52 protein-coding genes and 1 pseudogene (1 of these 53 cut by a window edge) are annotated in these 56,750 nt (G+C 60.7%); 24 read left to right on the top strand and 29 right to left on the bottom strand.

From position 1 onward, the window contains the following. The first annotated feature begins 422 nt into the window (after positions 1-422). Both H045_RS06080 and H045_RS06085 read left to right on the top strand, forming a co-directional pair. The gene (locus H045_RS06080; protein ID WP_015371736.1) at positions 423-1,049 is read left to right on the top strand and encodes a hypothetical protein; all 627 of its coding nucleotides are present in this window, start codon (positions 423-425) and stop codon (positions 1,047-1,049) included. Next, the gene (locus H045_RS06085; protein WP_015371737.1) at positions 1,049-1,435 is read left to right on the top strand and encodes a hypothetical protein; all 387 of its coding nucleotides are present in this window, start codon (positions 1,049-1,051) and stop codon (positions 1,433-1,435) included. Before H045_RS06080 ends, H045_RS06085 begins: the two co-directional genes overlap by 1 nt. Here H045_RS06085 and H045_RS06090 read toward each other — a convergent pair whose 3' ends face one another. After that, positions 1,436-2,587, bottom strand: coding sequence for an MFS transporter (locus tag H045_RS06090; protein WP_041931447.1), 1,152 nt, complete (start codon positions 2,585-2,587; stop codon positions 1,436-1,438). It abuts the gene before it with no gap. Positions 2,588-3,165: 578 nt separating this feature from the next. Between H045_RS06090 and tssI the strand changes: the two genes are divergently transcribed. The 4 genes from tssI to H045_RS06110 are packed head-to-tail and all read left to right on the top strand — an operon-like array spanning position 3,166 to position 8,946. After that, on the top strand, positions 3,166-5,178 hold the full coding sequence (gene tssI, locus H045_RS06095; RefSeq protein ID WP_015371738.1) for a type VI secretion system tip protein TssI/VgrG: 2,013 nt from the start codon (positions 3,166-3,168) through the stop codon (positions 5,176-5,178). Then, positions 5,178-6,014, top strand: a complete 837-nt coding sequence (locus H045_RS06100; RefSeq protein WP_015371739.1) for a DUF4123 domain-containing protein — start codon at positions 5,178-5,180, stop codon at positions 6,012-6,014. Before tssI ends, H045_RS06100 begins: the two co-directional genes overlap by 1 nt. Next, positions 6,007-6,786 carry a hypothetical protein gene (locus tag H045_RS06105; RefSeq protein ID WP_015371740.1) on the top strand — a complete coding sequence of 260 codons (780 nt, stop codon included), beginning with the start codon at positions 6,007-6,009 and terminating at the stop codon, positions 6,784-6,786. The genes H045_RS06100 and H045_RS06105 overlap by 8 nt, the downstream gene beginning before the upstream one ends. A gap of 15 nt (positions 6,787-6,801) precedes the next feature. After that, entirely contained in the window at positions 6,802-8,946 is a 2,145-nt protein-coding gene (locus tag H045_RS06110; RefSeq protein ID WP_041931448.1) for a lipase family protein, read from the top strand. Positions 8,947-8,949: 3 nt separating this feature from the next. Here the strand turns inward: H045_RS06110 and codA are convergent, their stop codons facing one another. The 5 genes from codA to H045_RS06135 all read right to left on the bottom strand — a co-directional run bounded on the left by codA (position 8,950) and on the right by H045_RS06135 (position 13,741). Then, positions 8,950-10,191, bottom strand: a complete 1,242-nt coding sequence (gene codA / locus H045_RS06115; RefSeq protein ID WP_015371743.1) for a cytosine deaminase — start codon at positions 10,189-10,191, stop codon at positions 8,950-8,952. A 65-nt stretch (positions 10,192-10,256) separates the two neighbouring features. Beyond that, the gene (gene codB, locus H045_RS06120; RefSeq protein ID WP_015371744.1) at positions 10,257-11,525 is read right to left on the bottom strand and encodes a cytosine permease; all 1,269 of its coding nucleotides are present in this window, start codon (positions 11,523-11,525) and stop codon (positions 10,257-10,259) included. Positions 11,526-11,689: 164 nt separating this feature from the next. Beyond that, entirely contained in the window at positions 11,690-12,130 is a 441-nt protein-coding gene (locus H045_RS06125) for a GNAT family N-acetyltransferase (protein WP_003237992.1), read from the bottom strand. Between the two features lie 84 nt (positions 12,131-12,214). Next, complete coding sequence (gene queD / locus H045_RS06130; protein WP_003237990.1) at positions 12,215-12,571, bottom strand: 6-carboxytetrahydropterin synthase QueD; 357 nt, start codon at positions 12,569-12,571, stop codon at positions 12,215-12,217. Positions 12,572-12,661: 90 nt separating this feature from the next. Then, positions 12,662-13,741 carry a patatin-like phospholipase domain-containing protein gene (locus H045_RS06135; RefSeq protein WP_015371745.1) on the bottom strand — a complete coding sequence of 360 codons (1,080 nt, stop codon included), beginning with the start codon at positions 13,739-13,741 and terminating at the stop codon, positions 12,662-12,664. A gap of 189 nt (positions 13,742-13,930) precedes the next feature. Between H045_RS06135 and H045_RS06140 the strand changes: the two genes are divergently transcribed. From H045_RS06140 to H045_RS06155, 4 genes are read left to right on the top strand one after another with little or no spacing between them, the layout of a single operon-like run. After that, complete coding sequence (locus H045_RS06140; RefSeq protein ID WP_032871482.1) at positions 13,931-14,233, top strand: PepSY domain-containing protein; 303 nt, start codon at positions 13,931-13,933, stop codon at positions 14,231-14,233. After that, a complete protein-coding gene (locus H045_RS06145; protein WP_003237980.1) occupies positions 14,233-14,544 on the top strand; it encodes a PepSY domain-containing protein in 312 nt (103 codons plus the stop codon). The genes H045_RS06140 and H045_RS06145 overlap by 1 nt, the downstream gene beginning before the upstream one ends. After that, a complete protein-coding gene (locus H045_RS06150) occupies positions 14,544-15,212 on the top strand; it encodes a response regulator transcription factor (protein ID WP_015371746.1) in 669 nt (222 codons plus the stop codon). Before H045_RS06145 ends, H045_RS06150 begins: the two co-directional genes overlap by 1 nt. Then, complete coding sequence (locus tag H045_RS06155; protein WP_015371747.1) at positions 15,209-16,528, top strand: sensor histidine kinase; 1,320 nt, start codon at positions 15,209-15,211, stop codon at positions 16,526-16,528. The genes H045_RS06150 and H045_RS06155 overlap by 4 nt, the downstream gene beginning before the upstream one ends. 323 nt (positions 16,529-16,851) lie before the next feature. Here H045_RS06155 and H045_RS25730 read toward each other — a convergent pair whose 3' ends face one another. After that, on the bottom strand, positions 16,852-17,607 hold the full coding sequence (locus H045_RS25730) for a methyl-accepting chemotaxis protein (RefSeq protein WP_370671330.1): 756 nt from the start codon (positions 17,605-17,607) through the stop codon (positions 16,852-16,854). 150 nt (positions 17,608-17,757) lie between these two features. Then, positions 17,758-18,999, bottom strand: a pseudogene (locus H045_RS25735) (cache domain-containing protein); the annotation flags it as partial. A gap of 242 nt (positions 19,000-19,241) precedes the next feature. On the opposite strand from H045_RS25735, the gene H045_RS06165 reads away from it, so the two are divergent. Then, positions 19,242-20,561, top strand: a complete 1,320-nt coding sequence (locus H045_RS06165) for a Na+/H+ antiporter family protein (RefSeq protein WP_162276125.1) — start codon at positions 19,242-19,244, stop codon at positions 20,559-20,561. Positions 20,562-20,682: 121 nt separating this feature from the next. Beyond that, the gene (locus H045_RS06170; RefSeq protein WP_003237970.1) at positions 20,683-21,750 is read left to right on the top strand and encodes an AI-2E family transporter; all 1,068 of its coding nucleotides are present in this window, start codon (positions 20,683-20,685) and stop codon (positions 21,748-21,750) included. On the opposite strand, the gene H045_RS25190 is transcribed toward H045_RS06170, so the two are convergent. The 3 genes from H045_RS25190 to H045_RS06185 all read right to left on the bottom strand — a co-directional run bounded on the left by H045_RS25190 (position 21,747) and on the right by H045_RS06185 (position 22,824). Then, complete coding sequence (locus H045_RS25190) at positions 21,747-21,920, bottom strand: hypothetical protein (protein WP_003237966.1); 174 nt, start codon at positions 21,918-21,920, stop codon at positions 21,747-21,749. The two genes, H045_RS06170 and H045_RS25190, sit on opposite strands and share 4 nt — an antisense overlap. Positions 21,921-22,010: 90 nt before the next feature. Next, positions 22,011-22,205, bottom strand: a complete 195-nt coding sequence (locus H045_RS06180) for a hypothetical protein (protein ID WP_003237965.1) — start codon at positions 22,203-22,205, stop codon at positions 22,011-22,013. Between the two features lie 244 nt (positions 22,206-22,449). Continuing rightward, on the bottom strand, positions 22,450-22,824 hold the full coding sequence (locus H045_RS06185; RefSeq protein ID WP_169896687.1) for a hypothetical protein: 375 nt from the start codon (positions 22,822-22,824) through the stop codon (positions 22,450-22,452). Positions 22,825-22,981: 157 nt separating this feature from the next. Between H045_RS06185 and H045_RS06190 the strand changes: the two genes are divergently transcribed. Then, positions 22,982-23,800, top strand: coding sequence for a shikimate 5-dehydrogenase (locus tag H045_RS06190; RefSeq protein WP_015371749.1), 819 nt, complete (start codon positions 22,982-22,984; stop codon positions 23,798-23,800). A gap of 122 nt (positions 23,801-23,922) precedes the next feature. Here H045_RS06190 and H045_RS06195 read toward each other — a convergent pair whose 3' ends face one another. Beyond that, a complete protein-coding gene (locus H045_RS06195; RefSeq protein ID WP_015371750.1) occupies positions 23,923-24,573 on the bottom strand; it encodes a YceH family protein in 651 nt (216 codons plus the stop codon). Positions 24,574-24,688: 115 nt separating this feature from the next. Between H045_RS06195 and H045_RS06200 the strand changes: the two genes are divergently transcribed. Beyond that, a complete protein-coding gene (locus tag H045_RS06200; protein ID WP_003237956.1) occupies positions 24,689-25,198 on the top strand; it encodes a DUF1993 domain-containing protein in 510 nt (169 codons plus the stop codon). A 68-nt stretch (positions 25,199-25,266) separates the two neighbouring features. Here the strand turns inward: H045_RS06200 and sstT are convergent, their stop codons facing one another. Both sstT and nhaR read right to left on the bottom strand, forming a co-directional pair. Beyond that, on the bottom strand, positions 25,267-26,487 hold the full coding sequence (gene sstT / locus H045_RS06205; protein WP_032871475.1) for a serine/threonine transporter SstT: 1,221 nt from the start codon (positions 26,485-26,487) through the stop codon (positions 25,267-25,269). Between the two features lie 129 nt (positions 26,488-26,616). Next, on the bottom strand, positions 26,617-27,519 hold the full coding sequence (gene nhaR / locus H045_RS06210; protein ID WP_003237952.1) for a transcriptional activator NhaR: 903 nt from the start codon (positions 27,517-27,519) through the stop codon (positions 26,617-26,619). Between the two features lie 134 nt (positions 27,520-27,653). Here nhaR and H045_RS06215 point away from each other — a divergent pair, with 134 nt between their 5' ends. From H045_RS06215 to mnmH, 4 genes are all read left to right on the top strand, one after another. Next, complete coding sequence (locus H045_RS06215; protein WP_003237950.1) at positions 27,654-27,905, top strand: hypothetical protein; 252 nt, start codon at positions 27,654-27,656, stop codon at positions 27,903-27,905. Between the two features lie 28 nt (positions 27,906-27,933). Continuing rightward, positions 27,934-28,683: a TerC family protein gene (locus H045_RS06220; protein WP_003237949.1), complete on the top strand. Its 750-nt coding sequence runs from the start codon at positions 27,934-27,936 to the stop codon at positions 28,681-28,683. 94 nt (positions 28,684-28,777) lie between these two features. Continuing rightward, positions 28,778-29,812 carry a selenide, water dikinase SelD gene (selD, locus tag H045_RS06225; protein ID WP_015371751.1) on the top strand — a complete coding sequence of 345 codons (1,035 nt, stop codon included), beginning with the start codon at positions 28,778-28,780 and terminating at the stop codon, positions 29,810-29,812. After that, on the top strand, positions 29,812-30,915 hold the full coding sequence (gene mnmH, locus H045_RS06230; RefSeq protein ID WP_015371752.1) for a tRNA 2-selenouridine(34) synthase MnmH: 1,104 nt from the start codon (positions 29,812-29,814) through the stop codon (positions 30,913-30,915). Before selD ends, mnmH begins: the two co-directional genes overlap by 1 nt. Positions 30,916-31,032: 117 nt before the next feature. On the opposite strand, the gene H045_RS06235 is transcribed toward mnmH, so the two are convergent. After that, complete coding sequence (locus H045_RS06235) at positions 31,033-32,088, bottom strand: permease (protein WP_015371753.1); 1,056 nt, start codon at positions 32,086-32,088, stop codon at positions 31,033-31,035. Between the two features lie 58 nt (positions 32,089-32,146). Continuing rightward, positions 32,147-32,848 (bottom strand): hypothetical protein, encoded by a 702-nt coding sequence (locus H045_RS06240; protein WP_003237940.1) that lies wholly within the window; start codon positions 32,846-32,848, stop codon positions 32,147-32,149. A gap of 253 nt (positions 32,849-33,101) precedes the next feature. On the opposite strand from H045_RS06240, the gene H045_RS06245 reads away from it, so the two are divergent. From H045_RS06245 to hemB, 3 genes are all read left to right on the top strand, one after another. Then, the gene (locus H045_RS06245) at positions 33,102-33,800 is read left to right on the top strand and encodes a glutathione S-transferase N-terminal domain-containing protein (protein WP_015371754.1); all 699 of its coding nucleotides are present in this window, start codon (positions 33,102-33,104) and stop codon (positions 33,798-33,800) included. 3 nt (positions 33,801-33,803) lie between these two features. Continuing rightward, complete coding sequence (locus tag H045_RS06250; RefSeq protein WP_015371755.1) at positions 33,804-34,634, top strand: PhzF family phenazine biosynthesis protein; 831 nt, start codon at positions 33,804-33,806, stop codon at positions 34,632-34,634. Positions 34,635-34,748: 114 nt separating this feature from the next. Then, entirely contained in the window at positions 34,749-35,723 is a 975-nt protein-coding gene (gene hemB / locus H045_RS06255) for a porphobilinogen synthase (protein WP_015371756.1), read from the top strand. Between the two features lie 95 nt (positions 35,724-35,818). On the opposite strand, the gene H045_RS06260 is transcribed toward hemB, so the two are convergent. Together H045_RS06260 and H045_RS06265 are read right to left on the bottom strand one after the other, a co-directional pair. Beyond that, positions 35,819-36,136: a contact-dependent growth inhibition system immunity protein gene (locus H045_RS06260; protein WP_015371757.1), complete on the bottom strand. Its 318-nt coding sequence runs from the start codon at positions 36,134-36,136 to the stop codon at positions 35,819-35,821. Further along, positions 36,133-40,851, bottom strand: a complete 4,719-nt coding sequence (locus H045_RS06265) for an RHS repeat-associated core domain-containing protein (protein WP_015371758.1) — start codon at positions 40,849-40,851, stop codon at positions 36,133-36,135. The genes H045_RS06260 and H045_RS06265 overlap by 4 nt, the downstream gene beginning before the upstream one ends. Positions 40,852-41,096: 245 nt before the next feature. On the opposite strand from H045_RS06265, the gene H045_RS06270 reads away from it, so the two are divergent. Continuing rightward, positions 41,097-42,182, top strand: a complete 1,086-nt coding sequence (locus H045_RS06270; RefSeq protein WP_015371759.1) for a DUF1615 domain-containing protein — start codon at positions 41,097-41,099, stop codon at positions 42,180-42,182. A 75-nt stretch (positions 42,183-42,257) separates the two neighbouring features. Here the strand turns inward: H045_RS06270 and H045_RS06275 are convergent, their stop codons facing one another. The 3 genes from H045_RS06275 to H045_RS06285 are packed head-to-tail and all read right to left on the bottom strand — an operon-like array spanning position 42,258 to position 44,844. Further along, positions 42,258-43,439 (bottom strand): acetyl-CoA C-acetyltransferase, encoded by a 1,182-nt coding sequence (locus tag H045_RS06275; protein WP_015371760.1) that lies wholly within the window; start codon positions 43,437-43,439, stop codon positions 42,258-42,260. Between the two features lie 11 nt (positions 43,440-43,450). After that, positions 43,451-44,110 (bottom strand): CoA transferase subunit B, encoded by a 660-nt coding sequence (locus H045_RS06280; RefSeq protein WP_015371761.1) that lies wholly within the window; start codon positions 44,108-44,110, stop codon positions 43,451-43,453. A 35-nt stretch (positions 44,111-44,145) separates the two neighbouring features. After that, the gene (locus tag H045_RS06285) at positions 44,146-44,844 is read right to left on the bottom strand and encodes a CoA transferase subunit A (RefSeq protein ID WP_003232827.1); all 699 of its coding nucleotides are present in this window, start codon (positions 44,842-44,844) and stop codon (positions 44,146-44,148) included. Positions 44,845-45,032: 188 nt separating this feature from the next. Here H045_RS06285 and H045_RS06290 point away from each other — a divergent pair, with 188 nt between their 5' ends. Next, on the top strand, positions 45,033-45,935 hold the full coding sequence (locus H045_RS06290; RefSeq protein ID WP_015371762.1) for a LysR family transcriptional regulator: 903 nt from the start codon (positions 45,033-45,035) through the stop codon (positions 45,933-45,935). A gap of 57 nt (positions 45,936-45,992) precedes the next feature. On the opposite strand, the gene H045_RS06295 is transcribed toward H045_RS06290, so the two are convergent. The 6 genes from H045_RS06295 to H045_RS06320 all read right to left on the bottom strand — a co-directional run bounded on the left by H045_RS06295 (position 45,993) and on the right by H045_RS06320 (position 53,882). Continuing rightward, on the bottom strand, positions 45,993-46,322 hold the full coding sequence (locus H045_RS06295) for a hypothetical protein (protein WP_003232823.1): 330 nt from the start codon (positions 46,320-46,322) through the stop codon (positions 45,993-45,995). Positions 46,323-47,013: 691 nt separating this feature from the next. After that, on the bottom strand, positions 47,014-47,859 hold the full coding sequence (locus H045_RS06300; protein WP_015371763.1) for an NAD-dependent protein deacetylase: 846 nt from the start codon (positions 47,857-47,859) through the stop codon (positions 47,014-47,016). Positions 47,860-47,867: 8 nt separating this feature from the next. Next, positions 47,868-48,308, bottom strand: a complete 441-nt coding sequence (locus tag H045_RS06305) for a CBS domain-containing protein (RefSeq protein WP_003232819.1) — start codon at positions 48,306-48,308, stop codon at positions 47,868-47,870. 128 nt (positions 48,309-48,436) lie between these two features. Beyond that, on the bottom strand, positions 48,437-50,386 hold the full coding sequence (locus H045_RS06310; protein ID WP_041931602.1) for a DNA topoisomerase III: 1,950 nt from the start codon (positions 50,384-50,386) through the stop codon (positions 48,437-48,439). Between the two features lie 161 nt (positions 50,387-50,547). Next, entirely contained in the window at positions 50,548-52,170 is a 1,623-nt protein-coding gene (locus tag H045_RS06315) for an MFS transporter (protein ID WP_003232814.1), read from the bottom strand. Between the two features lie 65 nt (positions 52,171-52,235). Beyond that, complete coding sequence (locus H045_RS06320) at positions 52,236-53,882, bottom strand: GMC family oxidoreductase (RefSeq protein ID WP_015371765.1); 1,647 nt, start codon at positions 53,880-53,882, stop codon at positions 52,236-52,238. 129 nt (positions 53,883-54,011) lie between these two features. Between H045_RS06320 and H045_RS06325 the strand changes: the two genes are divergently transcribed. Further along, positions 54,012-54,908, top strand: a complete 897-nt coding sequence (locus H045_RS06325) for a LysR family transcriptional regulator (RefSeq protein ID WP_003232810.1) — start codon at positions 54,012-54,014, stop codon at positions 54,906-54,908. 308 nt (positions 54,909-55,216) lie between these two features. On the opposite strand, the gene H045_RS06330 is transcribed toward H045_RS06325, so the two are convergent. Together H045_RS06330 and H045_RS06335 are read right to left on the bottom strand one after the other, a co-directional pair. Beyond that, entirely contained in the window at positions 55,217-56,563 is a 1,347-nt protein-coding gene (locus H045_RS06330) for a glutamine synthetase family protein (RefSeq protein ID WP_015371766.1), read from the bottom strand. 11 nt (positions 56,564-56,574) lie between these two features. After that, positions 56,575-56,750 carry the 3' end of a helix-turn-helix domain-containing protein gene (locus H045_RS06335; protein WP_015371767.1) on the bottom strand. Its footprint extends 382 nt past the window's final position, so only the last 176 of its 558 coding nucleotides appear in the window; its start codon lies off the right edge, out of view; its stop codon occupies positions 56,575-56,577.

A 56,750-nucleotide genomic window follows, 5' to 3' on the forward strand; every position in this document is an offset into this window, starting at 1 on the left:
GAACGCTCGGAACTGGCACCCTCATCCGGCCACATATCAGGTGTTTGCCTGACCTGAGTTTGCTTGATGACCGGGGTCATCAAGTTGACGCTCTCCAGGCAGGCCTCTATTTGAAAGAGTTGGAGAAAGCTCATGAGTATCGAGGGTGTATTACCTTACGCACGACCTCCCGCGCTGGACACCACGGCTACGCGGTCAGTCGCGCCAAAGCCGTTGTCTCCCCCTGAAGCCTGGCGCGAAAACCAGCTCGCGACCGCAGCCCAGATCCCTCGCCAGCCCTCCCGGTTGCGTGGATCGCCGCCAGGGTTGCATCACCGAGCATTGCAGAATCCTGCCTCTGGACGAGCAAGCTTGCTCAAGGTTGACGCGACGACCACCGATAGCAAGTTGGCAGCGTCGCTGGAAGAACACTTTCATCTGTTATGGCCCTTTTGAAGATGGGCCGCTTACCCCTGTCAGCATTACGCCAGTTTGCTGCTCAACCCCAGGGTGATTGCGAGAAACGTAACCGCTTGATCCAGATAGTCGGTGAAATCCTTAAACGCCCGCGACTGGTGGATGCGATCTCGATGCCCGATGGTTACATTACCCGCGACAGCCTTAGAGCTGCCGCTTCGGTAATGCAGGGCAGCAGTTCTCCGTCGTTATTCAGCCTGGACACGTTTCATGGCAAAGGTAATCACGAGGTGGTGCTGAGCTTTAAAGAAGAGTTCGCAGGTTTGCGGGACCCGACCAAGGATCTCAAGTTTCTGTTTTGGGAGCTTCAGTACGTGGAAATCGCAAAGCTCAGAGACGTCATGCGGGATCCTTATAAGCTCGATAACAATGGCAAGCCGGTGGCGGAACCGTCTACCGGCATGCTGATGCCTGAATACAGCGAGCACTGTGTATACACAGCCATCAATCTCATTAACAGACCGGGCTTGCTTTCTTCACTGCGCCTTGCCAACTCCATGCAGCTGTTGGGCAGGTTTTGTCCGCCGGGCTATCTTGGCAACTTGTGTCTTGATCTTTGGCTTGAGCAGGACGTAGCGCGAAAGGCGCGCTGATGAAGACTCTTGTCTGGCAAGCGATCGGATCATGCGGGAACCATTTTTCGACGGTTTACCACGAACAAGACATCCATCGGCCGTTGTTTGCCCGTGGGTGTTTTCATTTACTGGAACAGGTCTGGATCATGAACTCGCCATCTTTCGAATCTCGTCAAGCCCAGTACACCTTAACGCCCCTGCCTTCTGCTGCATGCGAGGGCCAGAAGCATGACACGCCGCTGCCGCAGGGTCTCAACCTTACCTCCACGCCTAAATTCAGCTTCAAGGCGCCTACGGCCGAGGACTTTGATAAAGGGTCGAAAACACAGGCGCAAGAGCCTGGGTCCGGCTCCGCGGGTTCACTGCTCGCCAGCATCAGGAACCTTTTGTCCCGTCGCGCCTGATCATGCGCGCAGTATTTTTCCGCTGACCGCCACCGCTGCCAGCAGGACACCGATCAGCATGAAGGCGGTCGCCAGGCTGCTGCCGTGGGCTATGAAGCCGATCAGGGCGGGGCCTGCCAGAATCCCTGCATAGCCCAGGGTAGTGATGGCCGGCACGGCAATGTGTTCCGGCATCACGGTCTGCTTGCCAACCGCGGTATAGAGCACCGGGACAATGTTTGAACAACCGGCGCCCACCAGTGCATAACCGAGCAATGCCATTTCCCAGGCAGGGGAGAGTGTCGCGAGGAATATGCCGGCCGCCGCCAGCGCGCCGCCGACCACGATCACACGAGTTGCGCCCATGCGGCGCACAATGGCGTCACCGGTCAGGCGCCCGGCAGTCATGGTCAGGGCAAAGGCCGCGTAGCCCAGGCCCGCATAGGCTTCATCCAGGCCGCGCTCGTCGCTGAGGAACACCGCGCTCCAGTCCAGCACCGCGCCTTCGGCCAGGAACACGATAAAACACAGACAGCCGATAAACAGCACCACGCCATGGGGAATCGCAAACGCGGGGCCCGAGCTCTCACTGCCGTAAGGCAACAGGTGCGGTCCGGCCTTGAGCAGTGCCACGACCATGATCACAATCACTACCAGCATCGCCTGCAGTGGCGAGCAACCGAGCCCCAGCAGGCCCGCGACACCCGCCGCGCCGACAATACCGCCCAGGCTGAACAACCCATGAAAACCCGACATCATGGTTTTGCCACTGGCGCGTTCGACGATCACCGCCTGCAGGTTGACCGTTGAATCCACTGTGCCCAGACCCGCGCCGAAGAGAAATAACCCAGCCATCAGCAGCGGAATCGAACTGACCGTAGCGAGCAGGGGCAGCGCCAGACAGATCATGACAGTGCCGGCAGTCAGTACGCGTCGGCAGCCATAGCGCGATGCCAGCAAGCCCGCCACCGGCATGGCGAGGATCGACCCGACCCCCAGGCACAACAGCAGCAGTCCCAGCGTGCCTTCATTGAGGTTCGCCCGCGCCTTGGCATAGGGCACCAGGGGGGCCCAGGCCGCGATGCCAAAACCGGCGATAAAAAAGGCGATGCGTGTCGACATTTGCTCCAGCCGTCCGGGAATCACGGAGGCTGGGGTGGGGATGGCAGTCATGCAGAGTCCTTGGTTTGGCGTTCAGCTAACGATGTCCTGCGCGACATCCTTGCACATCAGGCCGTGCCGAGCGAGCGCGGTTGCGTCACCGTTCAAGGCAAAAAGCGCCGGTCGTGAATATTATTTTTACACATGCGGGAACGCTCGGCGCATCACTGACCACAGACAAGCCATCGAGCCTGTGGGAGGGAGCCTGGAAGGTGTGCGGTCCCTGCGAGAAAGGTTGAACCCCGGATTTCTTGCAGGGAGTTACCTCTTCCAGTCTGCCAACCATGGGGTCGACTTTTTGTAATCAGCCAATAGTTTTGTGAACAGTGCCTACAACTTTTTAGTTATGTGCCTACGAACTACCGTACGAAATTTCTTGTTGGAGCCAGTCAGCTCTTCTGAGCTTATTAATTGTTTTGTAAAAGACACTTCCATCCTCGCCGTACGAAACTTCTTTTTTATTTCTGAAAGGCCGAATTTTTCCTGAAATCGCTAAGCTTCAGGGCGTTCAGGCACTTTTTTTCGCCACCCAGCGAGCAGTGGTGAGGGGAAGTATTTTCTATCAGGAAGTTGACTGGCGGTTACCTACGATGGCTGATGCGTTTGTTTCTTCACGGTTTAAATTAATCTTTTCAAGTCTGGATACAGACTTTCAAGTAGCGGCGTTCAAGGGCAGTGAGGCCATTGATCAGCCGTACTTCATTGAGGTGCAGTTAGTCAGCGAAAATCCCTCGATTGACCTGGAGGCCTTGCTTCACCAACCCGTCTTCCTTTTCCTGGGCGAAGTCGATGAAGGGCTGCATGGGCAGGTCTACAGCATCGGGCGCGATGACCGGGGTACGCGTCTCACGCGCTACCGCCTCACCCTGGCACCGCGCCTGGCGTGCCTGGCCCATCGCTGCGACCAGCGCATTTTCCAGCAGCGCAGCGTGCCGCAGATCATTGCAGCGGTGCTCGAACACCACGGCATCCTCGCCGACGCCTACGCGTTCGAACTTGGGCCGGTGGTGTATCCGCCGCGCACGTTCTGCGTGCAATACGCGGAAACAGACCTGCATTTTATCCAGAGGCTGTGCGAAGAAGAGGGCATCCACTTCCACTTTCGCCACACTGCGGACAATCACCTATTGGTGTTCGGTGATGACCAGACGGTGTTCCAGCACCTGCCCGCACAGCGTTACAGCGCGTCAGCCGACCCGCTGCCTCAGGGCGCTCGAGTGGTCCAGCGTTTCGACCGGCGGCTGGCGACACGCAGCCGGCAAACCGTACGCCGTGATCATGACTTCGAGCACCCTTCGTTGTGCCTGCAGAACACCGCCGGGGACGCGGGTGCACAACCCCATCAGGATTATCACTACCCCGCAGGTTTCACCAGCCGTGTACGGGGTTTGCAACTGGCGCGACGTGGCCTGGAGCGCCATCAAAGCGATCGGCATCGCGCACTTGGCAAAAGCGATCAGCCTGCGCTGCGCAGTGGTCACTTCCTCCCGTTGCAGGATCACTCCGACCCGGATTGCAACGATCTGTGGTTGCTCACGTCCGTGCACCATGAAGGTTACCAACCGCAGGTGCTGGAGGAGGCGGTATTCGAAGCAGGCAAGTTCCGTGGCTATCGCAACCGCTTCACCGCGACACCCTGGCGCGCCGTACACCGACCGGCCCTCAAACACCCCAAGCCAACCATCAACGGCAGTCAGACCGCAACGGTGACCGGGCCTGCCGGGGAGGATGTGCATTGCGATGCCTATGGTCGGGTAAAAGTCCGCTTTCATTGGGATCGCCTGGAAAAGAGCGACGACAAGAGCAGTTGCTGGGTGAGGGTGGCATCGGGATGGGCAGGTAATGGCTTCGGCGCAATGATGATTCCACGGGTGGGAATGGAAGTGCTGGTGACGTTCCTCGAGGGCGATCCAGACCGGCCACTTGTCAATGGATGCCTGCCCAATGCGTCGCACCTGCCCACCTATCCGTTGCCACAACACAAAACGCGCAGCGTATTGCGCAGTTGCAGTTCACCCGGCGGTGACGGCGCCAACGAGTTGCACCTCGAAGACCGGCGCGGCGAAGAACTGATCTTCCTGCGCGCTCAACGTGATCTGGAGCAACAGGTCGGTCACGACAGTCGGCTTGAGGTGGCCGGAGAGCGGCATGAAGTCATTCGCGGAGTAAACACGGTGCGCCTGGAAGACGAGGACCATCGCCATGTCGTTGGTGATCGCAAGGTGGTGCTGGAGGCGCACGACCACCTCAAGGTACATGGCGACAGCCTGACCCATGTTGGCCAGACCCTGGTGGTCGAGGCCGGGCAGCAACTGCACCTCAAGGCCGGAGCCAGCCTGGTGATCGATGCGGGTGCGCAACTGAGCCTGAAGGCGGGGGGAGAGCACCTGGTGATCCAGGCTGGGGGTATTTTCAGCAGCCGGCCCATCACTGCGGGCGGGGCGCCGTCCGTCACACGCTCGATCAGTGCTGCGCCGACAACTGCTCCGAGCATCTCCCCGGCACAGGATCAGATCATGCGCCTTGCTCGAAAACTGGACGCGGATTTCTGCCCACTGTGCGAGCGCTGCAGCGAAGGCCTGTGCGACATGAGGGCCGCCTGATGGAAAACCTGCCCAGTGAATGGATGGCCCGCCAACAACAGGCGGGGCGGCGTCTGTGCCTGATGCTCGAAGGAAACAACTGTGCGCGTCGGCCACTGCTGGCCGTGCGTGAACCGCTGAACTATCGCTGCCTTTACAGCGATACCGCTGCGGCGGAACTGGCGAACGCAGGTCCCGTGATCCTGCTGTTGGAGCATTTGAACGAGCCCGCTCTGGTCGACCTGCTGCAACGTCCCGAGGCTCATTGGGGCTGGCTGGGCAGCCTGCCCGATGAAGACCTGACCAGCGTGACGCGACATTGGCGCGAGCGTTTGCTCATGGGACCGGCGGGGAGTCAGGCGCTTTACCGCTTCCATGACAATCGCACCTTCGCCCGTGCCCTGGCTTGTCTGCCGAAAACGCACTGGCCGCCCTTTCTCGGTCCTCTGATCAGCGTGTGCTACTGGCATGAGGGCACTTGGCGCCAAGCTGAGAACCCCGCCCCTGGAGAATATCCGGTGCCTGACCCGGCCCCGTGGCTGGCCGTCCCAAACCCACAGGCTGAGGCGATCCTGCACGCCAACATCCTGCGCTATCTGTTGGCCGAACACAGCGAAAACCTCGTTGCGCTGTTTGAATTCCAGGACCCCAGAATCTGGCTGACGCAAGTACTGGAACAGGCACGTGCCTGGCAATGGCGGGGCACGGAACAGTTGGAGTTTCTGGTGGTGCGCAGGCTTGAGGAAGCGACCCGAGGCAGCGTTGTTCATTGGCAACCGATGACAGGCGAGGCGCCGCAAGAGCATTTTGAACGGCTAGCGGGGCAGTGGCACAGGGCGGGGCGCAGGGATGAGTAAGTGGTTGGGGGTGACGTTATTTGTCTGTGTGATGACAGGGCTCTATGGGTGTGCGGGGAGGGCGGCGGAGCGGTTTACGTTGGAGGTGGATTTGCCGGCCGGATTTTCTGCTCTAGGGGACGCTATTTATACACCTGCACCGGGTGAAACCTGCAAGCTGCCCAAAAGAACGGGTAAGCGGCCTGAGTTGAAAGTATTCAAGGCCGCCAGCAAGTCGGTGCCAAATAGAGTGAGTTTCGATGTGCCGCTGACGGAGAGCGTGGATGGTTGTGCCCTGGTAGTGCGCGAGCTTGTTTTCGCACTCAATGCCAGTTGGGGAATGCGTTGGTCGGATATTGGACGGGATTACGCAATCATTTATTTCCGCGATAACGATGAGCCCTGGACATCTCAGATGCCTGAGTCGGGAGTGCAGGAGCTTCCTGGGCAATGCCAGTGGGTATTTCGAACGGTCGGCTCTGCGCATGCCTTGATCAAGGGGCTGCGTTGCAGATCATTGGATGGAGGCGGCGAAATCACAACTAAGCGGCCAGGTGGATATGTAACGCGCGACACATTAGCCGGCCGGACGTTGAGGATGAAATTGGCACTCAGCGAGGAGGAATCACCCGCTGAAGGTGATAGCTGGATCAGCGTCCCGGGCGGTTGGAAGCGGTGTATGGGGAAAAACCAAGATGACGTGTTCGGCTTTTGTCGCGGCAATGTTACTGACTTCAAGACGTTCAAAATGCCTGATGGACGATTTTGCAGCGTTTATCCGACTTGTTATTGATCAAGGAGAACACTCATGGGACAGGATGCATGGAAGCAGCAATTCTTCAATGATCAGATGCCCGCTTGTGCATTGAGCGGAGACTGGTTGACTTTCTGCCTGGTTGATACGGCGGGGAATGGGAAAAGTTACGGTGGGTTGGCCTATACCATCAACGACAGTGCCGGTAGGCAACATCAAGGTCGTTTGAATGGAGAAGGCTTTGCCAGAGTTGAGGGTTTTTTCTGTGGCCCTGTAGTCTTGATGCTGGAGGACTCTTATTCAGGTAATGCAATGCCCTATCAACGGCTTATGACGCGAGCCGATTACGCACTGCCTATCACCGAGCTTCAAGTGCGAGCAGAGCAGGCACTGTTTCCTGATCAAGAAAATCTCCTTGTCGAACCTAGCCCCGCGCGAAAAAAAGCGGATCATTTCTATCAGGTCGAAGTCAGTGACTTGGTACGGCACAGTGCTCACCTGCCGCCAATATCGGGGAGTGCCAATCGTCCGATGCGGCATGCGCTCAAAATGATGGAACAGCTGGGTTTTGGCCCGCCAGAATTGTTCCTTGACGGGTTGGTGCTGTTTCCAAAGAAACTTACAGTGTTGGAGGTTCGCCCTCTGCGAGCGCTACGGCCTGTCATTTCTACGGCTGATCAATTTTGCGCGCTGAACCTTTACCAGTTAGCGCTAATGGCGACATTAAGCTATTGCGAGTTTGGTCAGGACCCTCCATCCGGTTCAGAAGAAACGGTCAGCTTCCCGCTCACCCCCAGTATTGGAAATGTGTTTGTAGAGCATCTGTCCTGCTACCGAGAAGCCTGGAAGTTCGACTCGGTGCAAGTGCAGCGGTTTTATCCAATGTATGAAAACGTGGCGTACTCCAGACGTTTTGAGATCTTGCCTTTTGATCCGAAGCTGTATGAGCGGAATCACTCCGCTGGTGAAAATCCGCAGCGGCTTCACTTTTTCAACGATGCTGAGTTCGGCACTGACACCCAAGCTTTTATCTGTCATCACGATGAAGTAGTGCTTGTCGCAGTGCGTGGCACGGCCAGCGGCGCGGATGCTTTGCGCGATGCAGATGCTCATCAAGTGCCATTTGTCGAAGGGGTTGGAAAAGCTCACCAAGGGTTTCATCAAGCATTTCAAGCCATGCATAACCATGTACTGGACTATCTATTCCGATTTCACAAAGACCAGCGCATTGTCATCTGTGGCCACAGTCTTGGTGGCGCAATTGCCCTGTTACTGGCCGAAGCCTTGCGCCGCAATGCCGACCGCGATTACAACCCACTCCTCTACACCTACGGCGCCCCCCGTGCCGCCGACTCCGAATTCGTCGCCGGTGCGTCCAGCCTGGTGCACCACCGCATCGTCAACCACAACGACCCCGTGCCCAGCGTCCCGGCGACATGGATGAACACCACCGCCAAGCTGTGGATTCCTGGTGCCGTCGCATTGTTCAGTGCCCCCGGCCCCGGCGGTTTGTTGTTCGCTGCCGGGCTGGTGCGCGTGGGCGGCAACCCCTATCAGCATCATGGTGAGCAACGGCATTTCATGCCGATCAAGCTGCCGGATGGCACGCAGTCTTCGGTGTTGTGGAAGCCCGGTTGTGAGTCCATTCAGGAGGCAGCCTGCAATCGCGCCCTGCAGCTGCAAGGCGACATGCCCGCTCGTGACAACTTGTTGAAACAGCTATTCCAAGCCAGCCAGCACTTCATGACTGCCAGCTACATACCGGCTGCCTGGGCCACCTTGCGTCGCTGGCAGCAGACCCTGGAAAGCCAGGGTACGTTGGTTACGCCAAGAGAGTTCGAATGGATCGACCGAGCACTTGAGCGTATGGGCCAGCAACTGCGTGACAAGAATCGCGAACTTGATCGGCGTCGGCCAACCAACCAGCGCAGTCACGCGCACTCGCACAGCCAGGCCTTGAGTGCCGAGATCGACCGGTTGCGCACCAGCCGCGAGCGCCTCCAGAGCTTGCGCTGGCGCCGCCTGGATGCGCGCGACGTCTATGGCAGCCATGCCGACGCGCCGCACCTGCAAGCCAGCCTCAAACGTTGGTTCAGCCATCGCGAGAACCGCGAATTGTCCCAGGTTGCCAGCATTCCGCCGCCCACTCTCGACGATCGAGGGAGGGCGCACACGCTGGATATCGATTCAATCGTCTAGCCCTCAGCGTGCAAAAAACTCCACCTGCGCGGGTTGGCGCTTCATAAGCACCTTGCCATTGCGGATCGAGTACAGCGGCAGGCCCTGGCTGCGAATCACCTCATAGTCGCTGTCTGCCGAAAGAATCAGCAGGTTGGCCGGTCGCCCAGGCGCGAGGCCGTACCGGTCACCCAGGGCCATGGCTTTGGCACTGTTGTCGGTGACCAGGTCGAGGGCACTTTGCAGGTTGCGGTAGCCGAGCATATGGCAGATATGCAGACCCGCTTCCAGTACGCGCAGGATGTTGCCGTTGCCCAGCGGGTACCACGGATCGACGATGGAGTCCTGGCCGAAGCACACGTTCATGCCGGCCTCCAGCAGTTCGTTGACGCGCGTGACGCCACGGCGTTTCGGGAAACTGTCGAAGCGCCCTTGCAGGTGGATGCTCTCGGTGGGGCAGGATACGAAGCTGATACCTGAATGCCCCAGCAGGCGGAACAGCTTGGCGCAGTAGGCATTGTCGTAGGAGCCCATGGCCGTGGTGTGGCTGGCGGTGACACGGGCACCCATGTCGCGGCTGCGCGCTTCTTCGGCGAGCACTTCGAGAAAGCGCGAGTGGGGGTCGTCGGTTTCGTCGCAATGCACGTCCACCAGGCAGCCAGTGCGCTCGGCCAGGTCCATGAGAAATTTCACCGAGCTTACGCCTTGGTCACGGGTGTACTCGAAGTGCGGTATGCCGCCGATCACATCGGCCCCCAGGCGAATGGCTTCTTCCATCAGCTCGCGGCCGTTGCGGTAGGACTCGATGCCTTCCTGGGGAAAGGCGACGATTTGCAGGTCGATCAAATGCGCGCTTTCCTCGCGCACCTGCAACATGGCCTTGAGCGCGGTGAGATCCGGATCGGTGACATCGACATGAGTGCGCACATGCTGGATGCCGTGGGCGGCCAGGGCCTGGATGGTCTTGTGGGCGCGGGTGCGGGTGTCTTCCTCGGTAATGGTGGCCTTGCGTTCGCCCCAGCACTCGATGCCTTCGAACAGCGTGCCGCTCATGTTCCAGCGTGGCTCGCCGGCCGTGAGGGTGGCATCGAGATGGATATGCGGTTCGACAAAGGGCGGTATCACCAGATGACCGGCGGCGTCCAGGTCGTCAGCCATCAACGCAGGCACGGCGGTCTGTGCAGTGATGCTGGCAATCCGGCCATTTTCCAGGTGCAGATCATGCAGGCCTTCACGGTTTCGCAGGCGGGCATTGATGATGTGCATGGGCAAGTTCCTCTTGGCTAAAAACAATCAGGCGGTCGACAGATTACCATCGGCGAGGGTAGGGCTCATGCCTGTGCGTCAGCCAATGGTTCGCGCACGCGCAGTACGGCAGTGAGCAGCATGTAGGTCAGGGAAGCGGCGACTATCCCCACCAGTGGCGCCACCCATGGCGAGCTGAACGCAAGCACTGTGCCGACGACATAGGCCGTCAATCCCGGCCAGTTGAAGGCGGGCAGGCGTGCAACGGCCAGGCGCGGGTAACGTCCACGATAGCGGTAGAAGAAATCCGCCATGATCACGCCGCCTATTGGGGGGATCACGGTGCCCAGCAGAATCAGGTACGGGACCAGCATGTCATACATGCCCAGCAAGGCCAGCAGGGTGCCGATCACTGCGCCCGTCAGGGTCACGGTCTTGCGGCGGCGAGTGCGTAACAGGTTGCAACCGGCCACGGCGAAGTTGTAAATGGTGTTGTCCTGAGTGCTCCAGATGTTGAGCAGCAACATGGCCATCGCTGCCATGGCAAAGCCTTGCAGCAGCAACACTTCCACCACGTCAGGTTGTTGATAGACGATGGCGCCGTAAGCGCCGATCAATACCATCAAGCCATTGCCGACAAAAAATCCGATCAGGCTGGCCAGCACCGCGACTCTGGCCGAGCGGGAAAATCGCGTCCAGTTGGTGGCCTGGGTCGCCCCGCTGACAAAGGTACCAAACACCAGGGTGATCGCCGTGGACAGGTTCAACTCACCCGTCGGCACCACCGCCAGCAGGCCATCGAGCCCGCCGACTTTTTCTGTTGCCACCCACATCGACAGGCACAACAGAATGCCCATCGCCGGCACCGCGATATACGACAGGATCTCAAGGCCGCGATACCCCACGTATGCCGTCGCGCAGAACATCAGTCCAAACAGCACCATCAGACCCAGCACGCTGCCCTGGCTCAATGCGAAATATTTGCCCAGTACCACGGCTGCCGTGGCGGTACCCCAGGCATACCAGCCGATCTGGGTAAAACCAAGGATCAGGTCGCTGAGCTTGCTGCCCATCTCGCCGAAGCAGAAGCGGCCCATCAGCACCGAGTTCAAGCCGCTCTTGAACGCGATGTAACCCAGGCCTGCGGCGTAGATGCCCAACAGCAGGTTACCCAGCGCCACGACACCGAGCATATCGACGAAGCTGAACGCCACACCCAGCTTGCCGCCGGCAAACATGGTCGCCGTAAAAAAGGTGAACCCCAGCAGCACCATTGCGGTGGACGCCAGGCCCTTGCGCGCATGCAGAGGGACTTCGCTGAGAGGGTAATCGTTGCCCGGTTCGTGCTGCGTCATGTGCCTTGCTCCCTGATGGTTGACGCCGGGGTTGTTGCACCGCGCGTGCCAAACCTGCAGGCGGTCAATGATCACTGCACCGCACTTTTAGCCATCTGAGAGAGCCTGTACTCACCCAGCGCGAAAGCGGTGCAGCGGTGAGACAAATTGGATCGCTCGGCGAGTCAGAGTTGTTTGCTCATATACACCCTGCGCAGACCGTTCTCGACGCAATGATGGGTTTTTACATAGCCTCTGCGAGTGTAGAGCGCGATATTCTCGGTCATGGCTTCATTGGTGTAGAGGATGATGTTCGAATAGCTCGAGTCAACAGCCTGCTGCTCGGCAAAGTCCATCAACTGCCGCCCGAATCCGAGGCCCTGGGCGTTCGGGTCGACGGCGAGGTTATCCAGCAAGAGCGCATTACTGGCCGCGACGAGGATGATAAAACCCTGAACCCGCCCGGCATTGTCCAGCACATGCACTCCGCCGCAGGCAACCCGTTGGTGATAGTCCTCCAGCATCGGGCCGGGTTTACGACCGATGCGCTCTATGTAAGGCGCGTAGGCGGCCTGGACAATCAGCTCAATGGCAGCGACATCGTGGGCGGTAGCGGTGCGTATCATTGTTGCGGGCTCCGTCGAAAAATGAGTCGCATGTGGTCGTGCACAAAAAAGCCACCCGCAGGTGGCTTTGCTTTCATCAACCGCTCACTCGCCGCGATAGATGCAACCGCTGGTGCAGGTCTCATGGATGCGGATCGCGCTGAGTTCCGGCAGCAGGGGTTTGAGTTCGGTCCAGATCCACTTGGCCAGCACTTCGCTGGTGGGGTTTTCCAGACCGGGAATATCGTTGAGGTAGTTGTGGTCGAGGCGTTCGTAGAGCGGCTTGAAAATCGCCTTGATCTCCGAGAAGTCACGAATCCAGCCGGTATGGGGATCCAGGTCGCCGCTCAGATGGATCGCCACCTTGAACGAATGCCCATGCAGGCGCCCGCATTTGTGGCCTTCGGGGACATGGGGCAGGCGGTGGGCGGATTCGAACGTAAACTCTTTGAAGATTTCCACGGTATTTTCAGCTCGGTCAGGTATCTGGCAGGCGGCGAGTTTAACAGCTTGACCCCGCACTGCGCACACCGTCCCTCGTGCAGTAGCGCATTAGAGAGCCAACAGCCGCTCGCCCAACCTGCCGTTATCCGCCAATTCCAGAAACTCATCCCCCAGCCGCCGGCTCTCGCTCATCGCGGTTTGCCAGTATTTGTGGCGGCTCGCGTCATCCCCCAGGAAGCGCTTGAAGTCGCTGCGGTCCGGTAGCTTGCCGTGGGGCAGGCGAGCGAGATAGTCCTTTGAGGGGGCCAGCAGCAACACATCCTGCAAACCTTGTTGACTGCTGCGGCGCCATGGCAGGCCCTTGTCGAACCAGCCGGGAATGACTCGGTCGGTGAAGTGCGGGTACAGCACGATGTCATCGCCGTGGTAGGGCAGGTCGAGGTGGTAATCCAGCAGGCCGCCGTCACGGTAGGTGCCTGCACCGGCGCCGGGCAGGTCGCGCACACCTTGCATTACCATGGGAATCGAGCCAGAGGCGAGCAGGGCCTGGCGCAGGTTGCCCACATCCAGCTCAATGAAGCGCGACGGGAAATCCTTCAAGGCATGCACCGGCGGCGCCTGGCGCGGGTCGTGAATGATCAGCCGCTCGAAATGCCGCGACAGCCGTGCGCGAGCGCGCAGGTTGTCGGCAATCACCGACGACAGGCCCAGACCCAGCCGTCCCCGGTGGTCATCGACGAGCAGGCCGTGGCTCTTGACCACCATGATGTTCAGCCGATAGTCGGGGTTGTCCAGCACCTGGGCATCGCGGCCGGCCAGCAGGTCGTCGAGCATGCGCTGGCAACTGCGGGTGACCTCGGCCATGGTCACGCCTTTGGCAAAGCGTTGTTCGTTATACAGGCGGCCGAGGTCGAGCAGGCCTTGCACCGGGTCGGGCAAGCAGGCACTGGCAAACCGCCAGGAACCGATGGACGCGCCGATCAGTGCGCGCTCACGGGGTGCACGGCGCAGCCAGTCGCCGAACAGCGCCAGGTCCAGGCCCTGGATGCCCAGGGCCTTGGGGCCGCCAGCCGCGCCCGGCAGAATGCCGACCTCGGCAGGCGCGAGGCCTTGCTCACGAATACGGGTGAACGCACGTTTGCCGGCCTTGAGGGTCAGGGCGCAAAACTTGACATGAATAGCGGCCATACACGTCTCAAACTGAAGGAGCGGGTTCGCTCGAGAAAAACGTCAACGATAACGCGTGTATGAGGAATAAACAGAGTATCAACAGGAATTTTCTTATTGAAAATTGCCATGGTGGCAATTCAGTTTGAGTTAAGTTGCGGCGCGTACCTTCGCAGATGTAGGAAAAACATCCTGAAACGGAGACTCATCATGAAGCGCCTCACAGCGCTGGTCGCCGCCGGTATCATCGCTGCGTTTGCGGTGCAGGCGTGGGCAGTGAACCCCGACAAACCACCGAATGTGCCCGGCGCTGTTACCATTGTCGCCTTCGATCAGCTCGAGGCCACGGCGCTGGCTTTGCATCCGGGTTCGACCCTGCTGGACACCGACCTGGACGAGCACTACGGCAGGTACATCTATGAGGTCGAGCTCGAGGATGCCCATGGCGTCGAGTGGGACGTTGAACTGGACGCGCTCTCCGGGCATGTTCTCAAGAATCATCAGGATACGTAATGACGGTATATCGACGCGTCGCGAGTCTGGCAGTGCTGGTGCTCCTGGCCTTCTGCTCAAGCCTGGCCGCCCGCGACCTCAACCAGGACGAAGCCTTGGCGCTGCGCCAGCAGGGAGTGATCCTGCCGCTGGAGCAACTGCTGCAGCAGGCCATGGCGCGGCATCCCGGGTCCAGGCTGCTTGAAGCGGAGCTTGAGAAAAAGCACGGCGAGTACGCATATGAAGTCGAACTGGTGACGACAGAAGGCGTGGTGCGCGAAATCAAACTCGACGCCACCACCGGTGTGCTGATCAAGGATAAGGAAGACTGATGCGCCTGCTATTGGTGGAAGACAACGTACCGCTGGCCGATGAGCTGCTCGCCGGCCTGCAGCGTCAGGGTTACGCGGTCGATTGGCTAGCCGATGGGCGCGACGCCGTGTATCAAGGCCGCAGCGAACCTTACGACCTGATCATCCTCGACCTTGGCCTGCCGGGCCTGCCCGGGCTCGACGTATTGGCGCAATGGCGCGCAGCGACGCTGGCCACCCCAGTGCTGATTCTCACCGCCCGCGACTCCTGGGCCGAACGTATCGAAGGGCTCAAGGCCGGCGCCGACGATTACCTGAGCAAACCCTTTCACCCCGAAGAACTGCACCTGCGCATCCAGGCGCTGTTGCGCCGCTCCCATGGGCACGCGAACCAGCCGACCCTGCAAGCGGCCGGTCTGCACCTGGATGAAGGACGCCAGTGCGTGCTGCGCGACGGCGAGGAAATCCAGCTGACCGCTGCGGAATTTCGTCTGCTGCGCTATTTCATGCTGCACCCGGAGCAGATCCTGTCGAAAAGCCATCTGGCCGAGCATCTGTACGACGGTGAGACGGAGCGCGACTCCAACGTGCTGGAAGTGCATGTCAATCATCTGCGACGCAAACTGGGACGCAGCGTGATCGAAACCCGGCGCGGCCAGGGTTACCGGTTTGGCGCCAGCCCTGCATGAGGTCGATCCAGCGGCGCCTGAGCCTGGGGTTGATCAGCGTGATGGTGATCGTCGGCGTGGTGCTGGCGCAAACCAGCCTGTGGTTGTTCGAGGCCGGATTGCAGCGCTACCTGGAAGCCGGTCTGCGCAACGACAGCGAGAACCTGCTAGTGGCGCTGGTACGCGGGCCGGGCGGTGTGCAACTCGATGAACAGCGCTTGTCGCCGGCCTACCAGCGGCCGTTTTCGGGGCATTATTTCCGTATCGATTTTGCCGACACCCACTGGCGCTCCCGGTCACTGTGGGATCAGGAACTGCCCAGGCTGCCCGAAGCCGGTCTCAAGGGCAACTTGCAACTGGGTCCGGAAGGTCAGCAACTGCTGGTGTTGCGTTCGGATTACAAACGTTTTGGCCAGTCGATTTCCATCAGCGTGGCCCAGGATTACACGCCGGTACGCGAAAGCTTTCGCCTGATGCGTCAGATTGGTCTTGTAATGGGGCTGGCAGCCTTGTTGCTGGTGCTGGTGCTGCAGCGAGTCACGGTGCGTCGCGCCTTGCGGCCGCTGGAAACCGCACGCAACCAGATCGCCCAGTTGCAACAGGGCCAGCGCTCGCAACTGGACACCCATGTGCCGCTGGAGCTGGAGCCGCTGGTGGCGCAGATCAACCACCTGCTGGCCCACACTGAAGACAGCCTCAAGCGCTCACGCAATGCCCTGGGCAACCTTGGCCACGCGTTGAAAACACCGTTGGCCGTGATGCTGAGTGCGGCGTCGAGCGAGGCGCTCAAGGAGCACCCGCAGTTAAGCAGGCTGCTGCGCGACCAGCTCGAACAGGTGCAACAACGCCTCAACCGTGAACTCAACCGCGCTCGGTTGGCCGGCGAGACCCTGCCGGGGGCGTTGTTTGACTGTGAACAAGAGCTGCCGGGCCTGCTCGCCACCTTGAACATGATCCACGGCGAACACCTGGACCTGAGTTATCACGTCGCCCCCGGCCTGCAACTGCCGTGGGACCGCGAAGATTTGCTGGAGCTGCTCGGCAACCTGCTGGACAACGCCTGCAAGTGGGCGGATGCCGACGTACGGCTGACGATCAGCGAGACTGAAAAGACGTACCTGCTGGCAGTGGAAGATGACGGTCCAGGCATTCCCGAGGACCAGCGCCAGCAAGTGCTGAGCCGTGGCACTCGCCTGGACGAACAGATTGACGGCCACGGCCTGGGGTTGGGCATCGTGCGTGACATCGCCGAGGTGTGGGGCGGGATGCTGCAGTTGCAGGAATCCGAATTGGGTGGCCTGAAGGTATTGATCGAGCTGCCCAAACGCCATGCCTGAGCGGTCGAAAACCAATATGTGGGTGAGGGAACAAGCTTTCACCCCGAAGTATTGACTGCGTACGCGTTATTTCAGGCGACCTCATCCCTGTGGCGAGCGGGCTTGTTGTGGCGAGCGGGCTTGCCCCGCGTTGGGGTGCGAAGCGCCCCCAATCCAGCAAAACGCGGTGTACCTGATACGGCTCAGCGCCTGGATTTGGGGCTGCTGCGCAGCCCAACGCAGGACAAGCCTGCTCGCCACAGGGAATCTGCGCTTAACTGAACGGCATTGGGGCAAGCGGGCTTGCCGCGGAGGCTGCTGGTGCAGCCGCCACTTCCTGAGGCTTACACCCTGAATTGATCCATCAACCCCTGCTGCTGATTAGCCAGGCTGTTCAACGCCTGGCTCACTCGGGCCGACTCATTGGCCTGCTCCGACAAGGATTCGGTCACATCCCGGATCGTTGCCACGTTGCTGTTGATCTCCTCGGCCACCGCGCTTTGTTCTTCTGCGGCGCTGGCGATCTGCAGGTTCATGTCGCTGATCACCGTGACCGCCTCGCCAATCTGACGCAACGCGGTCACTGCCTGGCCGACCTGTTCGACGCTGCCTTGGGCCTGGCGATAGCTGCTGCCCATGGCGCCCACCACGGTTTCAGTGCCGTCTTGCAACTGTTCGATCACCTGGCGGGTTTCCTCCACCGACTCCTGAGTGCGTCGCGCCAGGTTGCGCACTTCATCGGCCACCACTGCAAAGCCGCGACCGGCCTCACCGGCGCGGGCGGCCTCGATGGCTGCGTTCAGCGCCAGCAGGTTGGTCTGCTCGGCAATGGCGCGAATCACTTCCAGCACTGAACCGATTTTTTCGCTATTGACGGCCAAGCCTTCGACCTGAGTCATCGTGGCGCTCATGCCGGCGGCAAGCTCACCGATATTGCGCGTGGTGCGGTCGATCACCGTCAAGCCATCGCGGGTCGCCTGGTCGGCATCGCGTGCAGCTTGCGCAGCCTGGGCGGCGCTGCTGGCCACGTCCTGCGCGGTGGCGCTCATCTCATGGGAGGCGGTGGCCACCTGGTCGACCTGGCGATACTGCTGCTCCATACCGGCGCTGGTCTGGGTGGCAATCGCGGCGGATTGATCAGCGGTGCCGCGAGCGTCCTGCACCGAGCGTTTGACCTCGGCAATAATCGGTTGCAGCTTGTCGAGGAAACGATTGAACCAGCCGGCCAGTTGCCCCAGCTCATCGTGTTTGGCGTAGGCGAGGCGGCGGGTCAGGTCGCCTTCGCCGCTGGCGATATCCTCCAGCATGCGTGCCACGCCGAGGATCGGCCGCGTCACGCTGCGAGCCATCAGCCACACCAGCATCAAGCCGAGTATGGCGGCCAGCAGGCCCAGGCTCAGCTCCAGCCAGGTGCCGCGGGCGTTGTCGGCATCCAACTGTGCCTTCAGCGCTTCGGCCGGGCCCATCAGGATTTTTTCCGGCACATCCAGCAACACGCCCCAGGGTTTGCCGTCTGGAATGGGGGTGAACGGCGCGAGCACTTTCAGTTGATGGTCGGCGCGCAGGCTCTGCACCCGGGTGCTACCGGCGAGTGCGCTGATCAGTTGCGCGCCGCTGGTACGGTCGACCTGGTCCAGACGCTGGCTGAGTTTGCTCGCATCCGCGCTGTAGCCGGCGAGCAAACCGGTGGCGCTGAGGATGCTGACCTGGGTCTGGCCGTCATACAGCTTCTGGCTGGCCTGCTGGCTCACCGCCTGCAGGCTGTTGAGGTTGATGTCCACCGACAGTGAAGCGACGACCTTGCCATCGACCAGCAGCGGGAACACGATGCTGGTCATCAGCACATTCTGCCCGTCGATCACATAAAAATACGGCTCGATCACGCAAGGTTTAAGGGTGGCGCGTGGGCATGTGAACCAGGCGTTGGCGTTCTCCCCGCTGGGACCGACGGAAACGTCGGCCATGTCGCTTTCAGGTAGCGCCATCGAGGTGATCTTGCCCGGCGTCGGTTGCGACCAGTACAGCGCGAAACGTCCCTTTTCATTGCTGCCCAGTTCGGCCTGGTTGGCGAAGAGCTCATCCTTGCCATCCAGTGCATTGCTCTCGAACACCAGGGACAGGCCGAGCAGATCGGGGTTGGCCTGCAATGCGGCCTTGACCTGGCGGGTCAGGTCTTCGCGGGTATCAAAGGCGTCGAGAAAACGTTTTTCGGCCTGCTCGCGCAAGAACAACACCTGACGCGCGAAACCGTGGCCGTACTGATAGGCGTCCATGAACTGCCGACGAATGCTCAGTGCCTGCCCTTCACCCTGAGCCTCGATGCGAGCCTGGGCCGCCTCGTCGAGCATTTGCATGCTGGCAGCCTTGACCTGTGCCGAACTGTGTTCCATGCGATACAGCGACAGGCCCACGAGCAGGGTGACGATGCCCAGCAGGCACAAGCCGGCGAGCAGGGTGATTTTCCATTGAATGGACAACTGTCTAAGGGACATCAAAAAGCATCCTTAACCGAAAGGCACAGAGAACTACTGTGTCGGCTGCGGTGAGCGCTTCTTTATTCAATCGATCAATCAAAACCTGAAAACGGCGCCGTTTTTTGACATGCGGCTCCGCCTGCTGCAAAGTGCGCGGCCTCTAACAAGACCTCCTTGACGCCTGTTCGCCGGCCGCCCTATTCATTGGCTGCGCGCGCGGGCATGCCTGTCTTTTTATGTTTCTGCCTGAGGTAACCATGATTAACGCAGTCATCGCCGCGGTCGGCACAATGCTGGTGCTCAGCCTGTCCCGCGTGCATGTGGTCATCGCCATCATCATTGGCGCCCTGGTGGGTGGCTTGACCGGTGGCCTGGGCATCGAGGCCACGCTTCAGGCGTTCAACGGCGGTTTGGGTGGCGGTGCGACCGTGGCCTTGTCCTACGCTTTGCTCGGCGCTTTCGCGGTGGCGATTGCCAAATCCGGCCTGGCCCATGCGCTGGCGGACAAGGCGCTGATGCTGGTCGACCGCCAGGACGCCACCGGTGGCAGCCACGTCAAATGGTTGCTGATCGGCCTGCTGTGGGGGGTGGCGATTGCCTCGCAGAACATCCTGCCGATCCATATCGCGTTCATTCCGTTGTTGGTTCCTCCGTTGCTGTACGTGCTGACCAAGCTGCAACTGGACCGCCGCCTGATCGCCTGCGTGATGACCTTCGGCCTGATCACGCCGTACATGTTCCTGCCGGTGGGCTTCGGCAATATTTTCCTCAACCAGATCCTGCTTGCCAATGTGGCCAAGAGCGGCGTGGACATAAGCCAGGTCAACGTCACCCACGCCATGGGCCTGCCGGCAATGGGCATGGTGGTCGGCCTGCTGGTGGCGGTGTTTGTCAGCTACCGCAAAAAGCGCGTGTACGATCTCAAGAAAATCGAGCGCGTCGAGCAGGTGGCCGTGCAGTACAACCCGCTGACCCTGCTGGTGGCCGGGCTGGCGATTGCCTCGGCGTTCATCATTCAGTTGTGGCTGGACTCGATGATCATCGGCGCGTTGGCCGGGTTCCTGATTTTCTCGGTATCGGGCATCGTGCGCTGGCGCGAAACCGATGATCTGTTCACCGAAGGCATGAAGATGATGGCAATGATCGGCTTCATCATGATCGCCTCGTCGGGCTTTGCCGAAGTTCTCAAGGCCACCGGTGACGTGCGCTCGCTGGTGGAAGCTTCGGCGGCGTTCATTGGCCACAGCCGTGGCGTGGGAGCGTTGTTGATGCTGCTGGTGGGCCTGCTGGTGACCATGGGCATCGGTTCGTCGTTTTCCACGGTGCCGATTCTCGCGGCGATCTTCGTGCCGCTGTGCGTGCAGCTGGGCTTCAGCCCGCTGGCTATCGTGTGCATCGTCGGCACGGCTGGGGCGCTGGGCGATGCCGGTTCGCCGGCCTCCGATTCTACCCTCGGCCCAACCTCGGGCCTGAACATCGACGGCCAGCATCACCATATCTGGGACACCGTGGTGCCGACTTTTCTGCACTACAACATCCCGTTGCTGGCCTTTGGCTGGGTCGCGGCGATGACCCTCTGAGACGAACGCCGCTCTCTACCGTTTTACAACGGCTACGCTCAGCGCAACAAAGATGGCACTCGCAGGATTCGCTGCGGACTAAGCAGCAGGATGCACCCCGCTTTTTTCACACGGACCGGACATGAACGCGACCAACCTTCAATTCAAAACCCTGCTGCTGATGCTGGTCCTGGTGACCGTAGCGTTTATCTGGATATTGCTGCCGTTCTACGGCGCGGTGTTCTGGGCAGTGATCCTTGGCATCATCTTTGCGCCCATGCAGCGCCGCGTGCAGGCGAAATTCGGCTGGAACCGCAACCTCACGTCCCTGACCACGTTGACGGCGTGTCTGGTGATCGCGATCCTGCCGGTGATTATCACCAGCGCCTTGCTCGTGCAGGAGGGCGCCACGCTGTACAAGAATATTGAAAGCGGCAAGCTGGATGTGGCCGGTTATATCGAGCAGTTCAAGAACTTCCTGCCGCCTTACTTCCAGCATCTGCTTGACCGTTTTGGCATGGGCAATCTGGAAGGCCTGCGCGAAAAGATCGTCAAGGGCGCGATGCAGGGCAGCCAGTTTTTTGCGTCCCAGGCGTTCAGCTTCGGCCAGGGCACGTTTGATTTTCTGGTGAGTTTTTTCATCATGCTGTATCTGCTGTTTTTCCTGCTGCGCGATGGCCCGGAGCTGGTGCGCAAGGTGCGCACCGCGGTGCCGCTGGCCGAGCCGCAAAAGCGTCGCCTGCAATTGAAGTTCAACCGGGTGGTGCGGGCGACGGTCAAGGGCAACGTGCTGGTGGCGGTGACTCAGGGCGCGCTGGGCGGCTTGATTTTCTGGTTTCTCGACATTCCCAGCTCGCTGCTCTGGGCCGTGCTGATGGCGTTTCTGTCATTGTTGCCGGCGGTTGGCGCGGGGATTGTCTGGGCGCCTGTAGCGGTTTACTTCCTGCTGAGTGGGGCGATCTGGCAGGGCGTGGTGCTGGGCCTGTTCGGCGTGTTCGTGATCGGCCTGGTGGACAACGTGCTACGCCCGATTCTGGTCGGCAAGGACACCAAGATGCCGGACTACCTGATCCTGATCTCTACCTTGGGCGGTCTGTCGGTGTTTGGCCTCAATGGCTTTGTGATCGGGCCACTGGTGGCGGCGCTGTTCATGTCCAGCTGGGCGCTGTTCGTGGAGACCAAGCCGCGGGTCAAGTTGCCGTTGCCTTAAGCGTGAAGCGACGTTTTTTGCAGTTGCTGTTTTGCGTCGGACAATGACATGAGCGGGCCACTGATGGGCTCGCCATCGCTGACCAGGTACCAGCAGGCCAGCAAACCCAGGTTGCGCAGGGGGGCGGGAACGGCGGTGCCGACGACGGACATGATTTGAATTGTGGGCATAAGTACCTCCAAACGTGATGGCGCTACCTTAAGGCGTGTGATGGAACGGGAAAAATCATCTGTCTCGATAGTCGTCATCAACGTCAGGCGTCAGTCCACTACCTGATCAAGCATATGCACCACTTCCGCTTCACTGAGCACGCCTTTGCGCACCAGGTTTTCCGCCAGTAACGCCAGGAACTTCGCGTTGCGGTGGCCTTCCAGGTGCTTGAGTTCGGTCAATGCGTTGTAGACCTTGCTGGATGTGCACAAGCCGGCGGTGCGATGGGGGTTCTGCGTGGGCATGGTCAGTCGTCCTATGTTGTTATTGGGTGGACAGGCGCAGTGATGAGCGTGTGAGTGGGCACCAACATGCCAGCGCCGGCCCCGGTCAAGCAAGTGGACTTTTGATCTCCATGATGTGGGATTACGCCTTGGTCGCTGTCCTCAGAGCGACCCTTGCGCGACTGAATCGGACGGGGCCCTGTGAATTGCGCGCAAAAAAAGGCCCCGCGTGTGGGCGGGGCCTGTTCATGCAACGTGCTGACGCTTACCAGCCACGGCCGTAATAGCCATGGGGAGGGCCGTAGTAGTGGGCAGGTCCGTAGTAGCCGCGCGGTGGGCCGTAATAGACCGGCGCCGGGCGGTAGTAGACCTCGCGCTGCACATACACCGGTGGCGGCGGAGCGTAGTACACCGGTGGCGGAGCCGCATAGACCGGCTGCGGTTGCACGTACACCGGCTGCTGCTGCACATAGACTTCACGGGGCTGGTTGGCCACCACGGAGCCTACTACGGCGGCGCCGACCAGCGCACCCAAGACGGCAGGGCCACCCCATCCACCACCGTGGGCGGAGGCTTGGCCGGCCATTGCGAGTGCGCCGATTAGCAAGGCGATCCTGGGGAGTTTACGCATCATGGTCATTCCTCGGTTAGCCCCTGCGCTTGTGGTCTGCAATCAATAGACTCAAGTAATGTCGCGGGGATACTTTTAAGACAACGTATTTCTGAAAAACAGCACAGCCGCCAGGTAAAGGTTGTGTAAGGTCTGTACCGATTTGCTTACCTTCAAGGAGCTACCCATGCAGATGCACCCCAACAAGGACACCCAGCTGTGCATGTCACTGTCGGCGCGTCCCGGAAATTTCGGCCTGCGTTTCCATAACCATCTGTACGAGCAGTTGGGCCTGAATTTCTACTATAAGGCCTTCAGCAGCCGCGATCTGCCCGGCGCGATCGGCGGCATACGTGCGCTGGGCGTGCGCGGTTGCGGGGTGTCCATGCCGTTCAAGGAGGCCGCCATTGCCTTGGTGGACGAACTTGACGAGTCGGTTCAAGCCATCGACTCCCTCAACACCATCGTCAACACCGATGGCCATCTCAAAGCCTACAACACCGACTACATCGCCATCGAGCAGCTGCTGAAAAAGCACGCCGTGCCCAAGGACTTCACGTTTGCCCTGCGTGGCAGCGGCGGCATGGCCAAGGCTGTGGCCAGTGCCTTGCGTGATGGCGGCTATGCCAATGGCGTGATCCTGGCGCGCAATGAAAAGGCGGGCAGGGCGCTGGCGAGCAATTTGGGGTATGAATGGCAAGCGGACTTGGGCGCGTTGCGCCCGCAGATGCTGGTTAACGTGACGCCAATCGGCATGACAGGCGGCGCGGAAGCAGACCAGTTGGCGTTCAACCCGGATACCGTGGATAACGCGGAAACTGTATTCGATGTGGTGGCGATCCCCGCCGAAACACCGTTGATCGTACGAGGCCGTGCCCAGGGCAAGCGGGTGATTACGGGGTTGGAGGTGATTGCGATCCAGGCGCTGGAGCAGTTTGTGCTGTATACCGGCGTGCGGCCGACGCAGGAGCAGTTTCAGGCGGCTGTGGCCTTCGCCCGAAGCTAGAAATGTGTACAGCCCCCAAATGTGGGAGCGGGCTTGCTCGCGAAGGCGGTGTGTCAGCCACCCGATAGTTTGCTGAACCACCTCATTTGCGAGCGAGCCCGCTCCCACAGTGTTTGCTCGTGTCAGGCTTGTTCCAGCTGCGCCAGGCGCTCTTCCAGCGCCGCAATCCGCGCTTCCAGTTCTTCAATACGGTCCATGGAAACCCCGGCCGACCCGCGCTCCACGGGGTTCCCCCGCGCCGCGATAATCGCCTCGATATCCGCCGGATCGCCCAGTGCATGGGTATAACGGTCTTCCCGCTGCCCCGCCTGGCGCGGCACCAGCACGGCCAGCCCGCGCGCAATCAGACGCTCCAACTGATGCACCACTTGCTCGGCGTCCTCGAAGGCATGCATGCGCCCGCTGCGGGTCAGCAACTCGTTGACCGTCTGCGGCCCGCGCAAAAACAGCAGGCCGATAAGAATCACCTGGGCCGGCACCAGTTCCAGGGCCTTTTCCACGCGGTGCTCCCACCGGTCGGCGCGGCTGCCCATCACCAGCCGGGTAAACCCCTGGCCTTCGAGCACGCGCAGGCTTTGGCCGACCTGACCCGGGCTCAGGTTCATCACCGGCTCGCGGCTGGTCTTCTGGTTGCAGGCCAGCACCAGTGCGTTGAGGGTCAGGGGGTAGGTTTCCGGATGGGTCGCCTGTTTTTCGATCAAGCAGCCCAGGAGGCGGATTTCCGTGCTGTTCAGGCGCGGCTCGGGGGTGTCGGTGTCGTGCTCGGCGGTCATCGCGCTTTCCCTATGCAGTGAGCGCACTAGCCTATGCCGGAAAAAATAAAAGACAAGCGGCTGGCATGCCTATAATCGCCGCTGGTTCAAACCCTGCCATAACCGTGAGACTGTCATGACTATTTCCCTGTACGCCGCCTCAATTCCGGTCTTCAAGCAAATGCTCAACGCCCTGAGCGATGTGCTGAACAAGGCCGAAGCCCATGCCACCGCCAAAAATATCGAGCCTAACGCGCTGCTGCAGGCGCGCCTGTTCCCGGACATGTTCGCACTGGTGCGCCAGGTGCAGATCGCCGTCGACTTCGCCAAGGGCGTCTCGGCGCGCCTGGCTGAGATCGACGTGCCCAAGTACGAAGACAACGAAGTCACCTTTGCCGACCTGCAAGCGCTGATCACCAAGGTGCTGGCCTTCATCGACACCCTCAAGCCCGAGCAGATCGACGGCAAGGAAGGCATCGAGATCATCACCCGCCCAGGCACACCGAAAGAGAAACGCTTCACGGGCCAGTCCTATCTGCTGACCTACGGCCTGCCGCAGTTCTTCTTCCACGTCACCACTGCCTACGCGTTGTTGCGTCATAACGGCGTGGAAGTGGGCAAGCGCGATTACATGGGCGCGTTCTAAGCACCCCCAGTACAAAAAAACCGGGGTGGTTCTTCAATGAACCACCCCGGTTTTTTGTGTCCGCCGTATCAGGCGCTCTGTTCTTCCTGGCCCAGGCACGCCGCCGCTGTAAACAACACATCCGTCGACGAATTGAGCGCAGTTTCCGCCGAGTCCTGCAGCACCCCGATGATGAAGCCTACCGCCACTACCTGCATGGCGATTTCACTCGGGATGCCGAACAGGCTGCACGCCAGCGGAATCAGTAACAGCGAGCCACCGGCCACGCCCGAGGCGCCGCAGGCGCAGATCGCCGCGACCACGCTGAGCAACACGGCGGTGGGCAGGTCCACGGCGATACCCAGAGTGTGCACTGCGGCCAGGGTCAGCACGGTAATGGTAATCGCCGCACCGGCCATATTGATGGTGGCCCCGAGTGGGATCGACACCGAGTACGTGTCCTCATGCAGCCCCAGACGCTTGCTCAACGCCAGGTTCACCGGAATATTGGCCGCCGAGCTGCGGGTAAAAAACGCGGTGATGCCGCTTTCGCGCAGGCACATCAACACCAGCGGATAAGGATTGCGGCGTAGTTTCCAGAACACGATGGCGGGGTTGATCACCAGCGCCACAAACAGCATGCAACCGATCAGCACCAACAGCAGGTGCGCATAGCCGAGCAGCGCGTCGAAACCCGACGTGGCCAGGGTCGATGCGACCAGGCCGAAGATCCCCAGCGGCGCGAAGCGGATCACCACGCGCACGATCAGCGTCACACCGTTGGACAGGTCGTTCACCACCGTGCGCGTGGTTTCACCCGCGCGTCGGATCGCGACGCCCATACCGATGGCCCAGGCCAGGATGCCAATGAAGTTGGCGTTCATCAGTGCGCTGACCGGGTTGTCCACCACGCTGAGTACCAGGCTTTGCAGCACCTCGCCGATGCCGCCGGGCGCTGTCACTGCAGCGTCGTGGGTGGCGAGCACCAGGAATGACGGAAACAGCGTGCTTGCAATCACGGCAACCACGGCGGCTGCAAATGTACCCAGTAAATACAGAAACAGAATCGGCTTGATATGGGTTTGCTGGCCGTGTTTATGGTTGGCGATGGAAGCCATCACCAGCACGAACACCAGGATCGGCGCGACCGCCTTTAGCGCCGTGACAAACACCTTGCCGATAAAACCGGCAGTCCGTGCAGCCTCGGGCCACACCAACGCCAGCAGGATGCCGGCGACCAGGCCGATGACAATTTGAGTGACCAGGCTGATGCGCAAAAGTCGTTGCAGGGGGGAAGGAGCGGCAGTCATGAAGGGTTGTCTCTGATTTTTTTAGTAGGGCGCATAGTGCAGGTGGAAAAGGCTGTAGGAAGCAGGCGCGAAGTCTAGCACGCTGCAGGAAGTGTCTTGATGGCTGCGGCGTTGCGTCACCCGCGCTCATCAGGGCAGGGCGGTAAACAACTCGCGCCTCGCGCCTTCGGTAATCGCCACGATGCCGGGGTGCTTGACCTTGCGCTCCACCGAAATCGCGTAAAACGACTCGGTCACCGCATCCGTCTGGCCAATCAATGCCACGCCGTATTGGCCCACCACCTCGTCCGCTATCACGCTGGGGGCGATGAATATGCCGCTACCGGATTGGCCGAATGCCTGCATCAGGGCACTGTCGTCGAACTCGCCGATGATCTTCGGCTGAATGTGCTGCTCGGAGAACCAGCGCTGCAAACGGCTGCGCACCACTGTCTCCGCGCCCGGAATCAGCAACGGCGCACCCTGCAGGCACTGCGGGAAAGCGCCGGGATACCGGTCCGCCAAGGCCTGTGTGGCGAAAAAACTGATGCCGCATTCGCCCAGTTTCTGGCTGTAGCCCTTGATGTCGAGGTGCGTCGGCATCGGGCTGTCGGAGATCACCAGGTCCAGACGCTGGATCGCCAAGTCTGCCAGTAACCGTTCGAGTTTATCTTCGCGGCAGGTGATGCGCAGCGGTTCGCTCAGCTCCATGGTGGGCGCGATCAGCCGGTAAACGATGGACTTGGGCACCACATCGGCCACCCCGACCCGGAACAGGATCTGCTGTTCATCCGGTTGCGCGCGCAGCATCGCCTCCAGTTCATTGCCGGTCTGGAACATGTGCTCGGCGTAGGGCAGGGCCTTGCGCCCGGCCTCGGTGAGTTCCAACTGACGTCCTACCCGCTGAAACAATGCGATGCCATAGGTATGTTCGAGCAGGCTGATCTGCCCGCTGATGGTCTGGGGCGTGAGGTTCAGTTGCTCGCAGGCGCGCACGATGCTGCCGGTCTTGGCCACCACCCAGAAGTAATGCAGCTGTCGGTAATTGAGCATGGCAACCTACACTTCGTGAAAACCGAAGTATACGTGAGAAAAATACGAATTTTACTGAACTGTTCGCCTGCATAGAATGCCTCGCTATCGCGGGGCCACTATCTGGACCCATTGGTTCTAACGAGGAAGGCATGATGAAACTCAATTCCCTGGGCGCGGCGTCCTTGCTAGCGCTTTCATTGGTGATGATCAGCGGGTGTGATCAGGTCGAGAAAAGTGCGCAGCAGGTGTTGGGCAAAGCCACCGAGTCGGCCAAGCAGGCCATCGATGACACCCACAAGGCCGCCGAACAGGCATTGAGTGAAGCGACACAAGGCCTGATCAGCCCGCAAAAAAAGGATGATCAGGAGAAAAACGAGTCAGACTCCACTACCCAAGACACCTAACTTCCCGGCACAACCTCAGGACTGACCTATGGACTACCTTTTACAACTGGCCGCCAGCCCCACCGCGTGGATCGCCCTGGCGACGCTGATCGTCATGGAAATCGTGCTGGGCATCGACAACCTGATCTTCATCTCGATCCTTACCAACAAACTGCCCGAGAAACATCGGGCCAAGGCGCGCCGCATCGGTATCAGCATGGCGCTGATCCTGCGTCTGGGCCTGTTGAGCACCATCGCGTTCATCGTGCAACTGACGGCGCCGGTGTTTGAAATCTTCGGTCAGGCGTTTTCGTGGAAAGACATGATCCTGATCGCCGGTGGTCTGTTTCTGGTGTGGAAGGCGACCACCGAGATCCATCACAGCATGGACCCGGAGCCGGAAGAGAAGACCAGCGCCGGCAACACCATTACCATCGGTTTTGCCGCGGCCATCGGCCAGATCCTGCTGCTGGACCTGGTGTTCTCCATCGACAGCATCATCACCGCGGTGGGCATGACCGAACACTTGCCGATCATGATCATTGCCGTGGTGACCTCGGTCATCGTGATGCTGGTGGCGGCCGAACCCCTGGCCAAGTTCATCAACGACAACCCGACCGTGGTGATGCTGGCCCTGGGCTTTTTGATCATGATCGGCATGACGCTGATCGCCGAAGGCTTCGGTGCCCATGTGCCCAAAGGCTACGTGTATGCGGCCATGGCGTTCTCGGCGGTGATCGAATGCCTGAACATCGCCCGGCGTAACCGCCACAAGCGTTTGCTCGCTGCCCGCCAGTAAGCGCTGACACAAACAGGCCGGCTGTGCTCACAAGAGCCCAGCCGGCCTTTTGCTGTCTGCTAGAATCGCCCCACTTGATAGCTTGAGGTTTCCCATGAACGAGCCGATTCGCCTTACCCAGTACAGCCACGGCGCGGGATGTGGCTGCAAGATTTCGCCCCAGGTGCTGGAAGTGATCCTTGCCGGCAGCGGCGCGCAGAACCTCGACCCCAACCTGTGGGTGGGCAATGCCTCGCGCGACGATGCGGCGGTGTATGCCATCGATGACGAGCGTGGCGTGGTCTCCACCACTGACTTTTTCATGCCGATTGTCGACGACCCTTTCGACTTCGGCCGCATCGCCGCCACCAATGCCATCAGCGACATCTACGCCATGGGCGGCGATCCGCTGATGGCCATCGCGATCCTTGGCTGGCCGGTCAATGTGCTGGCACCGGAGGTGGCTCGCGAAGTCATCCGTGGCGGCCGCTCGGTGTGCGACGACGCCGGCATTCCTTTGGCGGGCGGGCATTCGATCGACGCGCCCGAGCCGATCTTCGGTCTGGCCGTCACGGGCCTGGTGCACAAGCGCCACATGAAGCGTAACGACACTGCCACCGCCGGGTGCCGGTTGTACCTGACCAAGCCGCTGGGCATCGGCATCCTCACCACGGCGGAAAAGAAAGGCAAGCTGCGCGAAGCGGATATCGGGCTGGCCCGGGACTGGATGTGCACCCTCAACAAACCGGGCAGCCGCTTCGGCAAGTTGGCCGGGGTGACCGCCATGACCGACGTCACCGGTTTCGGCCTGCTGGGCCATCTGGTGGAAATGGCCGACGGCAGTGGTCTCACGGCGCGCATCGAATACGAAAAGGTCCCACGCCTGCCAGGGGTTGAATACTACCTCGATCAAGGCTGCGTGCCCGGCGGCACCTTGCGCAATTTCGACAGCTACGCCAAAAAGCTGGGGCGCGTGCAGGAGCTGCACAAGCGCGTCTTGTGCGACCCGCAAACCAGCGGGGGCCTGCTGATCGCCGTCACGCCTGAAGGCGACGCCGAGTTCCATGCCGTGGCGGCGGAGCTGGGCCTGAGCCTTGCGCCAATCGGTGAACTGCTTGAGCGACAGACCAACGCGGTCGAGGTGATTTGATGGCGGCCGACATCACCGATTACCGCGACATTTTCCTGAACGACCGGCCGATGATGGACACGCGCGCGCCGGTCGAATTCACCAAGGGCGCGTTCCCCGGCGTGATCAACCTGCCGCTGATGACCGACCACGAGCGCCAGCGGGTCGGCACCTGTTACAAGCAGCAGGGCCAGCAAGCCGCAATCGTTCTGGGCCACGAGTTGGTGTCCGGTGCGATCAAGGCTCAGCGTATCGAGCAATGGGCGCACTTCGCCGAGGCCAATCCCCATGGCTACCTGTATTGCTTTCGCGGCGGGCTGCGCTCGCAGATCGTCCAGCAATGGCTGAAGAGCGAAGCCGGCATCGAATACCCCCGCGTTGGCGGTGGCTACAAGGCCATGCGCACGTTTCTGGTGGACACCATTGAGCAGGCAACCGTCCAGTGTGATTTCGTGCTGCTCGGCGGCATGACCGGCACCGGCAAGACCGAAGTGCTCGGCCAGTTGCGCAACGCCCTCGACCTGGAAGGCCACGCCAACCATCGCGGTTCCAGCTTCGGCAAGCGTGCCACGGCGCAACCGTCCAACATCGACTTCGAGAACCGCCTGGCGGTGGACCTGCTGAAAAAACGCGCTGCCGGCGTCGAGCAATTCGTGGTCGAGGACGAGAGCCGCATGATCGGCAGCTGTGCGCTGCCGCTGGCGTTGCACAAAGGCATGCAGAGTTTTGCGATGGTGTGGCTGGAAGACAGCGTGGAATGGCGCGTGGAGCGGATCCTGCGCGACTACGTGGTGGACCTGTGTGCCGAGTTCATTGCGCTGTTTGGCGAGCAGGGCCAGGCGCTGTTTGCCGAACGCCTGACCCAGAGCCTGGCCAATATCCACAAACGCCTGGGCGGCGAACGCTTCCAGCGGTTGCAGGCGATTTTGCAGGACGCCCTGGCGGAACAGGCGCGCAGTGGCGTGGTGCACTTGCACCGGGTATGGATTGAGGGGTTACTGCGCGAATACTACGACCCGATGTATGCCTTCCAGCGCGAGAGCAAGGGCGCGCGTATCGAGTTTGCGGGGGAGCAGGGGGCTGTGGTTGAGTATCTGCGCGAAAGGTTGACCAGGCTGAGCTGAGGGGTTGAGCATGTGACCGCTATCGCAGGCACGCCAGCTCCCACATTTTGAACGGTGAATACAGTCAAATGTGGGAGCTGGCTTGCCTGCGATGAGGCCCTCAGCCTCACCCAGCCCCTAGAGAATCAAAGCCCCGATCAAACCACACACCACCCCCACCAGCATGGTCAACCCGGCCACTGTCACCAGCACCCGCGCGTCGAAATCCTTGCGCAGCATCAACAGCGACGGCAGGCTCACGCTGGGCAGGGTCATCAGCAGCGCTACCGCCGGCCCGGTGCCCATGCCCAGGGCCATCATGGTTTGTACGATAGGAATCTCCGCCGCCGTAGGAATCACGAACAACGTGCCGACAATGGCCAGCGGCACCAGCCACACCAGGCTGTTGGCCATTGCGCCGTCCACGTGTGGGAACAGCCACACCCGCGCCGCGCCCAGTACCAGCACCGCCAGGATGTACACCGGGATGGTGCTCCAGAACAGCTGCCACAGGGTACGCAGCCAGCGGCCGAGAAACGGTTGCGCATCCACTGTGCTCGCATCGGCCACAGCCTCCAGCGCGGCTTCCGGCACCTGTTCGGGCCGTGCGATACGCTGCGCCACAAGGGACACGCCCACCACCAGCACAATCCCTGCCACCAGCCGCAACGCGGTAAAGCCCCAGCCCAGCACAAAGCCCATGAACACCAGCGTGGCCGGGTTAAGCACCGGGTTGGCGATCCAGAACGCCAGCGCCGCGCCCACCGAGACCTGCTGACGGCGCATGCCCGCCGCGACAGGCGCGGCGCAGCAACTGCACATCATCCCCGGCAAGGCGAACAGCCCGCCGCGCAGGGTCGAGCCGAGCCCGGCACGGCCGAACAGGCGCAGCAACCAGTCACGGGGGATCAGCACTTGCAGCAATGAGCCAAGAATCACCGCCAGCACGGCCGCTTTCCAGATCGCCAGGAAATACACCTGCGCATAGGCCAGCGCTGCCGCCAGGGGCGAGCTTTGCTGGTCATTGATAATCGAGGCGCCAATGCTGTGGCTGTCGGCCGCGACAAATGCCTTGAAGTAGTAGGGCGACCACTTCACATAGTAGAGGCCGACGCAGGCCACCAGTAGAAACAGCGCCGGCTTCCACCAGAAGGACCAGCCCCGGTAGGGCTGGGTGGAGATGAGGTTGGACATGCTGATAATCCGCAGAGGAGTCGATAGCGCAGCATCATACGCCCCCGCCGCCCAACCTTCAGATATCTGCGCTGACCTGCGTCGCTTCCGGGCAGTTTTCCTCGCCGTTGTTCAGGCCCTGCTTATAGTTGCGACTCAACAACGACGCCTTGCCGTTGTGCCAGGTCAGCGTGAGCACGTACAGGGTGTCGTAATCGCTGCCGGACCAGTCTTCGGTGATGGTGTGCTTCTCGCCCACCGCCTCGCTGGCCACCTTGTTGATCAGCTCCGGCAGATAGCCGTGGGACCAGGCGGTGTAGATAGTCGCGTTGTGGTACTTGTCTTCCACCAACTCGTCGGCCAGGGCGCTGGTGTCGTTGGCCGAAAACTTGATATTGACCGGAAGGCCGAGCTTGATCGCGCTGGGACTGATGGTCATCAGCGGGCGAATGTAGCTGTACGAATTGTCCTTCTCGCCTTCTTCGATATTGCGCGTCGGGTTGGCCGCAAATACGTAGTTGGCCTTGCCGAATTTTTCCGGCAGCACCGTGGCCAGGTTCATCGCTCGGTTCAGGCCTTGGCAATTGAGTTGGCCGAGGCCGCCTGCAGGTTTTTCGCCGTGGCGCAGAAACACCAGGGTTTGCACGCCGTCCACCGGCTGCGCGCGGCTTTCGCGGGCATCGAGAGCGGCGACCATGGCGCCGCTCACCAGCAGCATCGGTAACATAATGTATGAATAGCGCTTGAAACGTTGCACTAGGCGCAGAGGCTTGATCTTCATGATAGGTTCGAGTCTTCGTGCGTCAGGTTAAGGCCGACAGGCCCGGCCACAGTGGCGCTTGGCGCCTGCTGCGGTGTTCCTTGTCGATATAGCAAGGTGCCTCCATTCACCCATGAGGGCGCACTTAAGAGTGCATATGGGCACTTTGGTTCGCGCTTGCGGCAGATTAGCGCACCAATGTTGCGCAATGATGACCCATGCACTCAGGCGGTCAGATGACTATGATGGTGAGTTTCTGCCCAAGGGTTTCCCGATGAATCCACTCGCTGCCTTCCCGATCAACGCCAAATGGCCCGCCCAGCACCCCGAGCGTCTGCAGCTGTATTCGTTGCCCACGCCCAACGGTGTCAAAGTCTCGATCATGCTGGAGGAGCTGGGCCTGCCCTATGAGGCGCACAAGGTCAGTTTCGACACCCAGGACCAGCTTTCCCCCGAGTTCCTGTCGCTCAATCCCAACAACAAGATTCCCGCGATCATCGATCCCAATGGCCCCAGCGGCCAGCCGCTGGCGTTGTTCGAGTCGGGCGCGATCCTTATCTATCTGGCGGAAAAAACCAGCCAGTTGCTCTCCGAAGACCCGGCCACGCGTTACGAAACCCTGCAATGGTTGATGTTCCAGATGGGCGGCATCGGCCCGATGTTCGGTCAGCTCGGGTTCTTCAACAAGTTCGCCGGCAAGGCTTACGAAGACAAGCGTCCCCGCGACCGCTACGCCGCTGAATCGCGGCGCCTGCTCGAGGTGCTGGAAAAACGCCTGCTGGGCCGCACCTGGATCATGGGCGACGACTACAGTATCGCCGACATCGCGACCTTCCCCTGGATTCGCAACCTCATCGGCTTCTATGAATCCGGCGACGTGGTGGGCATCGCCGACTTCCCCAATGTACTGCGCGCGCTGGATGGCTTCGTCGCCCGGCCAGCGGTAATCCGTGGCCTGAGCATTCCGAGCTGACCCATGCCGACTTTCGATTTCAAGCAACTGGATGTATTCAGCAGTGTGCCGCTCAAGGGCAACCCGCTGGCGGTGGTACTGGGCGCTGACAGCCTGACCGACCAGCAGATGGCCGATTTCGCCAAGTGGACCAACCTCAGCGAAACCACGTTTTTGCTGACGCCGCGCGATCCACGGGCGGACTACCGGGTTCGCATCTTCACCACCCTGCAGGAACTGCCGTTCGCCGGGCACCCGACCCTGGGCAGCTGTCATGCGTGGCTGCAGGCGGGTGGCGTGCCGAAGGGCGAACAGATCATTCAGGAATGTGAAATCGGTCTGGTGCGTATCCGGCGCCAGGGCGACGAGCTGGCGTTTATCGCGCCGCCGTTGTTGCGTGCCGGCGAGGTGGAGGCTTCATTATTGGAGCGCGTTCGCCTGGGGTTGGGCCTGGCACCGGGTGCCATCCTGCGCAGCCAGTGGGTCGACAATGGCGCCGGTTGGCTGGCAGTGATGCTGGCCGACCGCCAGACCGTGCTGGACCTGCGGCCCGATTACGCGCAATTGCTCGGCCTGGCGGTCGGCGTGATTGCGCCGTGCGACACGGGCGACGCTCAGTTTGAGGTGCGCGCCTTTGTCGCGGGCGATGGCGCTCCGGAAGATCCAGCCACCGGCAGTCTGAACGCGGGTGTCGCGCAATGGCTGCTCAGTGAGGGGCTGGCGCCTGATCGCTACGTGGTCAGCCAGGGCACGGCGATGGGCAGGGCAGGGCGCATCCGCGTCGAACGTCGGGGCGATGAAATCTGGGTCGGTGGTGCCGTTGCGGTGTGTATCGACGGACGTCTGCAGCTTTAGAAAAACGCATTGTTACAGGCCATGCAACAGACTATTGGGCCTTGAGCGTTTGTTCCTGGCAATCAAGGGGCATAAGCTTTTGCCCCATTGTTTTTGCCATTTCTCAGGAATTCCATGACCAGCCAGTTCCCCGAGTCCCGTCCCCGCCGCCTGCGCCGCTCACCCCAGTTGCGTGGCTTGTTCCAGGAAACCGAATTCACCCTCAACGATCTGGTGCTGCCGATCTTCGTCGAGGAAGAAATCGACGACTTCGTGCCGATCACCAGCATGCCGGGCGTGCAGCGTATCCCCGAGAAGAAACTTGCCGGTGAAATCGAGCGATATGCCCGCGCCGGCATCAAGTCGGTGATGACCTTCGGCGTGTCCCATCACCTGGACGCGAACGGTAGCGACACCTGGCAGGAACGCGGTCTGGTCTCGCGCATGTCGTCGATCATCAAGGACGCCGTGCCGGACATGATCGTGATGTCCGACACCTGTTTTTGCGAGTACACCGACCACGGTCACTGCGGTGTGATGCATGGCGCCCACGTCGACAATGACGCGACCCTGATCAACCTCGGCAAACAGGCCGTGGTCGCCGCCCGCGCCGGCGCCGACGTGATCGCCCCGTCAGCCGCGATGGACGGCCAGGTCCAGGCCATCCGCCGCGCCCTGGATGACGCCGGCTTCACCCACATCCCGATCATGGCCTACTCCACCAAATTCGCCTCGGCTCTCTACGGCCCCTTCCGCGAAGCCGGCGGCAGCGCCCTCAAAGGCGACCGCAAAAGCTACCAGATGAACCCGATGAACCGCCGCGAAGCCGTGCGTGAATCGTTGCTGGATGAACAGGAAGGCGCGGATGCATTGATGGTCAAGCCAGCGGGCGCCTACCTCGACATCATCCGCGACATACGCGAAGCCTCGCGTTTGCCGGTGGCGGCGTATCAGGTCAGTGGTGAATACGCGATGATCAAGTTCGGTGCCCAGGCGGGTGCGATTGACGAAGATCGGGTTGTGCGGGAAACGTTGGGATCGATTAAACGGGCAGGGGCGGATTTGATTTTTACGTATTTTGCGATGGAGTTGGCGTTGGCGGGGATTTGAGGCATCCATTACCTCTTGTGCGAGCGAGCTTGGTCGCGTTGGGCTGCGTAGCAGCCCACAGCTCATGTTCACCAGTTTTTATGTTTTAGAATGTTCTAGCTATTTATTTTTTTGAGTAAACAGTGGTCGAACTTTTCCACTACATAATTCAGCCATATCAGCCCCGATGGCCACTGGTTGGGGTAGTAATAATTGCAATACTGTTTGTAAAATAGGTTCTGCTGAAACTCTGACTCAGTTGTGAATGATTTCGCTAGCTGCAATATCTCTTCTCTCACAGTCATGATCGTATCTTTAGATGAGTCCAGTAAGAAACTATCAATTACTTCATCCGCTGTAGCATGTTCTTCCATCCAATCCTGGTGGAAATAGGCGCCAAAAAATTGTTGAAGTTCAGTTAATTGCTCGTTCATGTTTTTATTGGGAATCCTGTAAGCAATAAGTAGCCATCTGGCATTTCAGGTTTTCGGATCAAGACGAGAAGAAATTTATTAACGGGTACTGCTTCAGATGCGTCTCTCAAAAAACTCAATCCTACAGCTTGGTTCGACTGCTCTCTAATAATATGCTTTTTCTTTGTTCCCAGCAGGAAGTTGGTTATTTCCTGCTGACGAGAGGCTAAACTTTTAGAAACTAGTGATTCTGCGTCTTCCAAGGATTTGAATGTGGAGGCTGCCGGTATATTTGGCTCAGCCTTAAGTCGTTCAGATAACTGGGTATCGGTTTGGCCCACGTGTTTCATAATCAGGTGCCCCCCTGCTTTTTCATGAGTAACAACTACACCGTCGGCCGCAATTCTTTGGTCGGGATCAGCTTCTGATCCAGGGCATTTTCCAATCTTACAACTTAGGCCTAGTGGGTCTACCCACCCGGTAGGATTCGGCACGTACTGGTAAGCATTGATCCCGCCCGCCAGCTTCACCGGGTCCGGCGTCAGATAGCGCCCAACATCCGGATTGTAGTAGCGATGTCGGTTGTAGTGCAGGCCGCTTTCTTCGTCGAAGTATTGGCCTTGAAAGCGCAGCGGGTTGTCGATTTTGTCGACGTCGAGGCGGCTGATGTGGCCGTAGGCGCGGTAGTGGGCGGACCAGACGATTTCGCCTTCTGGGGCGGTGAGTTCCTGTGGGGTGCCGAGGTGGTCGAGTTGGTAGTGGTAGGGGCTGGTGGCGTTGGGGCCGAAGCCTTCCAGCAGCGCTAAAGGGCGGAAGCTGTCGGGTTCGTAGAGGTAGCTGCGGTGGCGGTCGGCGTGGTGTTCGGCGATCAGTTTGTCGCCTTGCCAGAAAAACTCCGTGGTTTTGTCATCCACGATTTTGCTGATGCGCCGGCCAAAGGGGTCGTAGCGATAGCGGGCGGTTTGGCCATTGGGTTTTTTGACGGCGATCAGTCGATGCTGGCAGTCGTAGCGGTATTCGGTGACCACTGCCTGGCCTTTTCCCCGGCGTTCGCGGATCAGGTTGCCGAAGGCGTCGTGGTCGTAATGCCGGTCGCCCTGGATCATCAGGCGATTGCCGGCGACGATGTCCGGGCCGGGGCGGTCGTGCATCAGCAGGTTGCCGGCCGGGTTGTGACCGAAGCGTTCCTGTAGATCCTGCGAGTGATCGGCGCGGGTCAGGCGGTGGAGCGGGTCGTAGGCGTAGTGGTGTTCGCCTTTGCGCGTATCGAGAATGCGGGCGAGGTTGCCGGATTTGTCGTAGTCGTATTGGCGGCGGTAGTGGCGGTTTTCCTGTTGCGTGATGGCGTGGGCGTGGAGGCGGTGTTGGTCGTCGTAGTGGTAGTGGCTGAGTAGGTCGCCTTGCTGGCGCTGGTGCTCCTTGCCCGCTTTGAACAGGTGGGAGGTGAGTACTTCACCGTTGAGCTGAACAGTCGCAAGGTGGCCGCCTTTATCGTGGTTAAACGTGACGCGGTTGTTGTCCGGCAGGCGCAGGTGCTGGAGTTGACCGCAGGCGTCATAGCCATAGCGCAAGGTGCCCCAGCCTTGATGCTCGGCGGTGAGGCGGTTTTGTCGATCGTATTCGTAGGCCAGCGCCCAGTGGCCGTCTTCGACGCTGAGGAGATTGCCCTGGCGGTCGTAGGCGTAATCCACCTTATTGCCATCCGGCAGGGTTTTTCTGACAAGGCGCCCGGCAGCGTCTCGCTCATAACGGGTGATGAGCTGACTGCCATCGTCGCCATGTTCGGTCTTTTCCTGAAGATGGCCGTTGAGGTCATAAACGTAGGCGGTGCGCTGGCCATCAAAGCCGATTTCCTGCTGGATCAACCCGTTGGGATGGTAGGCAAGCCGGTAGGTCTCGCCGACCTCGTTTTCGATCTCGGTCAGCAATAACCGCGCGTTGTCGTAGCGATACTGGACCTGAGTGCCATCAGCATTGAGTCGCCGACTGATCAGGTGCAGCCCGTCGGCGTACTCGTAACGGGTGACGTGCCCCAGTTCATCGCGTTCAGCGGTGATTTTTCCGTAGGCGTTGTAGCTGTATTCCCGCGTCGCACCGCCCGGCAATATCAGGCGAACCAACCGGCCCACGCTGTCCCATTGATACTCGGTCAGCGCCCCATGCTCATCCTCGCGGGCCACCTGTCGCCCGAGGTCGTCATAGCGATAGCGCCTGATCCCGCCATTGGGCAACTGTTCCTCAAGCAGTTGCCCGCGCTCATTCCACACCAGCCGTTGGCAGCTGTGATCGGGATACCACACCCCAATCAGTTGCCCCTGTTTGTTGTAGCTGTAGTCGGTGACATGGCCGTCAGGATCGGTCCTGCGCGTTACGTCGCCTTGTTCATTACGCTCGTACTTCCAAACCGCCTCACCCCGGCGCACCACCCGTACGAACCCGTTGTCATGCTCGTAGGACGTCGGCTCATCGTCCCCGGGAAACAGCGCCACCAAGCGCCCCGCGTCGTCGTACTGATACGCCGTCACCGCGCCCAACGGGTCCTGCTCAACCGTCAGCCGGCCCTTTGCGTCGTAGGATTTGAAGTGCTGAGCGCCATCCGGATCCACCCGCTGCACCAGGCGTGCCCGCTGGTCATGCACATACACTTCCTGGCTACCATCGGCGTTATGCACGGTGACGCGCCCGTCATCGCCCCACACATAGCGCGTGTCCATCTGCGCAAAACTGGCCCAGTGCCGCACACAGCGCGCCGCCTTGCCGGACCGTTCCCACGCCCAGAAGAAACTCGCGCCACCGGCCAGCCCACGTTCCAGAATCACGTGCTGCTCGTCGTACCGGTAAATCTCGCATTCACCTACGGCATTGGTCGCCGACACCAGTTGGCCTGCGTCGTCGTAGGCGTAGGACACCACCGTCTGTTCAGTCACCCACTCGTAAGGCTCACGGCCCTTGGCGCGATGAACCTGATAGTCCACCGCCGCAATTCGACCCTGCGCATAGCGCAACCACAGCGAGCGTCCGGCGCCATTGTCCAGCCGCTCAATGCGCCCCAGCACGTCGCGGGAAATGCGCAGCCGGTTGTCATACGCATCGCTGATCGCCACCAGCACGCCATCGCGAAAGTGATAAAGCCGCGACGCCTGGGCCAGCACCAGCTCATCCGGCAAGTCCCCCAAAAAGATCGCCGCTTCCGCCAGGCTGTTGGTGATTGCCGGTCGCGAAACGGTCGGCAGCGGAAACGCGGTCGAGCGATTTTCATGGTCCGTCCACACCACCGAATCGCCCGCCACCACCAGCCGCTGGGCCAGGGCATGGCTCCAGCCAAACCCCAGCCCGATATCGATTTCCACCGCACTGGTGCGATATACCCGCGTCCACTCGAATGGCAAAATCCCATCCAGGATGCCGTCGGTGAGGGTGAGCAATTCCTCGCCGGTGACCATCGACACCGGGCAGCCATTGGTGACGGTTTTATCGGAAGAGGCGGCCGCATCCCCCGCCGGGTTTTTTGCCGACACCGGCACATCATCCACAGGCGATTCGTGCACGAGTGCCGTGCGCTGCGTCTTTTTTCGCACCGTCGGCACCGCGTTCGGCACCAACTCCTCGCCCACCTTCAGCGGCGCCACCGCCTTGATTGGCGTGGCCGCGCTGGCTAACAACACCGGCTTCAGCGTCTCTGTATGCTCGTCCAGATGCGCCTTGCCAAACTGACTGGCTATCTGCTGCAACCACTGGCGTGTACGGTGAGACTTGATGCGGCCGAGCACTTTCGTACTCATGCGCACCGCCATTCCCATCCCGCTCGTAGCTATCCCCAGCAACAAGTTGATCAGTATTTCTGCGCCGATCTCTCCCAACATTTCGTTCATGTACGGCGGCGGCAGCAGGCGCATCCAACTGACCAGCGCCGCCAGATACACGAACAGCAAGGGCTCATCACTGAGCACCAGCAACCCCTTGGCCAGGGTCTCGGCACTCAACGCCATTAACTGTTCAAGTTCTGCCTGAGAGAGGTAATGCAGCAGCTTTTCAGCATTTGCCAGCGGAGCTGAAAGCCATTCGAACAGTTGCTTGATGTCGTCCCACAATGAATAGAGCGCTTCGCTGAAGCCCCGGGCATAGGCTTGATCCAACGAGAGATAGCGCTTGAGAAAATTCGCCTCGGCATAGCCCTTCCACAAGGGTTCGAATGTGTCGCGCCATTCACCGCGCAGCCACAGTTCGAGGGGCGCGATCACCGACTGATAGGAGGCGTACAGCGCCTTGAAATGGTCCTTGGAAACGTTGGGGTAAAAACTGATGCGGTAACGCTGGTTGCGATCACACTCCTTGACCTCAAGAATGCCGCTGGGCCCGATGGTGTGATGGATGGGCTCGCCCAGCGGTCCGCCGTTCGGGTCAATCCGCTGCAACACCACCGGCGTATTGCCAATGGGCACAAAGCGTGAACTCTCGAACATATGCACCAGCGTCAGCGTGCCGTCCGCGGGGCAGGCGGCGACGGTGCTGCTGGGGAAGAGGGAACGGTCGATCGGCGCGACCACCACCTGGTCGCCGACCTTGAATACCTGTTCGATATCGAGCGCCGAAAAGCTGAAATAGCTTTGTGCCCAGAGATCGTAGGAATTGAGGCAGCGCCGGAAATCGCCGAGAACGGATTCGACGTCCCGCGTCTTCGCGTCCATGGCGGCCAGCACCAGAAAGCCAATGGCCTGGCTGGTAGGGTTGATCATGAGACAGCCCCGGCGATCAGGGCCTTAACGAACAAATCCATCTGCAATCCCTCGCACTGTGTGATCAGGCGAAGGACTTTGCCGAGGTCGGAGTAGGAGGGGAGTAGAGGTTATCCGAGGCTCATGTGGGAGATTTCAGCAGGATGCATCCGCTTTCAAATGGCGCAGGGCAGAGTGGCGAACCCGCGTTAGACTTGCCTGTCGATATCCGCACTGCCTGGCCCGTTGTTATCCAAGGAAGCTCCATGTACTCAACACGCTTGATCCTCAGCCTCACGACGTTGCTGGTGCTGGCCGGCTGCTCAACTTCACGCGGCCCGCAGCAGCCGGAACGCAGCGAGGCCGACGTAAAGGCGCAGATCGTGCGCCTGCTGCCCGCCAAAGTCGCCGATCGCAATGGTTGGGCCCAGGACATCTACACCGCGTTCGACACCCAGCACATCTACCCCAGCACCGAAAATATCTGCGCCGTGCTGGCGGTGACCGAGCAGGAATCCACCTACCAGGTCGACCCGCCCGTACCGAATATGGGCAAGATCGCCCAGGATGAAATCCTGCGCCGTGCCGGCAAGGTGCATGTGCCTGCGTTTGTGGTGCGCAGCGCCTTGCAGGTGCGCTCGCCTGGCGGCAAGACCTACGCCGAGCGCCTCAATGCTGCGCGTACCGAGAAGGACCTCAGTGGCATCTTTGACGATTTCATCAGCATGGTGCCCCTGGGCAACACGCTGTTCGGCGGCTTCAACCCGGTGCACACCGCAGGCCCGATGCAGGTCAGCATCGAGTTTGCGCAGAAGCAGGCGCGCGATTATCCCTACACGGTGGATGGCACGATTCGCCGCGAAGTGTTCACCCGCCGTGGCGGCATGTATTTCGGCATCGCTCATTTGCTGGGTTATCCGGTCAATTATGACCAGCCGCTTTATCGCTTTGCCGATTTCAATGCGGGTTGGTACGCAAGCCGCAATGCCGCGTTCCAGGCGGCGGTCAGCCGCGTCTCCGGCACTGAGTTGGCGTTGGATGGGGATTTGATCCGTTACGGCTCGTTGCTGCCCGGCACCACCGAGCTGGCGGTGCGCTCGCTGGGCGCGAAACTGGACATGCGCAATCCCAGCATCCGCAGCCAGCTGGAACAGGGTGAGCAACTGGATTTCGAGGACACGACCCTCTACAAACGCGTTTTTGCCCTGGCCGACAAGGCTGCCGGCAAACCGCTGCCGCGTGCCGTACTGCCGGGCATCGTGCTCAAGAGCCCGAAGATCACCCGTAACCTCACCACGGCGTGGTTTGCCAAACGGGTGGATGAGCGTTATCAGCGTTGCATGAAGCGCTGAGCTTTCGAGCCATGATGAACATCAACATGTGGGAGGGGGCTTGCTCCCACAGTTGGACTGTGTTGGCCATTTAGATCAGTTGCGTTCGAGGGCCAGGGCTACGCCTTGACCGCCGCCGATGCACAGGGTGGCCAGGCCTTTTTTGGCATCGCGCTTGATCATTTCATGCAGCAGGGTCACCAGCACGCGGCAGCCTGAGGCGCCGATCGGGTGGCCGATGGCGATGGCGCCTCCGTTGACGTTGACCTTGTCGGCGTCCCACTCCAGCTCCTTGCCCACCGCCAACGCCTGCGCGGCGAAGGCTTCGTTGGCTTCGATCAGGTCCAAATCGGCAAGTGTCCAACCGGCCTTGTCCAGGCAGCGGCGGGTCGCCGACACCGGGCCGATGCCCATGATGGCCGGGTCGACACCGGCGTTGGCGTAGCTGGCGATACGCGCCAGTACTGGCAGCCCGAGCGCCTTGGCCTTGTCCGCACTCATCAGCAACACCGCGGCAGCGCCGTCATTGAGGCTGGAAGCGTTGCCGGCGGTGACGCTGCCGTCTTTCTTGAACGCGGGTTTGAGCTTGCCCAGGGACTCAGCGGTGGTGCCGGCGCGCGGTTGCTCATCCACGGTGAAGGCCACGGGGTCGCCCTTGCGCTGGGGTATTAGGATCGGCGTGATCTCATCGACAAATCGCCCGGTTTCAATAGCCGCGGCGGCTTTTTGCTGGGACGCGGCGGCGAAGGCATCCTGGGCTTCACGGCTGATGCCGTACTTGTCCACCAGGTTCTCGGCGGTGATGCCCATGTGGTAGTCGTTGAACGCATCCCACAGGCCGTCAGTGATCATGCTGTCGATCATAGTGGCGTGACCCATGCGCAAACCGGTGCGCGCAGCCGGCAAAACATAGGGGGCCAGGCTCATGTTTTCCATACCGCCGGCGACAATCACCTCGGCATCGCCGCAGCGAATCGCCTGCGCGCCGAGGTGCAGGGCCTTGAGGCCCGAGCCGCAGACTTTGTTCAAGGTCAGGGCCGGCACGGCGTGGGGCAAGCCGGCAAGGATCGAGGCCTGGCGCGCCGGGTTCTGACCCGAACCTGCGGTGAGCACCTGGCCGAGGATCACTTCGTCCACCTGGGCCGGGTCCAGGCCGGTCTGCTCCAGCAAGCGGCGGATCACGGCGGCGCCAAGTTCCGGTGCTGGAATATTCGCCAGCGAACCCTGAAAGCTGCCCACGGCGGTGCGGGTGGCAGCAACAATCACGACGTCTTGCATGGAAGCGGTCCTCACTGAAAATGCATTTCCGGAACATGGTCCGGGACGATGAGTTTACCGGCGGTCTTGCTCACAATCTCTTCAACGCTGACACCAGGTGCGCGTTCCTTGAGGATAAACGCGCCATTGTCGATTTCCAGGTAAGCCAGGTCCGTGAGCACACGTTTGATGCAGTGGGCACCGGTCAGCGGCAGATTGCATTGGCTGAGCAACTTCGATTCACCGTCCTTGGACGCATGGGTCATGATCACGATGATGTTTTCCGCGCCGGCCACCAAGTCCATGGCGCCGCCCATGCCCTTGACCATCTTGCCGGGGATCATCCACGAAGCGATGTTGCCCTGCACGTCGACTTCAAACGCGCCGAGCACGGTGAGGTCGACGTGGCCGCCACGAATCATCGCGAAGGACTCGGCGGAGGAAAAGATCGAGGCGCCGATGCGCGCGGTCACGGTCTGTTTGCCGGCGTTGATCATGTCGGCATCAAGCGTCTCTTCGGTAGGAAACGGGCCCATGCCCAGCAGGCCGTTTTCCGATTGCAGCATCACTTCCATGCCGTGGGGGATGTAGTTGGCCACCAGGGTTGGAATGCCGATGCCGAGGTTCACGTAGAAACCGTCCTGCATTTCGCGGGCGACACGTTGAGCCATTTGTTCGCGGGTAAGCGCCATTTTATGAGTCCTTGTTGTCAGGGCCTGGGGGCGGATTATTTGCGGACGGTGCGCTGTTCGATGCGCTTTTCAAAAGTGCCGCAGATGATCCGGTCGACGTAGATGCCAGGGGTGTGGATCTGCGCCGGATCCAGCGCGCCCGGCTCGACGATTTCCTCGACTTCCACCACGGTGATTTTGCCGGCGGTGGCCGCCAGCGGGTTGAAGTTCTGCGCGGTGTGGCGGTAGATGACATTGCCGAAGTGGTCGGCTTTCCAGCCTTTGACGATGGCGAAGTCGCCGGTGATGGACTCTTCCATCAGGTACGGGCGACCGTTGAATTCACGGGTTTCCTTGCCTTCGGCCACCGGGGTGCCGACGCCGGTAGCGGTGAAAAACGCTGGAATACCGGCGCCGCCTGCGCGCATTTTTTCCGCGAGGGTGCCTTGTGGGGTCAGCACCACTTCGATTTCGCCGCTGAGCAGTTGCTTCTCGAACAGGGCGTTTTCACCCACGTAGGATGCGATCACTTTGCTGATCTGCTTTTCTTCCAGCAGCACGCCCAGACCGAAACCGTCAACACCGCAGTTGTTGGAGACCACGGTCAGGTCGCGGGTGCCCTTGCGCTTGATCTCATTGATGAGGTTTTCCGGAATGCCGCACAGGCCAAACCCCCCGGCGAGGACGGTCATGCCGTCTTCCAGGCCTGCCAGGGCTTCCTCGTAGGACGCCACGCGTTTATCGAAACCTGCCATACGCACCTCTTTTATTATGTGTGGGCCAGCCAATGAGCCGAGTGTTGCGCTGGCGGATTGATTTGTTAAGTTGTTTTTTAAGGTTGATTGGTTTGAAAAACAGCATAATCGGCCTCAAGCCGCACGCTCAAAGCTGCGTTCGGCGGCGCTATCACTTGCAGCTTCCAACTTGCAGCCTGGAGCTTTCCATGACCGTCAAACAGATACGCGCATTCCTGGCCGTGGCCCAAAGCCTGAGTTTCGCCGCCGCGTGTGAGCGCCTGCACCTGTCCCAGTCGGCGCTCAGCCTCACTATCAAAGGGTTGGAGGAAGGCCTGGGGGGGCGTCTGTTCAGCCGCACCACGCGCAATGTGGCGCTCACCCCGGAGGGCGAATCACTCTTGCCACTGGCACGCCGATTGATCGCCGACTGGGACAATGCCGAAGACGAACTGCGTCAGCGTTTCACCTTGCAGCGCGGACGGGTGACGGTAGCGGCCATGCCATCGTTTGCCGGCAACCTGTTGCCGCCGATCCTGAAGATATTCCGCGCGCGTTACCCTCAAGTGAACGTAACCGTGCATGACCTGATAAATGAGCAGGTGCTGGAGATGGTCCGCGAGCGCCAGGTGGAGCTGGGCGTGGCGTTCGAGCCTGGCGAAGGTTCGGCGTTGTCATTTACGCCCCTGTATCTGGACCGTTTCGTTGCCGTGGTGCCGGGCGACTCACCCTTGGCGCGCCAAACATCCATCAACTGGCAAACCATGCTCGCACACCCGTTCATTACTTTGCAGCGACCCTCCACGGTGCGGGTGATGCTGGAAGAACATCTGGGTGCTTTGCAGATGAAGCTGCCGGTGGCACTGGAAAGCCATCAACTGGCGACGGTGGGCAAGATGGTCGCCAGTGGCTTGGGCGTGAGCGCCGTGCCTGCGTTATGCAGAGGGCAGATGGAGGAGGCGGGAGCGCGGTGCATCACCTTGACCGGCCCGGTGATCAAGCGGCCGATCGGTGTGCTGACCAAACCGGGGCATGAGCTGTCGGCGGCGGCGCAAGTACTGTTTGATATTTTTCGGGACGAGGCGGGGAAGGGAAGGTTCCCAACGGTCTGAGTGACTGCACAATAACTTCAGGGAGCAGGCAAACCGGCGCCCTGAAGTTGCACTTAGTTAGTAGTAACGATCAATGACTTTAACTTGCGAGCTGTCTTTGAAAGAGCGCCAGGCATTGTTGATCGTGTCGAATACCTGTTCGATAAAGTTGCGATCGGCGGCGGCTTTCTTGCCGACATAACCCTGGCCGCGGCGGTACATCTTCAGGCGCGCCGCCAGTTCACGGTGGTTGCGGTCGAACTCGGCTTCTTCGGAGTGAGGCGCCAGACGATCAATTTTCACTTCGCCCGACTTTTCCACCCACAGGATATGGTCGTCGAGTGTGTCTTTTTGCGCGGCGAACATCTCAGCCAATTCATCGATAGTGGGTTGGTTGTTCAGATTCATGTGTAAGCCCCTTGACCAGTTGGTGATCTATCCGTTAATTCCGTTAAAACTGCTTAGTTGTCTCCGGCTCGAAAACCGGGCGTCAGTGACGGTCTGCCAAGTACGGGCAGGGTCTTGAAACTGATGCATGTAGTCTTGCTGATGAACTGCTACGCAATGCATTCATAACGAAGACAGGCAGCATTTGAGCGCCTGTACCCATCCCTTTCGGGGCAGGTCAGCTTCATCAATCTGCCTTGTGGGCAGTGCACATCCGGAAAAAACAGCTCGGCGGTCAGACGAGTGCTCTCAAAACGCGTGTTACCAACGCTCCCGATGCGGGAGACGTCTAGATCATGCAAGGACAAAAACGCTGCGTCAACGATTATGTAGTGATTATTTTTGATCACTACATAAAATGCTTTGGCGACGGGAGAATGCGTAAAAACGTGACCTGGGCGTCACTTTTGGAGTGGCGGGTCGCCTCGGTGGCAAGCCCATTTTGTGGCGAGCGGGCTTGCCCCGCGTTGGGGTGCGAAGCGCCCCCAATCCAGCAAAACGCGGTGTGCCTGATACGGCTCAGCGCCTGGTTTTGGGGCTGCTGCGCAGCCCAACGCAGGACAAGCCTGCTCGCCACAGGGAATCTGCGCTTAACTGAGCGGCATTGGGACAATGCCTGCTCGCCACAGGGCATTTTTGGTGGGTGTTTTTGCTAGCTCAATTGCTCGGCAAGCAAGGGCAGTAAATGTTCACAGGACGCTTCAATCTTCACCTGCAACAGCTCATCGCCGCGGGTCTTGCCCAGGTTGATGGCGATCACCGGCTTGCCCTGTTCAACCATCGCCTTGCACAGGCGAAACGCCGAATAGGCCATCAACGACGACCCCACCACCAACAGCCCATCGGCATGCTCCACCGCCGTCATGGCCCTGGCGGCTGTAACCGGTGCCACATTCTCGCCAAAAAACACCACGTCGGGCTTGAGCCGCTCGCCATTGCAACGGGGGCATCGAGGCACCTGGAAGCGTTCTTCGAATGTGGGGTCGAGCATTGTATCGCCATCCGGTAACTGCACGGCGTGTACCTGGGCGAGGTAGGGATTGTCGATCTCCATCTGGCGCTGGATTCCATCGCGTGGGCTGCGCTGCTGGCAATCCAGGCACAGCACACGATGCAGGCTGCCATGCAGCTCAATCACATCCTGGCTGCCGGCCTGATCGTGCAGGGTGTCGACATTTTGCGTAATCAGCCCGCTGATGCGCTGGCGGTGTTGCAGGGTGGCCAGTGCCAGGTGGGCCGCGTTGGGCTGCGCGATGTGCACCTTCGGCCAGCCCAGCATCGCCCGTGCCCAGTAGCGACGGCGCGCCTGGGGTGTGGCGAGGAATTCCTGGTACATCATCGGCGCCTTGCCCCGACGCACGCCTTCGCTGTCGCGATAGTCGGGAATGCCCGATGAGGTGCTGATGCCTGCGCCGGTCAGTACCAGAAAGCGCCGTTCGCTCATCGCCCGGTGCAGGGTGTCGAGTTGATCGGCAAGATGTTCCAGCGTGTCGAGCATGGGTTCCCCTATTCGCCGCGAATGTACTGCTCCAGTTGCCTGATCAGGTCTGTCTGTTCGGCAATGGCTTCCTTGACCAGGTCGCCAATGGACAGCAAGCCCAGCAGCTTGCCATCTTCTACCACCGGCAAGTGGCGCAGGTGACTGTCGGTCATGATGTTCATGCACTCATCGACACTTTTATGGGGCTCAACGGTGATGACCGGCGAGCTCATGACCTGATCGACCCGTGTGGTCACCGAGGACAGGCCTTTGAGGATGAGTTTGCGTGCGTAGTCACGTTCGCTGATGATCCCCACCACCGCACCGTCCTTGACGACCGGCAAGGCCCCGACGTTTTTTTCCGACATGCGTACCAGTGCTTCGAACACGGTGTGGTCCCACTGAATGGTATGCACGTCGTGATGCTTCTGGTCCTTGGCTTTGAGCAGTTGTGCAACGGTTTTCATGGCGGCCACTCCGATATCGTTGTTGTTTAGTCAGGGTCCTACAGAATCCTAGACGGCCCGCAACCGGGCAAGGTCCAAAGCGGCGTTAAACCCGTCGAAAAACGTCATTCGCCGGATTTTTTTGTGTTTTACCCCGCAGTGGGTGGCTTTTTCGCGCGTTTGACGTGGGTGCCCGACTTGCGCGGGGCGCTCTTGCGTTTGTTTTTCCAGGGAGCGGCGCCCCGGCCTGCCGGGCTGGCCGGGCCGGTGATGGTCATGCGCATGCCGTTGCAGCGGGCCACCTGCTTGCTCATCCAGGCCGCTTGTTTGGCGACGAATTCCTCCAGGCTCATCTCGCCGCTTTGCACCATGTCCAGCGCCTGCTCCCAGATGGCGGTGGTGCCGGGGTCGGCGATGGCGCGGGGCACCGCGTCGATCAGGCTGAACGCCGCCGGCGTGGCCGACAGCGCCTTGCCATTCTTAACCAGGTAACCGCGGTCCAGCAGGCCCTGGATAATTCCGGCGCGGGTGGCTTCGGTGCCGATGCCAGTGGTGTCCTTGAGTTTTTGCTTGAGCAGTGGGTCTTGCACCAGTTTGGCGACGTTCTTCATCGCCTTGATCAAATCGCCTTCGGTGAACGGCTTGGGCGGCTGGGTCCACAGGTCCTTGAGGTTGACCCTGGCCACCACGTAGTCCCGACCTTGCGCCAGCGTCGGCAACGCCTGGGGCGCAGGGGCTTCGCGGCCTTTGGCGGGGGCCAGTGCTTCGGGCAGTGCGCGCTTCCATCCCGGCTCGATCACCACCTTGCCCACCGCGCGCAACGCCTGGCCGGCGCAGTCGAAATCGGCCTGGGTGCGATCATATTCATGATTGGGCAGGAACTGCGCCAGGTAGCGCGCACGAATCAGCGTGTACACCGCTCGCTGCTTGCCGGCGAGTTGCCCGAGATCCTTGCCGGCCCCGGTGGGAATGATGCCGTGGTGGGCGCTGACCTTGGCGTCGTTCCAGGCCCGCGAGCGGCGCTGGGGGTCGATATGGGGCATCAGTTCGTTCACTGCGGCATCCGCCCGGCCCAGCGCCGCGAGAATCTTCGGCGCGTCGCTGTGCTGGCTCAACGGCAGGTAGCCGCAGTCGCTGCGCGGGTAGGTGATGACCTTGTGCGTCTCGTAGAGGGATTGGGCGATATCCAGGGTTTCCTGGGCGCCCAGGCCGAGCTTCTTCGAGCAGACTTCCTGCAGGGTGCCGAGGTCAAAGGGCAGGGGGGCTACCTCACGCATGCGCTCGGTGCGCAGCTTCACCAGCCGCGCACTGGCAGCCTGGGTCATGGCTTGGGCGGCGTCACGGGCCAGTTGCGGGTTGAGGCAGCGGCCCTGGTCGTCACAGGCATCTTCAGCGGCGCGCCACTGAGCTGTGAAGGTGATGGCGTCGTGGCGCAGGTCGACATCAATGGCCCAGTAAGCCACCGGTACGAAATCGGCGATGCTGCGGTCGCGGTCCACTACCAGGCGCAGGGTCGGGGTTTGTACGCGACCGACCGGCAGTACGCCCTGGTAACCGGATTGACGGCCGAGCAAGGTAAACAGGCGGCTCATGTTCATGCCGATCAGCCAGTCGGCACGCGAGCGACCCAGGGCCGAGTGGTACAGGCTGAAGGTTTCAGCGCCGGGCTTGAGCGCGGCAAGGGCCTTGCGGATGGAGGCGTCGTCCAGGGCCGACAGCCATAGCCGCTGGATCGGCCCGCGATAACGACAATGCTCCACCAACTCACGCGCAATCATCTCGCCTTCACGGTCGGCGTCGGTGGCAATGATCAGCTCTTGAGCTTCCCCCAGCAGGCGCTTGACCGCCTTGAACTGACTGGCGGTCTTGGGCTTGACCAGCATTTTCCATTTTTGCGGGACGATCGGCAGGTCGGCCAGTACCCAGCGTTTGTATTTAGCGTCGTAAGTGTCGGGCGGGGCGGTTTCCAGCAAATGGCCGATGCACCAGGTGACGGTAACCCCGTTGCCCAGCCAGCAACCGTCGCCGCGGCGACTGGCGCCGAGCACGGCCGCTATATCCTTGGCCTGAGAGGGTTTTTCACAGAGGTACAGCCGCATGGTCATCACATCAGATCGGATTGATGCCTTGCAGGATGCTGAGTCGAGAGCAATTGAGCAACCATTATCTGTATGGATGTACAGCTTTAAGTTTCAAGCTGCAAGCACAGACAACACCGATCCGCTCTTGCTTGCCGCTTGCCGCTCGCCCCATGCAGCTCCTAATTACTATCGATGTCCACGTGGCGCGTTTCCTTGAGGCAGAACATCCCGACAATCAGGCTCACACCCGTCACCACCACCGGGTACCACAGCCCGTAGAAAATATCCCCTGTGTAGACCACCAGCGCGAACGACACTGTCGGCAGGAACCCGCCAAACCAGCCGTTACCGATGTGATACGGCAGGGACATCGAGGTGTAGCGGATGCGCGTCGGGAACAGCTCCACCATCAGCGCCGCCAGCGGGCCGTAGCACATGGCCGCGATCAGGATGAGCGCGACGATCAGCACCACCACCATCACCTTGTTCACCTGGGCCACATCCGCCGAACTCGGGTAGCCGGCCAGGGTTACCGCGCCGCGCAGGGCGGCTTCGTCGAAGCCATCGATACGCACGTCACCCACGCTCACCTGCACCGGGCTGCCGGCGGGTGCGGCGGCGCTGGTGTAGGGCAGGCCCTGCTTGACGAGGAAGGTCTTGACCTTGTCGCAGGGGCTGTCAAACCGCGCCTTGCCCACCGGGTCGAACTGGAAGGTGCAGGTGGCAGGGTCGGCCAGTACGGTGATCGGCGCCTGTCGGCTGGCCTGGTCCATCGCCGGGTTGGTGTAGTGCGCCAGGCTTTTGAAAATCGGAAAGTACAGCACAGTGGCCAGCAGCAGGCCGAGCATCAGCACGGGTTTGCGCCCGACCTTGTCCGAGAGCCAGCCAAAGAAGATAAAGAACGGTGCACCGATCACCACGCTGATGATCAGCAGCATGTTGGCCAGGGCCGGGTCCATTTTCAGGAACTGGGTCAGGAAGAACAGCACATAGAACTGCGCCGCGTAGAAAGTCACCGCTTGCCCGCCGTTGATGCTGAACAGGGCGATCAGCACCACCTTGAGGTTTTCCCATTTGCCGAACGACTCACGGATCGGCGCCTTGCTGGCCTTGCCTTCCTCCTTCATCTTCAGAAACGCAGGCGACTCATGCAGGCTCATGCGGATCCAGGTGGAAATGCCCAGCAGCACGATGGAGAACAGGAACGGAATGCGCCAGCCCCACACTTCGAATTGATCGCCGGTGAAGTAACGGCAGGCCAGCACCACCAGCAGCGACAGCAGCAGGCCGAGGGTGGCGGTGGACTGGATCCAGCTGGTGTGCAGGCCGCGTTTGCCTGCGGGTGCGTGCTCGGCCACGTAGGTTGCGGCGCCGCCGTATTCGCCGCCCAGTGCCAGGCCTTGCAGCATGCGCAGCAGGATCAGGATGATCGGCGCCGCGATGCCGATGCTGGCGTACGTCGGTAACAGCCCGACGCAGAACGTGGCCACGCCCATCAGAATAATGGTGACGAGAAACGTGTATTTGCGCCCGATCATGTCGCCCAGGCGGCCGAACACCAACGCGCCGAACGGGCGTACCACAAAGCCCGCTGCGAACGCCATCAAGGCAAAGATAAACGCCGTTGTGTCGTTGACCCCGGCAAAGAACTGCTTGCTGATCACGGCCGCCAGGGCGCCGTAGAGGAAAAAGTCATACCACTCGAACACCGTGCCGAGGGAGGAGGCGAAGATGACTTTTCTGGAGTCGTTGCCGGCGCTGGCAGGCAGTGCGGCGCCGAGCGGTTGAGCATGGTCTGACATCGGGTAGTCCTCACAGTGATTATTTATTGTTGTTCCACTGTCGGCGTCAAAGGCGACGCCGCTGTTCAGATTGCGTAAACCCGTTCTTTCTCCGGGGCGAGGCTCCTTGTGGGCGGTGAAAGGATCAGATGCGCGGCCTTCTCGGCAATCATCAGCGTGGGTGAGCAGGTGTTGCCGGAGGTGATGCGCGGCATGATCGAGGCGTCGGCAATGCGCAGCCCTGGTACGCCGTGCACCCGCAGTTGTGCGTCGACTACGGCGTCTTTGTCGCTGCCCATGCGGCAGGTGCCCACTGGGTGGAAAATCGTCGTGCCGATACGGGCGGCGGCTTCGTGCAGTTGTTCTTCGGTCTGCAACACATCGCCCGGCAGGTATTCCACCGGTTTGAACTGGCTCAGCGCCGGTGCGGCGACGATGCGTCGGGTGAGACGTATGGCGTCGGCGGCCACGCGCAGGTCCTCGGGATGGCTCAGGTAGTTGGGCTGAATCAGCGGCGCGTCCGCCGGGTTGGCCGAGCGAATATCGATACGCCCGCGGCTCTGCGGGCGCAGGTCGCAGACCGATGCGGTAAACGCCGGGAACCCATGCAAAGGCTCACCGAAGCGCTCCAGGGACAGCGGCTGCACGTGATATTCCAGGTTGGCCGAGGTCTGCTCCGGCCCCGAGCGGGCAAACGCGCCGAGCTGACTGGGCGCCATCGACAGCGGGCCGCTGCGGTCATACAGGTATTGAAGGCCCATGCCCATCTTGCCCCACACGGTGCCGGCGATCTGGTTGAGGGTGCGGGCGTTTTCCAGTTTGTAGATCAGCCGCAGTTGCAGGTGGTCCTGCAGGTTGCCGCCGACGCCCGGCAGCTCATGCAGTACCTCGATGCCCAACGGCTTGAGCACGCTGGAGGGGCCAATGCCCGAGCGCTGCAGGATGCCCGGCGAGCCCACGGCACCTGCGCACAACACGATTTCCTTGTGCGCTTTCCAGGTGATCTGCTGGCCATGTTGACGGCCGACCACGGCTGACGCACGACCGTTTTCCAGTACCACGCGATCAACTTCCACGTCGGTCAATACGGTGAGGTTGGGCCGCTGGCGGACGGGTTTGAGAAATGCTTTGGCCGCGTTCCAGCGCACCCCGGCCTTCTGGTTGACCTGGAAATACCCGCAGCCTTCGTTATCGCCCTGGTTGAAATCGCTGACCGGTGCGATGCCGCTCTGCGCCGCCGCATCACGGAAGGCATCGAGGATCGGCCAGTGCAAACGCTGTTGCTCGACGCGCCATTCGCCGCCGTCATTGTGGAACTCAGAGCCACCGGCAAAATGGTTTTCGCTGTGCTTGAACAGCGGCAGTACGTCCTTCCAGGCCCAGCCGGGATTGCCTGCGGCCGCCCAGCCGTCGTAGTCCCGGGCCTGGCCGCGCATATAGATCATGCCGTTGATCGACGAGCAGCCGCCCAGCACCTTGCCCCGTGGATAACTCAGTGCACGGCCTTGCAGGCCTGCCTGGGCTTCGGTCTTGAAGCACCAGTCGGTGCGTGGGTTACCGATGCAGAACAGGTAGCCGACGGGAATGTGAATCCAGGGATAATTGTCGCGGCCGCCGGCTTCCAGCAGCAGCACGCGGTGCGCTGGGTTGGCGGACAGTCGATTGGCCAGCAAACAGCCTGCGGGGCCGGCACCGACCACCACGTAATCGTATTGCGCAGTTGCAAGAGGCATCTGGGGTCTCGCTTGTTTTTCTTATTGGTTCCATCCTAGTTGTTAGTTTTCGTCTTAAAAATGTTAGTTTTTGCCCAGCTGCTGTGCGTTTTTAAACAGTGCTGCCCGATGCCACGCAATGGAGGCGACATGTTCGACTGGAACGACCTGCGGTTTTTTCTTGAGTTGCAGCGCAGCGGCCGCCTGCTCACCGCCGCGCAGCGCCTGAAAACCACGCACGCCACGGTGGCCCGGCATATCGAAGCGATTGAGAAGAGCCTCGGCACCGCATTGTTTGTGCAGCATGCCCAGGGCTATGAACTGACGCCTGCCGGCGAAGCGTTGCTCAAGCACGCCGAAGCCATGGAAAACCTTGCGTTGCTGGCCGAAGACGAACTCACCCATGCCGCCGCGCCCCTGGGCAAGATTCGCCTGGGCGTGGCGGAAGGGCTGGGCGTGATGTTCCTCGCCGGGCGCATGGGCGGCTTGTTTGAGCGTTATCCAGGTCTGGAAGTGGAACTGGTGGCGGTGCCGCGCTTCGTCAGCATCCTCAACCGCGAGGCGGAGATCAGCATCCATCTGGAGCGCCCCAGCGTCGACCAACTGGTCACCCGCAAACTCACCGACTACCGCCTGGCGCTTTACGCCAGCCGCGCTTACCTGGACCGCCACCCGCCGATTGAAAAGCGCGAAGACCTCGCGGCCCATGCCTGGATCGATTACGTCGACGACTTGCTGTTCAGCCAGGAACTCAAGTTCCTCAGCAGCTTCTGCCGCACCCCCAAAGTGGTGTTTCACAGCACCAGCGTTATCGCCCAGCATCAGGCGGCGCGTTCGGGATTGGGCATCGCCGTCCTGCCCTGCTTCATGGCCGCCGACGACCCGGACCTGGTCGCGCTGCTGCCGGAGGAAGGCATTCAGCGCAGCTACTGGATCAGCTCACGCCGGGAACTGCATAAATCGGTGCGGCTGCGGCTGTTGTGGGATTACGTGGTGGAACTGTGCGCACGGGAGCAAGCGCTGTTGCTCGGCGCGTCTACTGACTAAACCGGTAAAAAATGCGGGAAGCTTGGCGCTGTCGTGCAGCCAGTTGCAGCCTCTGTGGCGATCACATTTCTCGTGGCGAGCGGGCTTGCCCCGCGTTGGGGTGCGAAGCGCCCCCAATCCAGCAAAATGCGGTGTACCTCATATGGCTCAGCGCCTGGTTTTGGGGCTGCTGCGCAGCCCAACGCAGGACAAGCCTGCTCGCCACAGGGAATTTGCGCTTAATTGAACGGCGTTAGGGCAAGCCTGCTCGCCACAAGCCTGTAATCGCTTGAAAAGGTGATTTTCGTCCCTGAAGAACAACGCCAGGTTCAGAGGAACCAGCGATACTCCCGCGCATGAATCTCCTGCTGAAACGCCAGATGATCCTGGCGCTTGTTCTCGCAGTACACGTCAACAAACTCCGCGCCCAGCGTGTCGCGCACGACCCTGTGATGCTGCATGGCGCGGACGGCATCGAGCATCTCCACGGGGAAGTCGGTACCGCTGCTGCGGTCGTCGTTCAGCGGGGCGATGGGCTCTTGCCGGGTTTCAAGCCCGTGTTCGAGTCCGGCCAGGATCGCCGCCAGCACCAGGTAGGGGTTGGCGTCGGCGCTGGCCAGGCGGTGTTCGATGCGCAGGTTGCGCGGGTCGGACTCGGGGATGCGCACGCACGCGTCGCGATCTTCGAAGCCCCAGCTGGCGCGGGTGGCGGCGTTGACCGTGCCGCCCAGGCGGCGCAAGGCGTTGTGGTTGGGGGCGAAGATCGGCATGCAGTGGGGCAGCAATTGCAGGCAGCCGGCCACCGCGTGGCGCAGTGGTTGTTGCTGGTGCGCCGCCAGCAGGTTGTTGCCCGCACCGTCGTACAGGCTGATGTGCACATGCATGCCGCTGCCGGGAAATTGCAGGTAGGGCTTGGCCATGAAACTGGCGCGGTAGCCATGCTTGAGCGCCACGCCGCGGGTGCTGCGGCAGAACAGGGCAGCCCAGTCGGCGGCGCGCAGGGCGTCGTCCGAGTGGCCGAAATTGATCTCGAACTGGCCGGGACCTAACTCGGCGGTGATCACCGTGCTGTCGATGCCCTGATCCCTGGCGGTTTGCGCCATGTCGTCGAGCACGGCGCCGAAGCGCGACAGCCGCTCGATGTGCAGATTGGGCTGGTCGTCTGCATCATCGCTCAGCGGATCACGGGGGAATTGCGGGAGGCCGTTGGCGAGCTTTTTATCAAACAGGTAAAACTCCAGCTCGAACGCCACCATCGGGTGAATGCCCTTGTGCTGCAAGCGCTGCAGCACCCTGGCCAGCACCTCGCGGGGCTCGAACTCGATGGGCGCGTCGGTGCCGTCGGAGGTGATCAGCATTTGCCCCAGGGGCTGCGACTCCCAGCTCACCGGCTTGAGCGTGCCCGGCACGAGGCGGCGATTGGCATCCGGGTCGCCGTCGTTGAAACAGTAATCGCCGATCTTGAACAGCCCGCCCTGAACCCCCAGCAGCACAGCGTTCTGCGGCAGCTTCAAGGGGCTGCCGGCAGCGACTTTTTCGAGCATCTCCACGGGGTAGCGCTTGCCGTAGAAATGCCCGGGAATGTCCAGGGCGATCAGGTCGACATAGCGCACATCGGGGTGGTTCTGGCGAAACGTGCGGACTTCGGCCAGCAACGCACAGGGCGGGGTTTTCACAGGGGTTGCTCCTAGTTGTACACCCACAGCACGCGGGCAGGCACATCGGTAAGGTTGGCGTAGCGGCAGTGGGCGAAACTGGCCAGATGGAAACTGTCGCCCGGGCCGAGGGTGACGCTGTCGGCCTCGCCCTCCACCCACAGCGTCAGCTCGCCTTCGAGCACGAAGCCGGCCTGCTCGGCGCGGT

It is taken from the genome of Pseudomonas poae RE*1-1-14 (assembly GCF_000336465.1).
GTDB classification, from domain to species: domain Bacteria; phylum Pseudomonadota; class Gammaproteobacteria; order Pseudomonadales; family Pseudomonadaceae; genus Aquipseudomonas; species Aquipseudomonas poae.

Excerpts from the sequence above, each read along its gene's own strand:
- H045_RS06080 (WP_015371736.1), top strand. The coding sequence starts at position 423 with ATGGCCCTTTTGAAGATGGGCCGCTTACCCCTGTCAGCATTACGCCAG.
- H045_RS06085 (WP_015371737.1), top strand. The coding sequence starts at position 1,049 with ATGAAGACTCTTGTCTGGCAAGCGATCGGATCATGCGGGAACCATTTT.
- H045_RS06090 (WP_041931447.1), bottom strand. The coding sequence starts at position 2,587 with ATGACTGCCATCCCCACCCCAGCCTCCGTGATTCCCGGACGGCTGGAG.
- tssI (WP_015371738.1), top strand. The coding sequence starts at position 3,166 with ATGGCTGATGCGTTTGTTTCTTCACGGTTTAAATTAATCTTTTCAAGT.
- H045_RS06100 (WP_015371739.1), top strand. The coding sequence starts at position 5,178 with ATGGAAAACCTGCCCAGTGAATGGATGGCCCGCCAACAACAGGCGGGG.
- H045_RS06105 (WP_015371740.1), top strand. The coding sequence starts at position 6,007 with ATGAGTAAGTGGTTGGGGGTGACGTTATTTGTCTGTGTGATGACAGGG.
- H045_RS06110 (WP_041931448.1), top strand. The coding sequence starts at position 6,802 with ATGGGACAGGATGCATGGAAGCAGCAATTCTTCAATGATCAGATGCCC.
- codA (WP_015371743.1), bottom strand. The coding sequence starts at position 10,191 with ATGCACATCATCAATGCCCGCCTGCGAAACCGTGAAGGCCTGCATGAT.
- codB (WP_015371744.1), bottom strand. The coding sequence starts at position 11,525 with ATGACGCAGCACGAACCGGGCAACGATTACCCTCTCAGCGAAGTCCCT.
- H045_RS06125 (WP_003237992.1), bottom strand. The coding sequence starts at position 12,130 with ATGATACGCACCGCTACCGCCCACGATGTCGCTGCCATTGAGCTGATT.
- H045_RS06135 (WP_015371745.1), bottom strand. The coding sequence starts at position 13,741 with ATGGCCGCTATTCATGTCAAGTTTTGCGCCCTGACCCTCAAGGCCGGC.
- H045_RS06140 (WP_032871482.1), top strand. The coding sequence starts at position 13,931 with ATGAAGCGCCTCACAGCGCTGGTCGCCGCCGGTATCATCGCTGCGTTT.
- H045_RS06145 (WP_003237980.1), top strand. The coding sequence starts at position 14,233 with ATGACGGTATATCGACGCGTCGCGAGTCTGGCAGTGCTGGTGCTCCTG.
- H045_RS06150 (WP_015371746.1), top strand. The coding sequence starts at position 14,544 with ATGCGCCTGCTATTGGTGGAAGACAACGTACCGCTGGCCGATGAGCTG.
- H045_RS06155 (WP_015371747.1), top strand. The coding sequence starts at position 15,209 with ATGAGGTCGATCCAGCGGCGCCTGAGCCTGGGGTTGATCAGCGTGATG.
- H045_RS25730 (WP_370671330.1), bottom strand. The coding sequence starts at position 17,607 with ATGGAGCAGCAGTATCGCCAGGTCGACCAGGTGGCCACCGCCTCCCAT.
- H045_RS06170 (WP_003237970.1), top strand. The coding sequence starts at position 20,683 with ATGAACGCGACCAACCTTCAATTCAAAACCCTGCTGCTGATGCTGGTC.
- H045_RS25190 (WP_003237966.1), bottom strand. The coding sequence starts at position 21,920 with ATGCCCACAATTCAAATCATGTCCGTCGTCGGCACCGCCGTTCCCGCC.
- H045_RS06180 (WP_003237965.1), bottom strand. The coding sequence starts at position 22,205 with ATGCCCACGCAGAACCCCCATCGCACCGCCGGCTTGTGCACATCCAGC.
- H045_RS06185 (WP_169896687.1), bottom strand. The coding sequence starts at position 22,824 with ATGACCATGATGCGTAAACTCCCCAGGATCGCCTTGCTAATCGGCGCA.
- H045_RS06190 (WP_015371749.1), top strand. The coding sequence starts at position 22,982 with ATGCAGATGCACCCCAACAAGGACACCCAGCTGTGCATGTCACTGTCG.
- H045_RS06195 (WP_015371750.1), bottom strand. The coding sequence starts at position 24,573 with ATGACCGCCGAGCACGACACCGACACCCCCGAGCCGCGCCTGAACAGC.
- H045_RS06200 (WP_003237956.1), top strand. The coding sequence starts at position 24,689 with ATGACTATTTCCCTGTACGCCGCCTCAATTCCGGTCTTCAAGCAAATG.
- sstT (WP_032871475.1), bottom strand. The coding sequence starts at position 26,487 with ATGACTGCCGCTCCTTCCCCCCTGCAACGACTTTTGCGCATCAGCCTG.
- nhaR (WP_003237952.1), bottom strand. The coding sequence starts at position 27,519 with ATGCTCAATTACCGACAGCTGCATTACTTCTGGGTGGTGGCCAAGACC.
- H045_RS06215 (WP_003237950.1), top strand. The coding sequence starts at position 27,654 with ATGAAACTCAATTCCCTGGGCGCGGCGTCCTTGCTAGCGCTTTCATTG.
- H045_RS06220 (WP_003237949.1), top strand. The coding sequence starts at position 27,934 with ATGGACTACCTTTTACAACTGGCCGCCAGCCCCACCGCGTGGATCGCC.
- selD (WP_015371751.1), top strand. The coding sequence starts at position 28,778 with ATGAACGAGCCGATTCGCCTTACCCAGTACAGCCACGGCGCGGGATGT.
- mnmH (WP_015371752.1), top strand. The coding sequence starts at position 29,812 with ATGGCGGCCGACATCACCGATTACCGCGACATTTTCCTGAACGACCGG.
- H045_RS06235 (WP_015371753.1), bottom strand. The coding sequence starts at position 32,088 with ATGTCCAACCTCATCTCCACCCAGCCCTACCGGGGCTGGTCCTTCTGG.
- H045_RS06240 (WP_003237940.1), bottom strand. The coding sequence starts at position 32,848 with ATGAAGATCAAGCCTCTGCGCCTAGTGCAACGTTTCAAGCGCTATTCA.
- H045_RS06245 (WP_015371754.1), top strand. The coding sequence starts at position 33,102 with ATGAATCCACTCGCTGCCTTCCCGATCAACGCCAAATGGCCCGCCCAG.
- H045_RS06250 (WP_015371755.1), top strand. The coding sequence starts at position 33,804 with ATGCCGACTTTCGATTTCAAGCAACTGGATGTATTCAGCAGTGTGCCG.
- hemB (WP_015371756.1), top strand. The coding sequence starts at position 34,749 with ATGACCAGCCAGTTCCCCGAGTCCCGTCCCCGCCGCCTGCGCCGCTCA.
- H045_RS06260 (WP_015371757.1), bottom strand. The coding sequence starts at position 36,136 with ATGAACGAGCAATTAACTGAACTTCAACAATTTTTTGGCGCCTATTTC.
- H045_RS06265 (WP_015371758.1), bottom strand. The coding sequence starts at position 40,851 with ATGATCAACCCTACCAGCCAGGCCATTGGCTTTCTGGTGCTGGCCGCC.
- H045_RS06270 (WP_015371759.1), top strand. The coding sequence starts at position 41,097 with ATGTACTCAACACGCTTGATCCTCAGCCTCACGACGTTGCTGGTGCTG.
- H045_RS06275 (WP_015371760.1), bottom strand. The coding sequence starts at position 43,439 with ATGCAAGACGTCGTGATTGTTGCTGCCACCCGCACCGCCGTGGGCAGC.
- H045_RS06280 (WP_015371761.1), bottom strand. The coding sequence starts at position 44,110 with ATGGCGCTTACCCGCGAACAAATGGCTCAACGTGTCGCCCGCGAAATG.
- H045_RS06285 (WP_003232827.1), bottom strand. The coding sequence starts at position 44,844 with ATGGCAGGTTTCGATAAACGCGTGGCGTCCTACGAGGAAGCCCTGGCA.
- H045_RS06290 (WP_015371762.1), top strand. The coding sequence starts at position 45,033 with ATGACCGTCAAACAGATACGCGCATTCCTGGCCGTGGCCCAAAGCCTG.
- H045_RS06295 (WP_003232823.1), bottom strand. The coding sequence starts at position 46,322 with ATGAATCTGAACAACCAACCCACTATCGATGAATTGGCTGAGATGTTC.
- H045_RS06300 (WP_015371763.1), bottom strand. The coding sequence starts at position 47,859 with ATGCTCGACACGCTGGAACATCTTGCCGATCAACTCGACACCCTGCAC.
- H045_RS06305 (WP_003232819.1), bottom strand. The coding sequence starts at position 48,308 with ATGAAAACCGTTGCACAACTGCTCAAAGCCAAGGACCAGAAGCATCAC.
- H045_RS06310 (WP_041931602.1), bottom strand. The coding sequence starts at position 50,386 with ATGCGGCTGTACCTCTGTGAAAAACCCTCTCAGGCCAAGGATATAGCG.
- H045_RS06315 (WP_003232814.1), bottom strand. The coding sequence starts at position 52,170 with ATGTCAGACCATGCTCAACCGCTCGGCGCCGCACTGCCTGCCAGCGCC.
- H045_RS06320 (WP_015371765.1), bottom strand. The coding sequence starts at position 53,882 with ATGCCTCTTGCAACTGCGCAATACGATTACGTGGTGGTCGGTGCCGGC.
- H045_RS06325 (WP_003232810.1), top strand. The coding sequence starts at position 54,012 with ATGTTCGACTGGAACGACCTGCGGTTTTTTCTTGAGTTGCAGCGCAGC.